This is a genomic window from Halorubrum sp. CBA1229 (genome assembly GCF_003721435.2).
Classification (GTDB): domain Archaea; phylum Halobacteriota; class Halobacteria; order Halobacteriales; family Haloferacaceae; genus Halorubrum.
On the sequence record NZ_CP054586.1, the window covers coordinates 114883 to 169322 of the forward strand.

A 54440-nucleotide genomic window follows, 5' to 3' on the forward strand; every position below is an offset into this window, starting at 1 on the left:
GAACTCTGACGATACGGAGCCCCGATACAGCCACTTCTGTCGGTTCGTCCGCCGGAATGACCAAAGCCCGTGCATCAAGTCCTCGTGCTGCACGGGCTTTCGTCTCGATCTCCCCAACGGGAAGCAACGCTCCTTCGTCGTCGACGATTCCCGTGATGAGCGTCTCCGGTGTGAGTGACTGCTGGCGGAGGCTGGCGACGAGGGCGACCGTGAGTCCTGCTTCCCAGCTCTTCCCGCGAAGTGCGAGCACACTGTCCGTGGGAGAATCGAACGTGACGTGCGTCGCCGTTCCGGCCAGCGAGCTGTCGGTGAGCCGCGTGGCCGTCGCAATCGCTTCACGAAGCGCGAGCTGGAGGTCGTGGCGGACTTCGATTCCATTCAAATTCACGAACAACTCGCCCTCGCCGTCGGTGAACTCAAATGCCACCGGAACCATGAGGCCGCTATCGGAGCCGTCGACTGCTGGAAGATAGTACCGTGTTGTTGCGGGAAGTGTGGCCCCACCAGCGAGTGTCGCCAGCGACTGAAATCCCTCCCCCGCTCGCGTGAGACCGAAAACCGCACCGGCGCCCCCAAGGCTCCCCAGGCCGAGTCCGGCAAGAAACCCCCGACGCGACAGAGCCGTCTCTTCAATCCGGCCGATTACGTCGTGCTCCGTATCAGCCGACCGAGAGACGGAAGCGGGTTCGTCGGGTGGCATGGTAGTATGGTGACCGGCTACAGTTAGTATTCGTGTGAGTGAGTAACAGGCGGAGGGTAATAAAGGCTCTTCGCAGTGTGGACTTCGAACGGATACGCCTATTTTGACTGACTCTCACGTATGAAACGGTCGTTGTCACATATGCCGTCACAGTACCGGTCACTGGTCGGGTTGACTGTCGTAAGTAGCGTCGTGACCGGTATCGGCGTGTGGAGTGCCTATCAGTTCGAACTTGCCCTGCTTCAGGTGACGACCGCAAGCACGTGGACTCTTCTGGTTGGGCTCATCGAGGAGGCGTTCGTCCGTCTCATCCCTTTGATACTCGTTTTCTACGGCTGGAGCTACTGGCAAGGCGACCTCCTCTCGAAAACCGAGGGACTACTCGCAACCGTGGCCTCCGGTCTGACAGTCGCCTTCCTCGAACTGGTGCTCAAACTCGAATACCTGTCACGTCTCGAGGCGACAGCCCAGTTCGACTCGCTCGTGCTCCCGCTAGTATTCGTTCACCTACCGTTCGCACTCATTGCTGGGCGGTTCGCGTACGCGCTCGGCGAGCGGATTCATCATACCGACGAGGTAGGCTTACCGTCGCTGTCGCGACGAAATCTGGCGGTACTCGGTCTTGGATATCTCGGCCTCGCAGTACTCCATATCGGCTACAATCTACTTGTACGGTAGGAGGGGGAGCGCTGCTGAAACCGTCCGGGAGTGATTAGTGGTCGTCGCCGAGGGCGGTCGAAATCATTCCGTTCAGTTCTTCAAGCTTCTCGCGGACCCGATCGGGCTTGTCGGCCGGCGGATCCTCGAGGGCGACCGCCTCGTGGGGATCCGGTTCACCGACGATGACGCTCCCGATCATCCCGAGGCTCTCGTGGGGCGTGCAGTAGTAGTGGTAGACCCCCTCGGTCTCGAACGTGTGTTCGAACGTTGCGCCCTGTTCAGAGACGATGCCACTGTCCCAGGACGCCGCTCCCTCGGGAACGAGCTGGGGCTGGTCGTTGTCGGAGTGGTACGCGGTCGTTGAGTGACTCCCGCTCTCGTTGTGCCAGGTCACGGTGCCACCGACGTTCACCCGCACGACGTGTGGCTCGAAGTGGTAGCCCCCGTCCTCGGTAATCATGTTTACTTCGGCCGTATCGGACGGCGCTCCGACCGCTTCGTCGTGCCCCCCATCGTCGTCGTGACTGTCCTCGTCGTCGCTGTGGCTAGACTCCGTGCTGGCCTCGTCCTGGCCACTCTCAGTCGTTGATCCGGCCGCTGCCTCGCTGTCGTTGTCCTGAGTCCCCGTGCAACCGGCGAGGCCAATGACTGCTGCACCGCCAGTCAGCTGGAGCATCCGTCGACGCGTGAGTGAATCGGTCATATCATCGGTCACCTTGCAAGTGAACCTACACAGGCAGACAGTATAGTCCGGAACGCAGATTTGCTGGGTCAGCAAATCGGCGTTTCTTTATATACCCGCCCACAGAAATGTAGAATGTGAGTGAAGAGCGAGACATCTCGGGGGTCCTCGCCATCCTCGACGACGACTATGCACGAGCGATCCTCGAGGCGACTCGCCGAACACAGATGTCCGCCAAGGAACTCAGTAATGAGTGCGATATGTCCGTCTCGACGGTTTCCAGGCGAGTCAATACGTTGCTCGAGTACGACTTGCTCGTCGAACGAACGCACATGGATCCCGACGGTCATCATTACAGCGAATACGAAGCCCAGCTCGACCGGGTCGAGGTTCAACTTCTGGAGTCTGGGTTCGATGTCCGCATCGAACTTCGGGAAGACGCCCCCGACAGATTCTCTCGGTTGTGGGATACAATGAGGAACGACTAACCATGCACATCGGTCTCGTCATCGCAAAACTCGTCACCATGGCTCTCGGGTTCGTGATCGCATACCAAGCCTATCGAGGATACCGTCGATCCAACAGCCAATCGATGTTGTACCTCGCCGTCGGCTTCGCAATTATCAGCTTCGGCGCTATCATCGAAGGGGTCTTATTCGACGTTGTTGGCCTGACGTTCCATAACGCTGGAATAGTGGCGACAGTAATCGTCGCGCTCGGGATGCTCACGATCCTGTACGCCCTGTACGGACGCGACCCGCGGAAACTGGAGGAATAAGAATGGTGGACGCAACAACAGCGATTCTTGTAGTCGTTCGCTTGCTCGTTCTCGCACTCGGTATTCTGATCACGTACTACAGCTTCGAGGCGTATCGACGAACGGGCACGTACTATATGCGAAACGCCGCGATCGGATTCGGGATCATCACTCTCGGTGTCTTCATTGAAGGAGTGCTGTTCGAATTCGCGGGAGTTGACCTCGCTGTCGTCCACGTCATCGAATCAGTCGCCATTGGCCTCGGATTCGTGGTTCTTCTCATCTCGCTTCGCCGGTAGCTCCAGACACCTCTCTGGAAACGCAAGCCGAGTGTCTCAAGGCGAGACTAAACGCGATTTACACTGATGAGGTGAGTGCTCCGGAGCTTGCCCCCGATGGCGGTTCACGCTCCTCGAATGGTCAGAACTGGCCCATCAGCGTTCCGGAGAACTCGTTCAGTCACACTTCCGATGAGGTGTCGTGAAATACCGGATCGACCGTGCGTCCCCATAAGGATGAGGTCAACGCTATGCTGGTCACAGTACTCCGATATTTCCTGATGGGGGACGCCGTGGGTTATCTCAGCAGTGACTGCAACCCCGTCAGAAGTCGCTCGAGATCGGACATCTTCGAGGACCGTTTCTCCAGTCTGCTCTAGCACTTGCTGCAGTTCGTCCCATGTCCATCCCGGACGAGACGCGTAGTCACCCCTATCAACAACATAAAGAGCGTGAACTGCCGCATCGTACATCTTAGCCACTTCGAGTGCGTGATAAAAAGCCTCTCGTGCCGGAATACTGCCATCTGTCGGAAATAAGATGCGGTCGAATCCAGCTCGTATCTCGGCTTCAGAACTCGCTTCAGCCGGCTTCGAATTGATGCTAAGGACAGGGATGTTAACAGTGCGGATAATTCGGGTCGTTACACTCCCAAGCAGAAATCGGTCGAGGCCAGTGTGTCCTCGGGTTCGCATACAGACGAGATCGATTCCGGCGTCGGTGATGTAGGATCGGATTTCTCGCGCTGGAACGCCACGGCGGACCTCAGAAACTACGTCGAGATTGTGTTCTGCGGCTCGTGTCGCGATCTGTTGCGTGGCGGCATCCCCAGCGTCATACCATTGGTCTGGAAGCGGCTCCAAATCGGGAGTCAGCGCGGTCAGTTCGAGTTTCCGTTCGATCGGCGAACTGTCGACGACGTGTAGAGCGTGAACGGTTGCATCGTATCGGTCCGCGATGTCGAGCCCGTACGTGATCGCGGGTTCGACGTGATCGCTGCCATCGGTTGGGATGAGGATATCGGTGTACATGGCGTAGTTCTCCGATTTACCGTGTGAAGGAGTTGTACAGCCAGGCGAAGGCGTACACGAGGACGAAGCTGGCCACCGCGGCTTCAACCATACCTGCTGCTGTCCCGACGATGGTCGGTTCGAAGAACAGGTGCCACTGTTCCATTGCCTCAATCCCCTGCTCGTAGACTCCAATCGCTCCGAAGACGCCGAAGAGCAGCATCACGACGGCAGAGACGACGGCAGCTGCACCTGCCAGCGCCAGTGCGTCGAGGGACATCGTGCGGGGCTTGGATTCCATGTCATGCGCGTCCTGAGTTCTGGTAGTCGTGCTCATATGTAGAGATACGCCTGGCTCATTCAATCGAGTTTCTATTACAATTCGAAAGAACACCCGGCTGGGTAACGAACCACGATAAAATGCGGGGACAGAAGCAGGATATTGCGTCGCTGTCTGGGTAATTAGTCGTTCAAAAGGCCATAGCGATTCACCAACTGGAGCCCGAACTCCCAGTATTAAATTAGTGAGAGGGCATTTCAAGCAGGGAGTTGTTGTCTCTGGTGGTTTGTGCTTTCGAATGCAAATTTTATAGAGGGTCACAAGCCCATATTTCTAAGGGCAATTGACAAAACAGAGGCTTGTGATGGTCTACGTATGAAGGCCGCCCTCGTCGACGGAATCCTCGAATCGTTGCGGATCGGTGTCGGCTTTCTCTGGACAGCGGCCTGGGCGATTATTATGGGCCTCACGATTACGAGCCTCGTCCAGGTCTACGTCTCCAAAGAGCGGATGGCCCAAGTCCTTGGGGAAGGGGATCTGAGCGGACTCACGAAGGCAACGGTCTTCGGTGCTGCGAGTAGCGGCTGTAGCTTCGGTGCAGTAGCGATTGGTAAGGGACTGTTCAAGAAGGGAGCACACACAGTGAATTTCCTCGCCTTCATGTTTGCCTCGACAAACCTCATCGTAGAATTGGGGCTGATGATCCTGATTCTGCTGGGGTGGGAGTTTCTGGTCGCCGAACTCCTCGGCGGCCTCATCCTTATCGCCGTCATGGCGCTCCTGGTCCATTTGACTCTCCCGGAGAACCTCTTCGACGAAGTTCGGGAGGAACTGAATCAACGTGATCACGAACACGGCGTCACCGAGGATCCGACCTGCGGGATGGAGGGCAAAGACGAGTACTCGCTGACGACCGACGGGGGTGAAACGGTGAAGTTCTGCTCGAAGGGGTGTATGGAGACATATCAACAGGAAATCGCCAGTTCCGGTGGGTGGCGTGACGAACTCCTCTCGTGGGGCGGGTGGTACAAGGTCGGGAACCAGTACCGCAAGGAGTGGTCGATGATCTGGAAGGACGTCATCGCGGGCTTTCTGATCTCAGGGTTCGTCATCGTCTTCGTCCCGCAGTGGGTGTGGAACACGCTCTTCCTTCAGGGCGACAGTTTGCTGGTGAGCGCAGAGAACGCCATCATGGGCGTGACGATCGCTGTCCTCAGCTTTGTCGGCAGTATGGGCAATGTCCCCTTTGCCGTCGCGCTCTGGGGCGGTGGGATCAGCTTTGCGGGCGTCATCGCGTTCGTCTACGCCGACCTCATCACGATTCCTGTCCTCAACGTTTACCGGAAATACTACGGCTGGAAGGTGATGCTGTACATTCTCGGCATCTTCTTCGTGACGATGGCCTTCACAGGCTTCCTCATGGAAGAACTGTTCAACATCCTCGGAATTGTTCCAAACCTCGCCGGCGGTGAGACTGCGACCGAACAAACGTACTTTGAGATCAATTACACCTTCTATCTCAACATTATCGCGTTCGGGCTCTCCGGATTCCTCCTCTACGTCTACCGGCGTGGCCTCGGTGCCCCCGGCCAGTACCGCGATCCGGTCTGTGGAATGCGGACCGACGAGAAGGGACCGACCGTGACCCACGACGGGGAAACATACTACTTCTGCTCTCAAGCCTGTAGGCAAAAATTTGAAAAGAAGCCGAATGAATTCGCTCATCAGAAACCAGAATTTCAAGATCACAGTCACGACCACTAACGCCAGTAGAGTGGGATAGTCATTTGTCTAGATTCGAACTCTTTTTCATTATCAGTGGAGAGTGCTTCACAAATCAACACTTAAACCGCTCCCAGCCTGTTTTGCCCTATGACAAAAACAACAAGCGAAATCCAATCTCTCGGTCAGATTCTCGAATCGAGTACGTGGCTTAACTTGATACTAGCCATCCAGCTGGTGGTTGGAATCACTTACGTGTATGTGACAGGTGATACCGTGGGACGATGGACTCACTTCGTTATACCGTTTATTTGGTTTACCGCATCTGGATGGGTTTTATGGCATACCCGTCCCCCTACAACGAGCTGGATATACCGAGTCGGTGCCGGGTTATTTGTCGCAATCTACTTTCTCATTATGTTATATTTTTCAGGCTTAGTCGGCCCATCTACCTCCCACCTCGGGCAACTCACTGGGGCCACCGATTACGGCTTGACGTGGGGGCGCTCACTAGGCTGGAGCCCCGTTCTACTCTACACTGGGAATATAATTACAGCTACAATCATACCCTATCAAGCAGTCGGCCTGTTCGCAATGGCATATCTTGTATATGACGCAGTACTGAGCTTTTCTCAGTCAGCGGTTGGGGGCGTTATAGGAATCGTGGCGTGTCCGGCCTGCGTCAGCCCAATCGTGCTAGCACTTGTGGGCGGAGTGGGTGGCACTACAACGACAATATTGTTCGGTACCTATGGATATGAATTTGCGACAGTCCTATTTCTTTTAGGGCTAGCTATTCTCTATCATCGAAATCGGCTTGCGATAGTAGTCTCGCAGTTACAGGGGAGCTAACTCGATCGAATACGTTCTACCCACTTTGCGCCAGCGTTACAACGGTTAGCTGGGAGAATATTGACGGGTCGTGGGACACACAGAGGGGATAGACAGCCACACTGAACTGTTCGTATCTATCGAAACTGGTACAGTAATGACTCGCGAACACCAGATAATGAATGGTAGCTATTCCGGACTGAGGTGGAGTATATGAATAAACGGCGAGCGGACTTCCTCGCCAGTCTCCTTGTCACTGCTGTCCTCCTCATCGGCAGTGCGCTCGGTTGGCAAGCCTACCAGCAAAAACAATCCATCGAGCAAATGGGGTCGATGATGGGAATGGATTCATCGGTAGGGGCGATGCATGGGACGAACCCCATCTGGTACATCGGTGGGACTCTTCTCGTCTCAGCGGTCATTATTGGGGGATATCTTTTGATTCGGAACGACCTCACTAACACAGCTGTACCCGACGACACGCAGGCCAAGACGGAGAGTCAAACTGTTTCCGAGACGGATAACTCGCCCGAGGAAGCGGCCCAATCGAGCGGCGTTATCAATCCAGAATCTCAACCGCAGGCACGTGTGTTGGACCTGCTGCCCGATGACGAACGTCGTATCCTCGAGCCAGTCCTCTCCTCACCCGGCATCACCCAGATCGAATTGCGGGACCGATCGAACTTCTCGAAGAGCAAGGTGAGTCAGACAGTAAGTGCCCTCGAGAAACGTGGGCTGTTGTATCGTGAACGCCAGGGGCGAACGTATCGTATCTATCCAAGTGATGATTTACAGGAGAATCAGGCATAGTAACTACCCTGCTACGCAGTCGTTACTCGCTTTTGCTCGCACGTTGAGGACGGAACTCGCGCCTTCCATGGAGGAAATGACCTACTATCTTGGGGCAGTTGCCCCTCCACCCACGGACATTCGCCTTGTTTGACGGTCGAAACTTGGTGATCAGCAGTTCCCGCCCAATAGGGTGACTTATCAGACACTCTCCAGCCACGAGCCTCCTTTTTATATTGGACTGAGATAAGAAACTGTGGGTTCGCCCAAGCGACCCATTCGGTATCGTGCTAAAGCAGTGGCCCATCCGCCGCTCTGAGCCTTCAGAACGTTCAGAACTGCTCAGGCCGGTCGGTATCTCGACTTTGGATTGTTAAGAGCAAAGTGCTTGATTTATCGCCCCGTACATTAGATGCGGGGTGAAACCGAATGGCAACTGATCCCGTCTGTGGAATGGACGTCGACGAAACCGATGCAGCGGCTACTGCCGAGTACGATGGTCAGACGTACTACTTCTGTGCCGAAGGATGCAAGGACACGTTCACCTCGGCACCGGAGGAATACGTCTAAACGTCACAACCACCGAGAAAGCCCCGCGTCTGGCGTCGTAGCTTCCCCCTCAACCCACCCCCCTTTCCCCACCCCCGGTTCATCTTTCAATGACACAAAATGCGATTGACGACACGGATCGTGAGATCCTCCGACTCCTCGAGGAGAACGCACGTCGTTCGTACAATGAAATCGCTGAAGCAGTAAATCTCTCAGCCCCGTCTGTTTCGGCGCGTATCCGTCGATTGGAACAAGACGGCGTTATTCGTCAATTCACAGTCGACACCGATCGAACGCAGTACGAAAACCGGGTGCGTATCATGGTGCGTTTCCAATCTGTACTCGATAGTGCGGACTCACTTCGAGAGTCAGTTATCCAGGCCCCATACGTGGAACACGTATTCACAACTGCTGAAGGTGAGATTATCGCCGTGGCGACTCCACCACGCCCCACAATCGGAAGCTGGGTGCAACAAAATATTCCACTGAGTGATGTCCGGCGATACGATGTGCAATTGCTGTCGAGCATCACCCACTCCACGTATTCAAACGGAACGGAGTCTACACTTACATCCGCAAACTGTGGGAGCACGGTTCGCGAAGACGGATTAGCCTCGCGTGTTGGTGGTTCCCTCCAACAGTTTTGTTGCGAAGAATGTGAATCTGCATTTCGGAAACAGCATGAGGATTCCCCAGGATAACGGGGACTATTTTTTCAATAGGCCGAGCAGGCCAATTGCCGCAGGGTCTGCCCCCGAGCCGGTTCACGAAACGTGGGAAAAGCGGGGAGCTCCTCGAATTCGGCGGATATGAACGGTCGCATCTCTGAAAAACAGTTATAACGCTCTATACACGCTCTCGAACGTTCTCCTGCGTGGATTCACACCCACGTCGATAACCCCCGAGCGGTCCTACGAGTAACCGAGGAGAAAGACAATGACTAATTTCAAACTCGGCCGCTGGCTGCTGGTGGCACTCGCGATCATCGGACTCGCGTTCGCCGCCCCCGCGGTCAGCGCACACGGCACTGACACGACCGCAGACGACGCGCCCACGGACAATACCACCGCAGATGAATGGGCCACGTGGATGGAGGCACAGATGACCGAACACATGGGCCCTGGTAGCGTCGAGTGGATGGAGTCGCACATGGGTGTGACCGTCGACGAAATGGCCCAGGACATGGCTGACGAGGAATACCACGACGGGACTGACGACGACTACAACGGCGGGATGTACGGGCAGGGCCACTGCTGATAGGCCCTGACCGTTTCGATCGCTTCGACTGAACGCAATTCACCAATCCACAATAATGACGCAACTCACCACGCACATCGGACGCACTGCTCGTCGACTCACGATACTCGCTGTTCCGCTGTTGGTCGCGGCGACTGGAACGGCTGCTGCCCACGGTAGTGGAAGCTACGGCGGCGGTATGATGGGCGGCGGCTGGGGCGGAATGGGCGGACTCGGCGGCTTCGGGATGCTCGGAGGCGGAATGTTCCTCTGGCCGTTGCTCCTGATCGGACTCGTCCTGCTCCTCATGTACGGGACTAACCGCGAAGAACAGACCTCGAAGACGGATACTGCACTCGCTGAACTCCGCGAGCGCTACGCGCGGGGTGAACTCTCGGACGAGGAGTTCGAGAACCGACGATCCTCGCTCACCCAGTGAGTATCAACACCCTCCGTCCATGTACCCTTCCACGTCGTCCACATACATTCGTATTGCCGGCTGGCACCTTCAGGGGTGCTACAGCGACCACGAGAGAGTGGACTAGAATGACGGGGCGATTTGCTGGGTCAGCAAACGGACCTGGCCGGTTATGCCTCGTGCAATCGTCCATAGTATTGTGGAGAGAAAGAACGAACACACAAAATGTTGAAAAAGCAACTGAGCTAACCTGACGACAAGGACTCTCCGACTCCGTCGGGGACGACTCAAGCGATCTAAACAGACCTCGGCGTGCGTCGACTCCAGTCACAGACCGAGACGAAATGTGCGTCACGACAAAATCAACCACCACAATGAAGCACTCACAACACAATATCCGAATCGACTCACGAAAACAACGCAACAGGCTGCCGAACGCCGACGACTCCGCGCATTCACCGCCTCAGAAGCGTCTGGCGGCGCTGGATTGACCGAAGCGGAAGCAACGAAGCTCATCGCAAGCTTGGAAGCCAAAAACACCCGATAGACCAATGACGTATACCATCACCACAACGATCGATGCACAGTTCGACGATGTCGTAACCGCAGTCACGACCGCACTACAGGACGAAGGCTTCGGCATCCTCTGTGACATCGACGTCAAAACGACCCTGAAGGAAAAGCTCGATGTCGACGTAGACCAATACCGGATTCTCGGGGCGTGTAACCCTCCACTCGCCCACGAGGGGCTCGCCGAAGAGCCGGAATTGGGGGCCCTGCTCCCGTGTAACGTCATCGTCTACGAGACGGATGCCGGTGACGTCGTCGTGAGCGCCGTCGACCCCCAGCAACTGGTCGGCATCACGGAGAATCCAGACCTCGACGAGATCGCGGTCGACGTGCACGAACGATTCGAGCGCGTCATCGCAACGGTCTCAGACGAGTTGGGAACGGTGCCAGAGGAGGAGTGACGATGTCTTCGTCGAATCAACTCGACACCACGACTATCGTGCTCCTGATCCTCGGGGCGTTCATCGTCCTCCCGTTGCTCACCATGGGGATGGGGTTCGGAGGATGATGGGCTACGGAGGGATGATGGGCTACGGCGGGACCACCAGCGGGTGGTGGCCGTTCGTCGGGATGCTCGTCCCGCTCATCTTCCTCCTCATCCTCCTTGGCGGTGGCTACCTCGTCGTCCGACGTGCGAATGAAAGCCAGACGTCTCGAAACCCCGCGATGGAGGAACTCCGCACGGCGTACGCTCGCGGCGACCTCACCGACGAAGAGTTCGAATCCCGCCGCGAGAAACTCGAACGGTCGGAGTAAACTCAACGAGTACACACCCAGGTGCGTATATCCGGAGCCTGTGTATTCGATTTCGTTCGTCAAGCTATTCCCTATCACCACTGTGTGAGCAGGACTTCGAATCGAAGAAATGGGAGACTCTCAGCTTACGATTCTGAATAGTAATGTGGTTAAGTTACAATACCGTAGTATACAATGTGACCGAAGTAATCCTCTTCACCCAAGAGACGTGCGGGGCATGCACAACACAGCGGGAGAAAAACGACGGCCTCGAGGACAAGTATCCGGACGTGCAGTTCCGGGAGGTCGACATCCGGAAAGATCTGGAAACGGCCGAAGAATACGGCGTCCGAAAGACGCCGACGACACTCGTCTACGCGAACGGAGAGCAGACCGCCGAGTTCATCGGCATCGTCGACCGGAACGACCTCGAGTCAGCCATCGAGCGCGCGACCCAGCAACCGTCTGGACTCGTCCAGCGCCTCGTCGATGCCGTGCGAAAATAACGACCAGCAGACCGATTCAAACCACATGACGAACTATAACCGACGTCAGTTCCTGGGAGTACTCGGTGCCGGCGCAATCGCCGGTGTAGGGATCACTCAGCCAGCGAGCGCACAGGAGACGCCCGTCGTGAAGATGGGCAACAACTACTTCGACCCGATCGGACTCCACGTCGAACCCGGCACGACCGTTCGCTTCGAGCTAGCGGCCGGAGCCCACTCGGCGACCGCCTACGAGAATCGGATTCCATCCGACGCCAGCGCATTCAACAGTGGAACCATCTCGTCGGGATCCTTCGAGTACACGTTCGAAGAGCCAGGCACGTACGACTACTACTGCATCCCGCACAAGTCGGTCGGGATGGTCGGCCGCATCGTCGTCGGCAGCCCCGGCGGCCCGGCCGAGGAGAGCTCAATCCCCGACGGCGAGGTCCCCGATAGCGAGACGATCGTCCAGAACGGCGCCGTGGCCATCGGCTCGGACGTCGACGGAAGCGGGAGCACCGGTGGCGGCATGATGGGGCCCGGCGGAGGGGGCATGATGGGTGGCTCGAGAGGCGGGTGGGGCGGCGTCCCGTTCGTCGGCGGGGCACTCGGAATGCTCGGCTTAGCTGGCGGACTCCTCTATTGGGCACTAGGACGAGGTGACGCATCTCCCGAGAGCGATGATTCCGCGATGGAAACCCTCCAACGCCGTTACGCACGAGGCGAGATCGACGAAGAAGAGTTCCAGAAGCGTCGTGAGCGGTTGGAAGACAGGTGAAACGCCTCGTCGATGTTCGGTAAGTCAGCGAATCGCGTCGGGTGCCCTCGATCGATCCGTCCGGCCGCGGATACCACCTTCGTTCGAGCGCGTCGTCACGTCGTTCGAGTTCCGCGGTAGTACACCCACACGGCGAGGAGTCCGACGACGAGGAGATAGCCGGCCCCCCAGCCGAGCGACGCAGCCGTGTCCAAGTCCGTCGTGAGTCCGGTATCGACCATCACGCGGACGGGATGGTAGCCCGGGAAGAGTTTCATCCACCACTCGGGTTCAGACTGGACGAACAGCGGGTCCTGAAACAGTCCGATATCGATCATCGGGAGGATCAACATAATCCACAGGCCGGCCAGGCGGTTGAAGACGGCGCCGACGAGCATCCCAATAAGTCCGTAGGTAACTGAAAGGACGAGCATCGCGGCGACGAACCACCACAGCTGTTCGGGCTGGAAGTCGATGAGCATCACCCCGACGGAGACAGCGACCACGACAAGCGTGATGACTGCAAGGACGCCGAACCGTGCGGCGATGACCTGCCGTGCTCGGTAGCCGACGACAGCGAGGCGGCCGTCCGTGTCTCTCGCCTCGCGCATTAGGAATAGACCGGCCAACCCGACGATGAACGAACTCGTGATCGGTGTCATGATCACGCCGTGGACCTCGGGCATCCCCCGCATCACGGTCGTCGTCTCGCCGTCGACGAGCGTCCGGACCGGCATCTGGACGTCCTGGGTGACCGCGAAGGCGAGCGTGATGAACGACACTGGGAGGACGACCAGGAGCGCTACGAGGACGTAGTTGCGGGCGTGTTCCCGGAGCCCGATACCGAACGCCGTGGCCGTTCGGTTCACGCTGACCACCCCCCGGCCGTGCGCATCGTCGCACCGAATACGGCAGTCACGAGGACGAGCAACACGAGAAGGTACCCGCCGACGAAGACGAGGTCACCCGCAGCGAACGTACCGTCGAAGGCGGCCGACTGGAGGAGTTCCTTCGGATGATACAACGGGAAGTACCGGACGAAGTCGGGGACGTCCGCGGCGAGCGGGCTGTCGCCACTGAGGAACGCGTCCATCATCGCGAGGAAGACGACGACGAGCGACCCCTCGAACAGTCGCGGAAGCACTGCGCCGACGAGCGCACCGAGGAAAGCATAGACGACGCCCGCGAGCGCGAGGAACGCGAACACAAACAGGGGTGCTTCGACGTCGATCGTCAGCCAGAGGACGCCGAAGTTCACCCCCGCGACGACGATCGTGACACCCGCGAGAGTCGCCAGCCGCGTCGCGAGCAGCGTTCGTGGCGCGTACCCGGTCTGAACGAGCCGTCGGTCAGCCTCCCGGGCACTGATCATCTGGACCAGTCCCATCAGCCCGGCGATGATGGCGACGCCGAAGATCGCGCCGAGGAGGCGTCCCAGGTCGAGCGGAATCCCCTCGACGGTCGGCATTGACGGCAGTCCGGCCATCGCCTGGCCCCACCCCTCGATGACCACGAGCGGGAGCACCAGCGCAAGGACGACGTTCAGAGGTGTCCGGACAAACGTCTGGAGATTCGCCCGAACGCCGACGACGAACCTATTCATGTTCCCCCTCCGGGTCGCTCCTGAGTTCGCTCTCGGTCTCTTCGTCGGTCACGTCGTGAACCAGTCCGTTCCGCACCTCGAAGACGCGGTCGAGGCGACTCCGCTCCTCAATTAGGTGGGAGATCATGACGACGGCAGTGCCGTCGTCCGCGAGGTCCTGTGCCATGTCCCAGAATCGCAGGTAAGTCTCCCAGTCGAACCCGGTGTAGGGTTCGTCGAGCATGAGAACGTCCGGGTCGTGCATCAACGCGATGCTGAGGTTGACCTTCTGTCGGTTCCCACCGCTAAGCTGGTCGACCCGGTAGTCAAGGTACTGCTCGAAGTCGAGTTCGTCCGCCAGTCTTTGCTTCGCCGCGTCGATCTCCTCGCGACTCATCCCGTACCCGGCGCCGAAGAGCCGGAAGGTTTCAGAGACGGTCAACCGATCGTAGAGCAGGGGTTCCTGCGGACACCATCCGACGGTTCCATACCGTTCGACCGTGCCCGCGTCGTGGTCGAGAACCCCGACGAGAATCTCCATCAGCGTGGACTTGCCCGACCCATTCTCGCCGACGATGCCGACGATCTCGCCGGCACGGACCTCGATATCCGCACCGGTGAGAACGGGCGTCGACCGTCCCAACGGAAGTCGTGACCCGTAGGTTTTCTCGAGAACGTTGCCTCGAACGAGCGTCTTGCTACCATCGACCGTCTCCGTGGGCGCCGTGGTCATTTCCATACGTGGAAAGACGTTCTACTCATTCAATCGAATTGTTGTTAAGAATCGAAAGTTAACCCCGTCAAATTACCCTGAGATCGGGTTGTATCACGAAGAGAGCAATGGATAGCCAACGATTTGGCATTCCTTTTGTCTCCAAACAGGAGTAGACTTGGTCGGTAGCCGTCATGAAAATCAGACATCTATCAGGCCCCGAACATAGTGTTGATGCGGTTTTCAAGTCAAGGTTCGAGTATCCATGGTTCAGTGCTACATCTGTGACTCGGAATGCGCTCGCGACGATGAGGTGTTCGTCTGCGAGCACTGCGGGATCTCCTGCCACCGACACTGTATGGCGGAATACGACACCGATGTCTGCCCGAAGTGTGTCGGCGAGCCGATGATCGGAGCGATCGAGTTCTAGTCGTTCCTTGTCACTCACACACCGCCTTCAGCCCGGAGGCGGAGTATATCGATGGTCAGCTGGCGAAATGCGTTTTTGACTCGTGCCCGTAGCACAGGTATGTCTACGACCGTCGAACTCCCCAACGTTGATGAGACGTGCGCCTACTGCAGGTCGCGTATCTTCGACCACGACCCGATCTGTGTGCGCGACTGTACCGACGACTGCGGGTCGCCGACCTACTTCTGCAACTACGCGTGTCTCTCGACCTACGTTGACGAAAACAACTTGACGACTGGCAACGCGTGTGAGTGGTCGCCCGACGACCCCGACTGCTGCTGAGTGGATTCGCCCCAAGCAAGACACAGAGCGACGTATTAGCCGCCACCCAACCTAGGAACCACCAACGGAGCAGTACTGGCCGTCCAACTTTATGAATGCAGCCAACGAAGTCCGTAGTGGTTCACTATGTCAAAAGAGCGCACGTCCGACGGCCTGCTCCGCATCGTCCTGATCGTCCTCGCGGTGATCGTCCTGTTCCCGCTGTTGATGATGGTGTTCGCGATGCCGATGATGGGCATGATGGGCTGGTGGTGGGGTGGTGGCATGGCCGGCGGCCTCTCACCGCTGTGGGGTATCGGAATGATGCTCGTCTGGCTCGTTGTCCTCGTCGGCATCGGCTACCTCCTCTATCGCGGCCTCGTCGGTGGTGTCGGGTCGTCGCTGACCAGCGATAGAGCACTCGAGGAACTCCGAGTGGCGTACGCTCGTGGCGACCTCTCCGACGAGGAGTTCGAGGAACGGCGTGCGAAACTCACCCGCGAGGAGTCGCAGTAGTCTGCAATCATGTCCTCGACAGTACAGCGACGCGAGTTTCTCACTGCGCTCGGAGCCGGCATCGCAGGTCTCTCCGGATGCGTTGGAAATCTCCCGGGCAGTGGCGACGGCGTCGACAGGACGATCTACGTCGGAGGCTACCACTGGGGCTTCGTTATCATCGGTGCGAGTCTGTTCGCCTACGACGTTCTCAAGAAACGCTTCGTCCGCCGTGACGAACCTGATTCCATCTCTGACGGAACGATCATCTCCCGGCGAATCTTCGCCGAAGGAGACGCGGGTTCCGAACTCGACAACGATTAACGCCCCCAATCACTCGTGTTTCGACGATATCGACGCTGTTAACGTTCTCTTCACGGCGTGCGATTTCATCTGCCAATTCGTTTCACCCGGGTGATCGTGCGCGACACGGGGAACACGGGTCCTGAATGGGGTGACCAGAAGATCCAACAACAACGGAGTCTCTCACCATGGACCGAGTCAGTAAATATCGTTATGAGTCACTGGCGTCGCTTACGATTCCCGCTGAGCGCGGACGAACGCTCGCCGCAGGACGGTCAGCAGGACGTACGTCTCGTACTTCTGGTTCCGACAGTGGTCACACGGCTGCATCTCCGTTGTGATCTCCTCGATAGATTCCTCGTACTCCTCCGTGAGATGGTTCAGTGCCTCCGTGACCTGCGGCTGGATAGCATCCGTCATCTCCTCCACGGCGGCATCAGCCGAACCCGGTAGTGAGTACGAGAGGACGATCGTGTTCGCGTGGTAGTACTTCGTCGTGCCGCCACGCCCCTCCTCAAAGCGGACGACGTCTACGAGTCCGGAATCGCGGAGTTCGTTGATGTGGTGCCGAACGGTGTTTTCGGTCCGCTCGATCCCTCGATCGGTGAGTCGGTCGTGAACCTCGCCTGCCGTCCGTGCCTCATCGGCCAGTATGTCGAGGATCATCGCTCGCATTGGTTCGTCGATGGCGTCCGAAACGCGGGTATCCCTAATCGCGATGTCGTCGAGATGGTGGTCGGCACCGGAACTGCTCATAATGGGACTGTGAGACACGTGCGGGAAAAGGTAGCGGCGAACACTGCTGTCGAGCACTTCGACCGGACGACTGGCCTGCGGTCGGATCGAGTCGAAGCCCTAGACGACCTATTGGACTGTTCCAACGACCTATATCTCTATTCAAACATATCATCTAAAAAATGTATATAGCGGTCCGGGTGCTACGTAGAACTGTGATGAACGAAACGACCCAACTCCGTGTGATGGACTTCGACTGCCCGACCTGCGCGAGCACCGTTGAACGCGCCCTCTCGAACGTCGACGGCGTCCAGAATGTGAAAGTCCACTACACGACCGGCCGAGTCGAGATCGAGTACGACGACGACGTCGCTGACCCCGACGCCTTCGCACAGGCCATCGAAAACCAGGGCTACACGCCCCAGCCCGCCTAGACCAATGAACGCACAAACGATCACACAGTACTACCGGAAGAACCGGAAAGCCATCGTCACGGCGTCCAGCGGCCTCCTCTACGGTGGCGGCTGGAGCCTCGGCCACTTCACCGGCTTCGATACAGCGAGTGCCGGTATTCTCATCCTCGCGGCGATCATCGGCGGCTACGACATCGCCAAAACCGCCTACTACGAGGTCACCAACCGAACGCTCGGCATCAAGACGCTCGTGACCTTGGCGGCCATTGGTGCCATCGTCATCGGCGAATACTGGGAAGCTGCCGCCGTCGTCTTCCTGTTCAGCCTCGGCAGCTACCTAGAAGGCCGGACGATGCGGAAGACCCGGACGGCCCTCCAGGAACTTCTGGAGATGACGCCCGACACGGCGACCGTCCGTCGCGACGGAGACCTCCAAGAAGTACCTGCCCGCGACGTCGAGGAGGGTGAAGTTGTCATCGTGAAACCGGGCGGAAAGATCCCGGTCGACGGGAGCGTCGTCGACGGCGAGAGTGCCGTCAATCAGGCCCCGGTCACCGGCGAGAGCGCGCCCGTTCACAAGACCGACGGTGACGAAGTCTACGCGGGGACGGTCAACCAGGAAGGCGCACTGGAGGTCCAGACGACGGGTGCGGGCTCGGATACGACGCTCGAGCGCATCATCCGCCGCGTCGAGGAGGCCCAGGAGGCCCAGTCGCCCACGGAGAGTCTCATCGACCGGTTCGCGAAGTACTACACCCCAGCCGTCATCGTGCTCGCAATCGGCGCGTACGCAGTCACGCAGAACGCGATCCTGTCGCTCACCTTGCTGGTCATCGGCTGTCCGGGCGCGCTGGTCATCGGACCGCCGGTCAGCATCGTCTCGGCCATCGGGAACGCCGCCCGGTCGGGAGTCCTGATGAAGGGTGGCGAACACCTCGAACGTGCCGGCAAGATCGACCTCGTTGCCTTCGACAAGACCGGCACCCTCACGAAGGGCGAGACCACCGTCGCCGACGTCGAGGGGTTTGGCGTCGACGACGACGAGGTAATCTCGCTCGCGGCGACTGCCGAGAAGAAAAGCGAACACCACCTCGCCGACGCCATCGTCGACGCAGCACGCGACCGTCCGACCGCCGCAACCGATGGCGGAACTGCGGTCGCCCATTCCGATGCCGCGAGCGCCGAACACCGGTCGGTTCCGGATCCGGATGACTTCGACGTGGTCGCCGGCAAGGGTGTCGTCGCCCATACGGACGGCCACGAGGTCGTCGTTGGGAACCGAGCGCTGCTCGACGACCGCAGCATCGACATCCCGGATTACATCGCCGAGTACGTCCGTGGCCGCGAGGAACGCGGTGAGACGGTCGTCCACGTCGTGCGAGACGGCAGCATCATCGGCGTGATCGCGATGCGCGACGAACTTCGAGAGGCCGCTCCTGGCGTCGTAGCGGCGCTTCAGGATGCCGGCATCGAGACGGTGATGCTCACCGGCGACAACGAGCGGACGGCAAGTGCCGTCGCAGGGGAAGTGGGCATCGACGAGTACCGCGCCGAACTCCTCCCCGAGGACAAACAGACCGTCATCGAAGAATACCAGGCCGACGGCCACGTCGTTGCGATGGTCGGCGATGGCATCAACGACGCGCCATCGCTGGCGACCGCCGACGTCGGTATCGCGATGGGCGCTGCCGGCACGGACACCGCCATCGAGACGGCGGACATGGCGCTGATGGCCGACGACCTCGAACGCATCCCGTACGCGGTCACACTCAGTAAAGCGACGCGCTGGAACGTCCTCGAGAACGTCGGGCTCGCGGTGCTGACCGTGACCGTCCTGCTCGCTGGCGTGCTCACCAGTTACGTCACGCTCGCCGCCGGGATGCTCGTCCACGAAGCCAGCGTTCTCCTCGTCATCCTCAACGGGATGCGACTGCTCCGACACTAATCTCCACAACCAATGACAACAAATTCACCTGCGACTGACGCGACGCACACTAGCACCGACTGGCAGGTCGACTACGACGCCGACCCGATCGAAATCCGCGACCCCGTCGCGGAGGCCCTCGGCGTCCTCACATCAGGCGATCCGTTCGTCGTCACCTACACGGACGCGGTGAAAGAGGCCGGTCACTCCTGTCCGACTGCCTCGGGCGCCTACCGGATCGTCCAGCTCGGGCTCGATGCCCTGTATCCCGATGACTATCCAATCCGAAGCGAAATCGAAGTCCAGGCAGCCGGCCCGCGAGACGATGCTGCGTACGGCGTGATGGGGCGCATCATTTCGTACGTGACTGGCGCGACCGACGACGACGGATTCAGCGGGCTCGCCGGTGGTCACGGGAGCCGTCGTGATCTCCTCGTCTTCGACGCGTTCGACCCGGGCACGCACGAACCGACGTTCCGGTTCCGGCGAACCGATACGGACGAGACTGTTGAAGTGACCTACCACGTCAGCGACGTTCCCGACGGCGGCCCCGCAATCGGGAATCTCCAGCGGATTCTAGAGGGGTCCGCGAGCGAGGAGCAGCGGGCGGCATTCGCCGAGGCCTGGCACCGGCGCGTGCAGGTCGTCCTCAACGACGATTCGCTGTTCACCGTCGAAGCGGTGTGAACACGACAGTGCAGCCCTCGTACGCTATATGAATTCACTGCGGTATACTGTCGATATCTTCGAGCGCCTCGATAGCAACGTCTCCTAACTCTCCAGCCTGATATGAGAATACCGCTCTCGCACCATCTCATCGAAATTATCTACGCTACTGATTCGATGGGGCAATCCGCTCGCTGATCTCGATCGGGCGACAGAACAGGTGACTGTCCGAACGGAAGAACGCCGGTATGGAAAGAAAATGGTCGTCGTCGAGGGGTTCGAAGGTGGCACCGATCTCGACTCACTCGCCTCAGAACTGAAATCTACACTTGGAACTGGTGGCACCGTCAAAGAAGGGCACATCGAACTCCAGGGCGATCACGAGGAACGCGTCCGCGAACTTCTCAAAGCAAACGGATACTCCGTCAGATAAAACAGTACGATTCTTCATATCCTGTAGAACACTCCACTGGTTCCGTCGTTACCGACAGCATCAACTAAACGATTTGGTAGAGGAGCACTCACAGCGTTCGGGGGTCCGGCTCAACGATCGTAGCAAAGGCGACGTTCTGTTGCACCTGTTCGATCTCAACGGTCGGTTCGTCACCGGGCTGCCCCTCCGGAACGATCACGACGTAACCGCGGTCAACCTTCGCGATGCCGTCGCCCTGGTCACCAATCGTCTCAATCGTCACCTCCCGAATCTCACCCTCTTCAACAGGCGGCTCGGGGGGTCCCTGCTCCTGAGTGGTCGGGGAGGTCTCAGACGATCTGTCCGCGGACGGTGTATCGGATAGCGCCGTTGTATGCCCGGTTTCGAGAACAGCGATTCGATACGTTTCACCGGGTTGAATAGCGTCGTGACGTACCTCACTCGCTGGAACCTCGAATGTGCAGCTTCCGTCCTCGGACTCAATAGTCGCAGTAAATACCGAGCGAAGTGTATCAGGGATGTCGACCATCACGAGAAGATTCAGTATCCGACGCAAATAGTCGTTCCTCACGCCGTCAGTCCGGCGCGTAAGCATCCTCAATATAGTCACGAAGGTCATCGGGCGTCGTCCACGTGTACGCACGATCCACCCGCTCCATCGAGAGGAGATAGTGTGCGAACATCCCGTCGTAGGCCGCGTACTGTTCCTCCTCAGTCTCGTACGTTCGATAGAAGGCTCGCGTTCGCTCCCGATAGGTCGGCTGATCGATGTAGCCCGCTTCCCACGCGTGTCCGCCCTGGGAGTGTTCGTACACCCCGACGATATGATCCGCGTAGCTGACCAACAGCTTGAATTTCGACGTGAAGAACTCCGAGATGTCCAGAATATCGTCCATCAGGAATGCGTCGACACCATCATCGGAGTTTGAGGCTGCGGCATCGCTCGCAAGTTGGTCGCGAACAGCCTCCAATCGTGGTCGCTCCTCCTCACCGTAGGAACCGAGAACGAAGTAGGACGTGTTGTTGATGAATCGTCCGAGGTCCTCGTGCATCGCGGTCTGGATCGCCTCGACCCGTTCGGGTGTGAGCGTCTCGCCCGGCTGGTCACCCAATTTGTCGATGACGGGACGGGTAGCGTCGTCGTTGGTCATACTGGGTAGGATTCACTACCGCCACCTAACGGTACGGAAATACGACCGGAAGTGGAATGCCCCGGCACTCTGGGTACCACTTCGAGTTTCACCGAAATGGTTATCTGACCAGGGGACAAACACTGAGACACAATGTCCCGGCCTGACGCCACCCCGCTCACGCCAGCCGAGAACGCGGCCGGCCTCGATCCGATCGCAGCGTTGAGTGCCCTCGACGACACGACCCGCGCGAATATCATCGGGACGATTGTCGGTCATCCGAAAGGCGCGCCCTCGAAGAAAGAACTCGAATACTACAACCCGAGCGTCGCCGCGTCGACGCTCACCGACCACCTCATTCGGCTGGAGGAGGTGGGGCTGATCAAGGCCATCGAGCGAGATCGTGAGGGGCTCGAGCGGGGCCAGCCATACCGGTTCTTTCAGCTCACCAATGCCGCCCGCGAGCTGTTCGACCGGAACAACCTCTTCGAGCCCGATGCGTACCGAGAGCTATTCGCCGAAGTCGAGAAAACGGACGAAATCAAGACCGCCGAAGACGTCGACCGTCCAGATGAACGGAACTGAAATAGACCGCGGAGCGTGCGTTTTGCTGAACGGAGAGCTCGACATTCGAGATATTCTGGAAATGTAACCAGCGCAAAGCCCACAATGGAGATCAGTCTCGATTTCGATTCAGAACAGATGAATCGTAACAGAAGGCACGCATCAATTCCATCCTCCGAGGCTGTGAACTTCACGGCGCGGGATTTAGTATAGCGATATACGATATACATTCTACTGTATTACGGATTTCCGGTACTAAGAGACTCCAGACCCCAGAATTCTCCCGATGGATCGAATACAACAAGTGGTCCTGATTATGCTCGTAATCACGACCACTTTGAAGTACCCCGACGCCGTCGGTGAAGCACGAATGCTGCAACCGCCTCACGACGGCGCTTCCCTCGGGGTAGAGCCGCCAAGACCGAGGTTCGGGATTTGTCTGGGTCTCCTCAGCTGAGGCCAACTATTCAGTCGCGGGGGGCTCGTCTTCACGGCGTCTCCGCAGCCGACGAGATGGATGACGGATTCGCTGCTGAGGATGTCGATCTATGGATGGAAGCCGCAGTCGATCCCATCGGCTCAGAGCCCGATTCCAGCACTGAGGAGACGTGAGTCCAGATATACGTGAATGGAGTCGTCGTCGCCGTAATCGTTCCCATGTGTTCACACATAGGGGAACAATTTATTTAGCAGGCCCGTTTATATTACGCCATGAGCCAAGAATCGCTCGACGATACGATCAAATTCCGCGCTGGTCCGCTCAAAGAGGCCGCGACCGAACTCGATTCCGTCCATCTGGGTGGCATCAACATCAGCGAACTCGCACGCGAGGGGCTCACCCAGATGCTTCGGCGAACGATGACGGACGAGGATAAGATCGCGATTTACGAACGCTATTCGGCGGGCGACCTTTCGGAGGACGCCGCTCGCGTGCTCCTCGGTGAGGAGTTCGATCTGCTTCAAGAGGACATCGAGGCCTTCCGTGAAGCTACTGCGGACGACACAAGCGACTATCTCGTCTGAATGGCCAGCGACGACACACGGTATCCGATCCTTGTCGATACGGACGCGCTGATCGCTGTCGCGAACAGTTCCTTGTGGCCCGAGATTACCGAACACATCGGCCTCACAACGACGAACGTCTGCAAACAGGAACTGGAGCACCACGTCGAGAACACGCGTGAGACAGCGCCGGAGGGAAGCCGCCCGTACCGGCTTCATCACGGGAGCCGTGCCGCGCTCGATGCAATTGAGGACACCGAGACGTCGCTTACCCTGGTGACGAGCGTGCCCCGACCTCACGGAGCAGACGCCGGCGAGGAATCGCTCCGACAAGAAGTGGGACAGAACCCGGCGGCTGTCGACTACGTCATCATGATGGATGCAGCCGGTCGCCGTTCGATTCGTCGCCTCGTCGACGATCAGAACGAAGAGATCCGTGTCGTGGCACCGCCATTTCTGTTCTACATCCTCTACGACAACGATCTGATTTCGCGTCGTGAGTTCTGCGAAGCGTGCGGAGAGCTGTTAGAACGTGAGAGCTGGACCGGATACAACGCCGTGAAGGCTGCGTGGGAGGGGATTCCGATTGACTGCAGTGATATTCTGGATGACCACCTCCTCCCGTGACAACATGACTCAGAACACCTCATCGACACGCGATGGTTCGACACCGTTCGCGAGTTCCTTCGAGCGGTACCTCCAAGACAAGGGGAAAGGCCGCGGGGGCGACGGCGGGAACTACCGACGGAACGCCGCTCGCGAACTCGAGCGGTTCGCCGAGTGGGCCGCCGGCGATCGGAGTAACGACGACTGGACCGGGATCGTCCCCGATGCCGTCGACCGCGAGCCGACCTTCGACGATCTCGACGAACGCGTGTTCCGGGAGTACGCCCGACATCTCGATGGGGATCGGGGACTCAAGCAGAACACGGTACAAACCTATTACCGCTATATCTCTGCGTGGTGCGGGTGGTGCGTCAACGAGGGCTATCTCGAAGCGCATTACGCACAGCGGGCGAGTGCGATGGCGCCACTCCCCGAGGACGACGGCCGCAAACCCGGCGATCAGCAGGCCTGGACATCTGAACAGCGCCACGCTCTCACCCGCTACGTCGACGAACAGGCCCGCGACGCTGTTGAGGCGTACACGACACTCCCGGAGGATACTGCCCCGCTCGACAAGCAGCGAGCCCGCTACGCGGCGCTGAAGGCGGCTCGTGACCGGGCGCTGGTGTTCGTCCTCGCATACACTGCCGTCCGCGTCGGCGAACTCCTCCGGGACCCGAACGACCCGCGCCGGCACGGCGTCCGCTGGGAGGACCTCTCCCTTGACGACGGGAGTATGGACGTCTACCGGAAGAAACAGCAGTGGGACGCCGCGAGTCTCCCCGACCCAGTGATCTCACCGCTGCGGAGCTACCGCCAGCTGATGGACCCGCCGACGGACCGGTGGCCAGTCTTTCCGACGTTCGACCAACGAACGCTTGCGGGACTCGTGGAGGATGAACTGGCCGACCGCGGGAAACGACCGGAAGCAATCGCCGAGCAACGTGAGGCGTACGCTCGCGACCTCCTCCTAGCGCTTGATGAGGATATTCGGCCGCCGTCGATCACGACGGACGGCGCACGATCGATTCTCCAACGGCTCTCGGAGGCCGCAGAGATCGACATCGCCCATCCAAAACACGATTACCTCGCTCCGCACGGCGGTCGTCGAGGGATGGGAGAGGTGCTTGTCCGCGCCTTCGGCTACACGGTCGCAGCCCGGTATCTCGATAACTCGGAGGAGATGGTTCGGGAGCGATACTCGCATATTGAGGCCGGCGAACTCGGGGATGTAGCGACAGAAGCACTCTCAGAGGTCGACGACCTGGTAAATGACAGCCACGAATAGCCGACGGAGCAAGGTTGTCGGCTGTCACAGTACGGGGACGCTGGCTTTAAACGCCCCAGATGACAGCGATGCCGCCCGTGGCGACGACTGTGAGCAGTAACTGAAGCGGACCGCCGACCCGCAGGAAGTCCGTGAACTCGTAGTCGCCAGGACCGTACACCATGAGATTCGTCTGGTACCCCACCGGCGTCATGAACGACGTCGCGGACGCAAACATCACCGCGAGCAGGAACGCGAACTCGTTGGCGCCCAGCCGGGCGGCCGTATCGACGCCAACAGGGATCATCAGCACTGCCGTAGCCACCGGTGTGATGACGCTCGCCAGCACGCCGACGACGGCGTATAGCACGAACAGGACGCCAACCGGCGGGAGGATGGCGCGGGTGGCGACAATAAACTCTGCGACGACGGCTGCGCCACCCGTAGACTCCAACGCAATACCGAGTGGGATGACGCCCGCCAACAGGAAGATCACGTTCCACGAGACAGCGTCGTAGGCGTCAGCGGTCGTGAGACAGCCCGTGACCACCATCGCGACGACGCCTGCGAGCGCTGCGATCACGATCGGGAGGACGTTCAGTGCGGCGAGACCGACGACGCTCGCGAGGATCCCGACGGCGAGGGACGTCTTCGGGGAAAGGGGGGCGACATCGTCGACATCTGCGGCGGCCAGGTGCTCAAGGGCTTGCTCGTCGGCGACCACGAGGTCACCGGTGTCAGTGAAGTACCGGATCGCTACCGGCGTCGTCCGCACCAGCAGTAGATCTCCCGCCTGGAGCGTGCGGTCCTCGAGGTCCGTCCGGAGCAGGTCGCCGCCGCGTCGCACGGCAAGCACGCTCGTCTCGTGGTAATCGTGGAGGCCGGTCTCGGCGACGGTCTCGCCCACGAACGGTGAGTGTTCGGGGACAACTGCTTTTGCGAGCGTGCCGTCAGTGGTTGCCGACTCGAACGTCTCCCCGCTCACCGTCTCGCGAGTTCGCTGTCCGAGGTCCGCGTCCTCGCGGAGCTGATTGACCGCCTGTAGGGAACCGTGTACGACCAGGATGTCGCCCGCTTCGACGACGCGGTCGGAGTGCGGGCCGGCGTAGGCGTCGCCGTCACGGCGTGCTTGGAGGATTCGGGTCTCGGGGTGGACGCTGTCGAACGTCTCGACGGACAGGCCGACGGCGGAGGAGTTCGGTCGGACGTGCATGAACGTGAGGTAGTCGTCGAGATCGAACTCCGCGACGGGGTCGCTGTCCACGGGGACGCGAGCTGGGGTGAGGCGCCACCCGACGGTCAGCAGATACGCGAGGCCGACCACGAGCAAGACGGCGTCGAGGCCGGTGAACTCGAACATGCCGATGCCGTCGCGGCCGTCGATGAGCAGGCGCGCGAAGTCGCTAGCGAGGATGTTCGTCGACGTGCCGACGAGCGTGAGCGTGCCACCGAGGATGGCGGCGTACGACAACGGGAGCAGGAGTTTTGACGGGCTCAAATCGGTTTTCTCGGCAAGGCCCGTTACCATCGGAATAAAGACGGCGACGACTGGTGTGTTGTTCACGAATCCGGCGATGGGGCCCGTCGTACAGACGGTGGCGACGAGCGCCCGGTACTTCCGGCCGGCGGTGAAGTCCGCGAGGTGGACGCCGAGTCGTTCGACGACGCCTGTGTTCTGGACGCCGGCACTGAGCATGTACATCGCGATGATGGTGACCGTCGCGGGATTCGCGAAGCCCGAAATGGCGGCGCGTGTGCCGACGCCGGTCCACGGCTCGAGGATGACCAGCGCGGCGATGACGCTGATCGCGGTGATGTCGTTGGGGACGACTTCGGTGACGAACGCCACCAATACGGCGAAGATGAGTAGGAAGACGACCATGACGCCCGACACCTCGAGAATCGGCATACGCGGGATGACTCTCGTCGATCCCTTCACTGTTCCCCTCGGTCAGACATCGCTGACCGGAGCCTGAATCAACCCTCCCTCTGGGACACGTATCGTCAGATCTCAGTCCACAGGTACGGCTGAAAATTGCGCTAACGGAGAATTGGCGGTATAATCTCCTTCAATACCGGGTCGTAACGTACCTCTCGCCGAGGTAATCGAAGTTTTATTTCAAAAATAGTGACTCGAATATTCTGATAAATGTTAAATTCTCGATGGATTTATCTGGTTAGTCTAGGATAACACCGCCATGACGAACAGTCAGACTTCGTGGATCGATACTCATCCAGTCGCAGCGTTCTTCGTGGGTGCATACGCTTTCACGTGGATCATCTCAGCTCCGGCCGCGTTCATGGAAGAGAGCTGGGCTCCATGGATACTCATCTATTTTGGTAGCTTCGGCCCGCCGGTGAGTGCCGCGGTAGTGACATGGCTGCGAGGAGACGATGTCCGAACGTGGGCCCGTCAGATCGTCCGGTGGAACGTCGGCTGGCCGTGGTGGGTGGCCGCCTTTGGAATCCCGATCGGCATCGTGGCGATCACTACTATCATTCTTGCGACGATCGGCGGTCCGGTTGATCTCAACCAACCCTTACAGTCACCTGTTCTGATCGCCATCGTCTTCATATTCGGACTCACAGTCAGCGGCGGGTTAAACGAAGAACCGGGGTGGCGAGGATTCGCGCAGCCCCACCTGAACGAGCGATATAGTGCCTTGACAGCGAGTCTCATTATTGGTGTGGTCTGGGCGGGGTGGCATCTCCCGTACTTCCTCATCCCCATCACCCCTCATTCCGATTTCACGCTTGCCAATCAGATCGGATGGTTCGCCAGTATCGTCCTCCTGTCGGTCATTCTCGCGTGTGCCTACAACAACACGGGTAGCGTGCTTATCGTGATGGTTCTCCACGCAATGGTGAACACCGCCGATATCCTCCTCCCGTTGGCCCCAGATGTGCTCATCGTCGACGGCGTCATCGACGAGACCGCCGTCGCAACGGTCACGGCAACTCAAGTTCTGGTCACGCTGCTCGTTGTTCTCGCTATCGTCGGGTACTTCGGCCGAGAATCACTCGCACACGGGGATATCCCGGGGGTAGCCTACCTCAGAGGAGAATGACCCCACAGGCGAACGACCAACTACTGGCGGAGTTCGGCGTGTCGCGCCAGCTCGTGCTTCAGTGGACCGTTGTGAGTATCTTCGGCGTGCTCGTCTCGCTCGTTGGCTTTCTGCTCGTGTACTACCTCGCGACGGGTGACGCCGGCGTCACCGAGTTCGGCTTCGACGCGGCCGCCGGCTGGTGGAACCTCGGACTCACGTTCCTGTTCGCCGTGGGCTCGATGGTGCTCGTGATCGTTCTTCACGAACTCTGTCACGGGGCGGCGATCCGCGCGTTCGGTGGGACGGCACGGTACGGGCTCGGTGTCGTCTACGCCGTCTTTCCGTACGCGTTCGCAACAACCGACACCCGGTTTACTCGCAACCAGTTTCTCGTCGTTGCACTCGCACCGCTGGTCCTGTTGACTCTCCTCGGTGTCCCCGCGATGGTCCTGTTCGAGTGGCCGTGGCTCGCCGTCCCGCTGGCGTTGAACGCCGGTGGCGCGGTCGGTGACGTTTGGATGGCGCTGACGCTGTTGAGCTATCCAGCCGGCGTCTCCGTCATCGACAGCGAAACAGGTCTCGAAGTGTACGGACCACCCGGGCTCGAACGCTGGGAGACCGCTCCGGCAACCGTCGTGTGGGACCTCGTCGTCGGAACTGCCGGTGGCGTGTTGGCGCTCTCCGTCGCGATCGGGATCGTCGTCCCGCTCGCGTTAGCGGCGATCGGAGTCGATTCACTGACGGTCGGGATCCCCGACACGCTGCTGTTCGTGTTCGGCTTCCGTCGGCCGCCGGACGGTGGCGTCGAGTTCTCGATGGGCTCCGGTGTGTTTCTCGTCGGGGGCGCAGTCGGCATCGTCTACGCATACGTCCGGGCTCGGCGACGGTCCGGATGAGCTATTTTGCTCAACTATATCCGCCTAGAACAGTAGCATCGCGACCACGGACACTCCGACGAGAACGACGTGAAATGCGGCGTGGGCGACCATTGCCGTCTCCAGCGACCGACGCCAGAACAGCCAGCCGAGCGCCACGCCAACGATCGTGTTCAACAGGACGGTTCGGACGACCAGTGCGGGCGTGAGATCGAACGTCGACGCGAGCGCGGGCAGGTGACCAAGGCCGAACGCGACCGCACTGGCGAGGATCGCAACCCACAGTACCGCCGCGGGCGGCTCCTCCATCCGTTCACCGACCCGGTTTCGAACCCACCAGAGGACGAACACGATCGGAGCCATGACGCCCCACCGGAGGAGGATCTCCTCTGTGATCCCGCCGTAGAGGAGTCGCATCGGAATCGACGCGAACAGATCCTCGAGCGCCGCCGCATCCCCGGCGGGGTTGACTGATTCGAGTTCCGTAAACGGGGTGAACGCGACGTCGAGGACGGTGACCAGACCGAATAGTCCAGCACCCAACCCGACCGCGAGCGGCAGTGCTCGTCGATACGCGTCCCAGTCCGGAGTGCCGCCGGACGCCCACGCAAAGACGTGTGAGTGTAGCCCCGTCCGGGGAGCCGTCGCCGCACCGAGAGCCACAAACACGGCGAGGAGTATCGTCGAGTTCGCAGCCGCGATTAACACGAGCGTCGGATACGACAGGACCGCCAGTTCGGGGATCGATCGGAGAGACGGTACGGAGTAGATCGCAAGCGCGGCGACGCCGATCATCCCGAGGACGTACAGCGCGACTGCGCCACGGGCGGCGGAACCCCACCCCGATGATTCGTTGTTCATACCTCTCCTCTTGATGGTTGATGCTCGGATAGGACGTCGAACGACCCCTCAATATCACCGAGCACAAGCAGCGCGTAGTACCGGAGATACGTCACGACGGGGACCTGCGCGAGCGTCCCGACAACGAGCATCGCCAGCCCGAACAGGAGTGCGAGTGCGACGAGAACGACGAACCCGACCGTCGACGACAACGAGACGGTCACGTGCGCGATCGCGGCGATGATGAGAATGGGGATGAGAAGCACGACTGCGACGATCCCGACCACGATCGAGGCGATGATCCCGGTCGCGACCGTCAACAAGAACGCGATCACGACGTATGCTAGATACTGTTTCCATGCGATCTTGATCGATCCCCAGAGACGACGCCACGCCGCGAGGACGCCCGAGTCTGCCTGAATCATGAGCGGCACGACGAATACGGTCGTGAGCCCCGACACCAACGCGTACAGGACGCCGATGAGCAACACCACCGGGATCCCAACGAGAAACGCCGTGGCCGGGATCGTGGGATCGCGTCCGGTCAGGATCGGGACAACGAGCAGTGCGAGCCAACCGACGAACAGCACGATCATCGGAAGCCCGATCGCGATCCGGAACCCGAACAGGCGGAGCCCCTGCCGCCAGCGCTGGCGCCAGTAGCGTCGGAGCGACACCTCGCCCGTGCGGAGCGACTCGATCAGTACGAACTCCATAATCGCGCCAATCAACGCGAATAGCCCTCCGAGAAGGAGTCCGGCGGCGACAAGTGCGACGACGAGCGTCACCACGTCGACTGGGAGGCTGAACGGGAGATCACCAGTAGAGACATCTCCCGGCGGCGTTGACGTGTTGAACTGAGCCGTCGGGAAGCTCACGCCGCTCCCGACGAAGAACACGACAAGCGCGAGCTTCAGCCAGCGGCGTACGGTAATCGGTGTCAGAAACTCTCGGGTGACACCAAACGCTTCTTCAACGTTTTCGACTGCGTGGAGGGCCATGGCTGGAGATACTCAAACTGAATAGTTAGCCCTTCTGGTGGTGGGCGTGATGTTCTGAGCGGTACACTCTTTTCAGTTCACCTCAAATTCTGTTCGAATGCCTGACAACGTTCTCATCGCCTTCGACGGTTCACCGCTTTCAGAGCGTGCGCTTACGTACGCTATCGAGAACTTCGCGGAGGCAACCCTCACCACGATATACGTCATTAATCCGATTGACTCGGTTATCGACGTGGAGGCCGGCGGCTTACCAGTCGCTGAAGACTGGTACGATAATGCCCGAGATCGCGCAACCAGAATCCACACGACGGCCACAGATCTCGCTGGAGAACACAATCTCGAACTCAATACTGTCACAGAAGTTGGTAGGCCCGCACGCGGGATCCTCGAATATGCCGCCGACCACGGGATAGATCAGATTGTAATGGGAAGCCACGGCCGCTCAGGCATCGATCGTACGCTCCTCGGCAGCGTTGCCGAGACTGTCACCCGCCGAGCACGGATCCCGGTAACGATCATCGGATGATTCGATCTGAACGAACGGATCGCATCTCAGGGGTTTCTGAGTGGCCGAGAACCCAAGCTCACCTACCGTCGAAGGAATACTCACTGGCATACCTAAAACGTCAAATCCCGGTACACTGTTGGTATAGAAAACGTGGCTGTTTCTGAATCTCCCCCACTTTCAACGTGTACCGTCCGCATCGAACGACGGGGTGGCCGTGGCGAAGCGGGCGCTCGGGCACTCGAACGACACCTCCAGGGTCTCTCCGGCATCCACGACGTGGCTGTCTCCTTCCGAACGGGGAGCGCTACGATCACCTATGATGAAGCAATCACATCCGCGGAAGCGATTCGAGAGGCTGTCCGCGACCGGAACGTCTCGATCCGAGACGGCTCTGAGACGGACACGGACGACGTGAGCACGCGGTCAGAACTCAGAGGGGAAGCGATGTTCGTCGGGCTGACGCTGCTCGGGATGGTGATCGGTCTGGTGACGGGATGGCTCGCCGGCCCATCACTCCTCAGGTGGACCGGCTATGGCGTCGCATATGTCTTCGGTGGTTGGTACGGGCTCAAAGGTGCGATCGAGACGCTCCGCCACCGTGCGGTCGATATCGACCTCCTGATGATCGTCGCGGCCCTCGGTGCGCTCTCGATCGGTGCGCCGTTCGAGGGCGCCATGCTCCTCTTCCTGTTCTCGCTGTCGAACACGCTCCAACACTACGCGATCGGGCGCTCACGCCGGGCAATCAAGTCTCTCATCGAGATGCGGCCGGACGAAGCTCAAGTGCTCCGCAACGGAGAGGAAATCACAGTTCCCATCGCCGACGTCGCTGTCGGCGACGTGTTCGTCGTCCGGCCCGGCGACCGCATCCCACTCGATGGAATCGTCACGTCGGGTGAGGGAACGGTCGATCAGGCCTCGCTCACCGGCGAGTCCGTCCCGGTGCCGAAAGAGTCCGGTGACGAGGTGTTCGGCGGGACGATCAACGAGAGCGGGAGCCTTGAGATCGAGGTCACACGGCAGGCCCACGAATCGGCGATCAGCCGTCTCATCAATATGGTCGAAAACGCGCAAAGCGAGAAGGCGCCGACACAACGGCTCATCGACCGCCTCGAACAGCCGTACGTTCTCGGCGTGTTCGCGCTCACGATCGCGGCGATCGCCATCCCGCTCGCGCTCGGAAGCGAGTTCACTAGCACGTTCTACCGCGCGATGACGCTTATGGTCGCCGCGTCGCCGTGTGCCGTCATCATCTCTACGCCGGCGGCGGTGCTATCAGCAATCGCCTCCGGTGGCCGGCAGGGCGTTCTATTCAAAGGTGGCGAACACGTCGAGACGGCCGCGAACATCGACGCGGTCGCGTTCGACAAGACGGGCACGCTCACGCGGGGCGAAACACAGCTGACGGACGTGTTCGTGCGGGACGGCCTCGCGGACGAGTCGCTGACTGCCGACGAGTTGCTCTCGCTCGCGGCCGCCGTGCAGGCCCGCTCGGAGCACCATCTCGCTCGTGCGACTGTAACGGAAGCGGACGATCGCGGACTGGACGTTCCCGATGGGCGACGGTTTCAGTCGGAGGCCGGGAAAGGCGTCTGCGCCGAGGTCGAAGACGGGACCATCCATATCGGGAATCGGAGTTACGTCGAGACTGTGCTCGAAGACGTAGTGATCGAGGGGCTCGAACCGGGTCTCGACCGGCTCCAGTCCCTTGAGGCGGAGGGGAAGACGAGCGTCCTCGTCGTACGCGAGCACGGCGACGATGTCACGGTACTGGGCTGGCTGGCGTTCACCGATACGGTCCGCCCTGGGGCTGTAGAAATGATCGAGGAGCTCCGGTCGCTTGGCGTGGAGCACATCGTCATGCTGACCGGCGACAACGAACGCGTCGCACAGCAAATCGCCGACGAAGTCGGTATCGACGAGGTGCAGGCGGAACTACTGCCGGAAGAGAAGGTCGCAACTATTGAAGAGCTGGTCGAGCGACACGAGAACGTGGCGATGGTGGGTGACGGCGTGAACGACGCACCGGCACTGGCGACGGCGACGCTCGGAATCGCCATGGGTGGCGCCGGGACTGACGTTGCACTCGAAACGGCTGACGTCGTCCTGATGGGCGACGACATCGGGAAGATTCCCTACGTGCTCGGACTCGGTCGCCGAACGCGCCGGACGCTGATAGTCAACCTCGCAATCGCCTTTGGTGCGATTGCGCTAATGGTTGGCACGATTCTGTTACGAGGTATCCCCTTACCGCTGGCCGTGGTCGGCCACGAGGGTTCGACGGTCCTTGTGTCCCTGAACGGGCTTCGATTACTCGGATTCCGCAGATAATCGGTCGCTGAAGGCGACTAATAAACCGATGACGCCGATCAGCAACAACTAGTGTCGCCGGGAGTCCACTCGCACGCATTCCCGGTAGTGAGGTCGTTCTCGTCGATATCTGCGGACAGACAGGCGTAGTTACAGAAATACGTGGGTGAGCCACACTCGTCATCGCAATCGCGGACGCAGATTGGATCGTGGTCGAAGATCCGGGATTCACAGTACGCACATATCTCGTCTGTTTCGGGTGTTGAGACAGTCGTCGACATACTCGTGCTGTGGAGCTGCCCACAGAAAACGTTTCTTCGGGCTGTGATCGGTGAAGGAGTCTCGATCACCCCCTCCTCCTCGAATTAGCAGTCTTCCCACCACTTTTTCGAACAGCGTTGAAGACAGTCTCCTGTTACAAATTCTCAGGTTTCGGTTCGCGTCGTCCGTCGATACCCTTCGTACAGGGCCGGTAATCCGAGAGGAAGTGCGAGGATTCCAAACCCGAGAAGGGCATATCGGTCTCTATCCTGGTGTCGCACGACGAGGATGGTCGTGACGATGCCAAATAGCGCAATGACGTAGGCTGTGTTGCTCCAGAGCACGTTGTAGGTCGAACAGTACAGCCAGCAAACGAACGTGTAGGCCGGGGCGTTCCAGGTCGGTGGATGGAGTTTCGGCCAGAAGAACCGACAGTACGTCGTCCATCCCAGTATTGCCACAGTCGGCAACCCGACGAGCCACACCGCTGCCCTACGATTCCCGTCGCCGTATCGCCGGTATCCAGCGAGAAAGAGTGCGGGAAAGCAGAAGACCCACAGCCAGATGCCGATAGTGTAGGTCACCGGCCAGTGCTCGATCCGGGGCTGTGCAACCGGCAGCCGTACTGACTCGGGCAGCGTCGCCCACGGGAACGAGGGGTCGGGAACAGGATTCGTGAGGAACGCGACCAGACAGAGGACTGTCCCGACGAGTAGTCCGTACAGACCCAGCGTCGTGTATCGGTCAAGCCACGCTGGAAGCTTCGGACGCGTCGACTGTTGACGGCGGTCGGAGAATCCGATCATCGGTCAAGTTTGCCGGACGGGAACTAGGTATCTCGTTCGAGTGCTTCGCGTCGCTGTTCGTATTCCTCGTCGGTCAGATCACCGCGGGCGTAGGCGAGCCGGAGCTCCTCGAGGGCTTGGTTTGAGCTACTCTCACTTCCCGTAATCGCGCGGTAGATGAGGTAGCCACCGCCGACGAGGGCGGCGAGGAACAGTAACTGCATCACGATGCCGACGATGAACATCCAGCCAGGCATCGTCCCGTCGCCCCACATATGACCGCCCCACGTACCACCCATCATCGGACCGAACCCCATCATTCCGAAGCCCATGAAGAACAACGGGACGATGAATACGGCGCCGATGATAACGAGAAGGAGCGTGACAAGTCGCGTGTCGTCTGAATTTGTCGGCATATTGTGATCCCTCCGTGAGTTTGGGTCTCAAGTAGTACTACGTCCTAACTATTCAATGCGGTTGTGCCTTCGACCTGCGTATTCCACCCACCGCTAATCTTTTGAATTCATACATGCCGCGGCTCTAACCCGAACTATCTGAAGGAAAACTGCAAAAGATGATCCACACGATGATACATCTATGCAGGTGACGATGGTTGAGGGTATCTTCGAAGCCCTCCGAATCGGTGTCGGGTTCCTCTGGACGGCGGCGTGGGCGATCATTATGGGCCTCACGATCACGAGTCTCGTCCAGGTCTACGTCTCCAAGGAGCGAATGGCACAGGTGCTGGGCGACGGTGATCTGAGTGGGCTCACCAAGGCGACCGCGTTCGGCGCGGCGAGCAGCGGCTGCAGTTTCGGCGCTGTCGCTATCGGGAAGGGACTGTTCAAGAAGGGAGCACACGCGGTCAACTTTCTCGCGTTTATGTTCGCGTCGACGAATCTCATCGTCGAGCTCGGATTGATGATTCTGATTCTGCTTGGTTGGGAGTTCCTAGTCGCAGAGTTACTCGGTGGACTCATTCTCATCGCTGTGATGGCAGTAATCGTCCACTTCACGCTCCCGGAGAATCTCTTCGACGAGGTCCGGGAGACGCTCAACGAGCGCGACCGTGAGACGGGTGTCACCGAAGACCCGACCTGCGGGATGGAAGGCAAAGACGAGTATACGCTCACGACCGACGGCGGTGAGACGCTCAAATTCTGCTCGGAGGGCTGTATGGAGACCTACCGCCAGGAGACGTCGAGTCGCGGCGGGTGGCGTGACGAGTTGTTGTCGTGGGGTGGCTGGTACAAAGTCGGGAATCAGTACCGCAAGGAGTGGTCGATGATCTGGAAGGACATCGTCGCTGGCTTCCTTATTTCTGGGTTCGTCATCGTCTTCGTCCCGCAGTGGGTGTGGAACACGCTGTTCATTCAGGGCGACGGCCTGCTCGTGACTGCCGAGAACGCGATTATGGGTGTCACCGTCGCCGTCCTCAGTTTCGTTGGCAGTATGGGTAATGTCCCGTTCGCCGTCGCGCTGTGGGGCGGTGGCGTCAGCTTCGCCGGGATCATCGCGTTCGTCTACGCCGACCTCATCACGATTCCCGTGCTGAACGTCTACCGGAAGTACTACGGCTGGAAGATCATGCTGTACATCCTCGGCGTCTTTTTCGTGACGATGGCGTTCACCGGCTTCCTCATGGAGCTGCTGTTCGACGCGCTGGGAATCGTTCCGGATCTGGCGGGCGGCGAGACGGCGACCGAGCAGACGTACTTCAAACTCAACTACACGTTCTATCTCAACCTCATCGCGTTCGCGCTCTCCGGGTTCCTGCTGTATGTTTATCGTCGCGGTCTCGGTGCGCCCGGCCAGTACCGCGACCCCGTCTGTGGGATGCGGACTGACGATAGCGAGCCATCGGCGACGCACGACGGCGAGACGTACTACTTCTGCTCGCAGACCTGTAAGGAGACGTTCGAAAAGGACCCAGATGAATTCGCCCATCAACACCCAGAGGCGGGAGCGTCTCAGGATCATGACCACCATTGAACATCGATTGGGGATATCGAATTTGTGGGGCCGCCAGCCCCGTGATTGCGTTGGCCAATCAAAACTGGTACAGCAATGTCTCACGAACTCTCACATATGAGCAAGTGTCCCGGAGGATCGAGGTGGAGAAAATGAATCGACGGCGAGCCGATACCGTAGCCGGTGCCTTGGTCGCTGCCGTCCTCATAGTCGGTGGTGTGCTCACCTGGCAAGCGTACCAGCAACAGCAGGCCTTCGAGCAGATGGGCTCGATGATGGGTACGTCGATGGGTGCGGTTCACGGAACGAACCCACTCTTGTACGTTCTCGGAACGCTTCTTGTTTCGGCTGTCGTTGGTGGGGGCTATCTCGTGGTTCGGGACGAGTTCACTACCACAGAGGTAGCCGATCGCTCACAGACTGGCATGGCGAATCAAACCGATTCTGAGAGTATCGAATCGCAGGATTGGCCCGTTCAACCAGAGGGAAAAATCAATCCGGAGTCCCAGCCACAGGCTCGCGTATTGGACCTCTTGCCGGATGATGAACGCCGAATTCTCGAACCGGTCCTCTCGTCGCCCGGTATCACACAGATCGAACTCCGGGATCGCTCGAACTTCTCGAAAAGCAAGGTCAGTCAGACGGTGAGTGCCCTCGAGAAGCGCGGCTTACTGTACCGCGAGCGACAAGGGCGAACGTATCGCATCTATCCGAGCGACGACTTACAACAGAAACAGGCGAACTAGCGGGGGATTCTCGGGAATCCATGATCGTTCACCGTATCGCCCGGCCTAAACTCGGAACGAGGATGGCCGTATGAACGTCTCTCATCGCGAGGCCTTTACTCGCTGACCGCGAAAACAAAGGCAATGACCTCCTCGGGACTTTCTCGCCGTAAACTCCTCCAATTATCGGGGATCTCGACTCTCGGAGCGCTTGCGGGGTGTGCCAGTCCGCTACCAGGCACCGACGATGGTGGGGGTCGTGCGGTGACCCCTCGTCCAACTGTCACAGCTGATCCAGATACATCGGTCAGCCTCACTGCGACGTCTGGGACCATTCGACCAGCTTCGGATACGTCGACGACTACGTGGCTATACGATGGACAGTATCCGGGCCCAGAGTTGCGCGTGCAGGAGGGTGACGTGCTCAGCGTAGAACTGGCTAATGACCTGCAGGAGGAGACGACGATTCACTGGCACGGGATTCCTGTTGCGAATCCGGTCGACGGCGTCCCGAACGTGACGCAAGAGCCGGTTGCATCCGGTGATACATTCACATACAAGTTCCGTGCTGAACCCGCTGGGACGTATTTTTACCACAGCCACGTCGGACTCCAACTCGATCGTGGATTACTCGGCCCTCTGATCGTTGAAGAACGTGACCCACACGTCGAGTACGACCGCGAGTACGTCGTCGTGCTCGACGATTACCTCTCTGGAGAACCTCGTCTTCCGTCGGACGGTGGGATGGGTGGCGGTGGAATGGGTGGAATGATGGGAGACGTTCGACCGCCATACGAGGGGCTTTTGATCAACGGTCAACTGCCCGAGAATCCCCCGACGTTCGACGTAACGGAGGGCGATCGGATTCGCTTTCGGTTCGTGAATGCCGGCAGTGCGACAGTCTTCGGTGTGCGAATCGCTGGACACGAGATGTCGGTGACCCACGCCGATGGCCAGCCCGTCGAACCGGTTGAGGCCGACTCGTTCGTTTTTGGTGCTGGTGAACGGTACGATGTCGTCGTGGAAGCGACGAATCCGGGGCGATGGTTCGTTCAGGCGAACGCACTCGACGGGAACGAACCACCGGCCAGAGCTGTCGTTGAGTATGAATCCACTGACGGTTCGAGCACTCCACAGCCTCCATCATCTTCGAGTAACAGATTGGAATACGGCGACCTGCAAGCACTCTCCTCGCTCGACGGTGTGAGTGGAGATCCCGACCGGACGTTCGATCTGACGCTCTCTCGCGGTAGAAACCAGTCCTACACGTGGACGATAGACGGACAAGCCTATCCGGATGCCGACCCGCTTCAGATTCGGCCTGGGGAACACGTCCGAATTCGGATGACCAATCAGAGCCCGGTCATCCATCCGATGCACCTTCACGGCCACTTCTTCCAGGTCGGCAACGCGATCAAAGACACGGTTATGGTCCCTGGACATCGAGGACAGGTGACACTGGACTTCCACGCGGATAACCCCGGTCGGTGGTTGTTCCACTGTCACAATCTGTACCACCTCGATGCGGGGATGGCGCGTGTTATGGAATACGTCGAATGAGTGGGTTGAGACTCGATTTCTGGTTGATCAATCTGTGGCCCGTGTGGTCTTAGTCCCGTTCCGAACGAGGCGTTGAGTGCCATCCCGGCGAATTCGAGCCGGATGAACGCTCTTATTTCTGAAACACGATTAAAACGCTGTATACACGTTCTCGAACGTTCTCCTGCGTGAGTTCACGCCCATCGTCATAACTCCCGAGCGGTCCTACGAGTAACCGAGGAGAAAGACAATGACCAACTTCAAACTCGGCGGCTGGCTGCTCGTGGCGCTCGCTCTCGTCGGACTCGTGGTCGCCTCCCCCGTGGTCAGCGCACACGGTACCGACACGACAGCTGACGACGCGCCCACGGACAACGCTACCGCTGATGACTGGGCTGCTTGGATGGAGGCGCAGATGACCGAGCACATGGGCCCTAGTAGCTTCGAGTGGATGGAGACGCACATGGGTGTGACCGTCGACGAGATGGGCCAAGACATGGCTGACAACGACTACAACGGCGGGATGTACGGGCAGGGCCACTGCTGACGGCCTCTGACCGTTTCGATTGCTTCAAACGACAACCACGGTTCACCAACTCAGGATAATGACGCAACTTACCACTCATCTCGGACGCACTGCTCGCCGCCTCGCGATCCTCGCCATCCCGCTGCTGGTCGCGGCGACTGGAACGGCTGCCGCCCACGGCGGCGGGAGCTATGGCGGCGGGATGATGGGCGGAAGCGGCTGGGGCCTCTTCGGCGGAGCGATGGGGCTCTGGGGACTCCTCTGGATGGGACTCCTCATCGCCGTTCCGCTCTACCTCGTCTATGCGCTCCTCAACCGAGGATCCGGTGGGAACGATGAGCAGTCGTTGTCGGTTCTACGCGAGCGGTACGCCCGTGGCGAGATCGACGACGATGAATTCGAACGGCGGCGAAAACAGCTCGAACGTACCGGATGATCGGAACGGCTGCTGTTCCAGCCGAAACACTGCCCTCCACAACGATTGCTGTTGGGCACCCAACGGTTAACCCCGCGGACGGGGTATGATATTCCATGGAATACACAATACAGACCACAGTCACTGGCGAATTCGACGACGTCGTTGATGCAACGAACGCTGCACTCACGGACGAGGGATTCGGTGTCCTCTGTGATATCGACATTCAGGCGACACTCAAGGAGAAGCTTGGCGAAGAGTTCCGTCAGTATCGCATCCTCGGTGCGTGTAACCCTCCGCTAGCATACGAAGGGTTAACCGAGGAAATCGAGCTTGGTGCGCTCTTGCCCTGTAACGTCATCGTCTATGAGACTGATGACGGCGACATCGTGGTGAGTGCGGTCGATCCGGAGCAGTTGGTCGGGATTGCTGATAACGACGCGCTTGATCCCATCGCAACCGAGGTCACCGAGCGATTTGATCGTGTACTGGCAGCTGTTAGAGACGAGTTCGACCCCGCGTCGGAGGCCTGATCGTCGATGGCTTCATCGAATCAACTGGACACAACGACGATACTGCTACTGATCCTCGGAGCGTTCATCCTCCTTCCGTTGCTCATGATGGGGATGGGCTTCGGCGGGATGATGGGATACGGGGGAATGATGGGCCAGTACGGTAGTACCGGCGGCTGGTGGCCCGTCATCGGAATGCTTGTGCCACTCGTTTTCTTCGTTGCGCTTCTCGGCGGTGGCTTCCTCCTCTTCAGACGGGTGAGCGAAACACAAACGTCCCACAATCCCGCGATGGAAGAATTACGTCTGGCGTACGCCCGTGGCGATCTCACGGACGAAGAGTTCGAATCCCGCCGAAAGAAGCTCGAACAATCAGAGTGAGCATATTCTAAACTACACCTACAGAATATATTCACAATTCAAAGCTTGTGCCCCACTACAGCAGTCTAATCAAAAGAGAAATCCGCTAAAGAGAGGAGACCGTATGTATCCCTGTATGACGACAACCATCACCGTGGAAGGAATGTCGTGCGGTCACTGTGAGCAGACGGTCGAAGAGGCGCTCCAAGATGTCTCCGGCGTGGCTGACGTGACCGTTGACAGGGAGAGTGAACAGGCGAGCGTCGATGGTGAGGTAGACGTCACGGCTCTCGTGGAGGCCGTCGAAGACGCAGGGTACACCGCTCACGCCTAAGTATCGCGATCGACAGATAGCACGGTCTGCTTCGAGAAAAAAGCCTGACTTTGGATTTTGCCTACGCTGGTCCTGCTGTACAGTTTCAGGGGCGAAGATTCAGGGAGCCGGCGGGTCCACCTCTAAAGAGAATATGATCTATGGCCGACCACAAAGATACAGATGAGAATCCTTCGGGAGGAGAACACCAGCAGGACGACAGTCACCAGCAAGAACACAGCGAACACGATGAAGCAGCCGCTGAGGCAGACGAACCACGGGTAGAACAGGAGCTACTGGAGGACGAGGCTCACCCTGCTACGGCGGAGGGTGAGGCGCTCCACGAGCACCACGATCACGCCGGCCACGAGGGCGAAGGAGACGACCACGGCACTCACGAAGGGCACGGTGAGGGACATGGCGGGATGCACGAAGGCCACGAACAGATGTTCCGCCGGCGCTTCTTCGTTTCGACACTCCTGTCGATACCCGTCCTCCTGTACAGCGAAATGCTCCAGGAGTGGCTCGGGTTCTCCGTCCCCACTTTCCCGGGGAGCGAGTGGATCAACCCCGTCTTCGCGGTCATTGTCTTCGCCTACGGTGGGATTCCATTCCTCCAGATGGCGGTCCCGGAGCTGAAAGACCGGGCGCCGGGGATGATGACGCTGATCTCGATGGCCATCTCGGTCGCGTTCGTCTACAGTCTCGCGAGCGTGATTTTCCCAACACAGTCGGCATTCTTCTGGGAACTCGTGACGCTCATCGACATCATGCTGCTCGGCCACTGGATCGAGATGCGGTCGGTGCGCCGTGCCTCGAGCGCCGTCGACGAACTGGCGAAACTGATGCCGGACACGGCGGAACGACTCACCGATGACGGCGAGACCGAAGAGGTCCCTGTCAGTGAACTCTCCGAGGGCGACCGCGTGCTCGTCCGACCGGGCGCGAGCGTGCCCGCCGACGGCGTCGTCGAGGAGGGCGATTCGGACGTCAACGAGTCGATGATCACCGGCGAGTCGAAACCAGTCTCGAAAGACCCCGGCGACGAGGTCATCGGCGGCACAATCAACGGCGACGGCAGTCTCCGCGTCCGTGTTGGCGCAACGGGCGAGGAGACGACGCTCGCGGGCATTATGCGGCTCGTCGAGGAAGCCCAGCAGAGCAAGTCCAAGACCCAGGTGCTGGCCGACCGCGCGGCTGGCTGGCTGTTCTACGTTGCGCTCGGGGCGGCAGCCGTGACCGCAATCGCGTGGACGGTCGCGGTTTCGTTTGACGCGACCGTCATCGAGCGCGTCGTGACGGTGCTCGTCATCGCCTGCCCACACGCTCTGGGACTCGCAATCCCGCTGGTCGTCGCGATCAACACCTCCCTGGCGGCGCGCAACGGGATGCTCGTCCGCGACCGGATCGCGATGGAGGACGCACGGAAGCTGGACGCCATCATCTTCGACAAGACGGGGACGCTCACCGAAGGCGAGCACGGCGTCGTGGATATGGCGACCGTCGAGGGCGTCGACGAGGACGACGCGCTCGCACTGGCGGCAGCTGTCGAGAGCGACTCTGAACACATGATCGCGCGAGCCATCCGCGAGGCAGCTGACGAGCGTGATCTCAGTGCCCCTGGTGCGTCCAGCTTTGAGGCAATCAAAGGGCGAGGGGTCCGGGCGAACGTCGACGGCAATGAGGTGTACGTCGGCGGTCCGAATCTGCTCTCACAGCTCGATAGCGAGGTTCCGGGCCACCTCCAGCGGTTTGCTGACGATGCGGGAGAGAACGCCCAGACGGTGGTGTATCTCGTCCGTGATGGAGAGTTGATCGCCGCGTTCGCGATGGCCGACGTGATCCGCGAGGAGAGTTTCCGCGTCGTCGACGCCCTCCACGATCTGGGGATCGAAGTGGCGATGCTGACTGGCGACTCCCAGGACGTCGCCAACGCCGTCGCAGACGAACTGGGCATCGATACGGTGTTCGCGGAAGTCCTCCCCGAAGACAAAGACGAGAAAGTCCAGGAGCTCCAAGACCAGGGGAAGCTGGTGGGGATGGTCGGTGACGGCGTGAACGATGCGCCGGCGCTGACGCGAGCCGATGTCGGCATCGCCATCGGGAGCGGTACCGACGTCGCCGTCCAGTCGGCGGACGTCATCCTCGTCCAGAACAACCCCATGGACGTCGTTCGGCTGGTGAAGCTCAGTAAGGCGAGCTATCGGAAGATGCAGGAGAACATCGTCTGGGCCGCCGGCTACAACGTGTTTGCGATTCCGCTCGCAGCAGGCGTCTTGGCACCGATCGGGATTCTGCTGTCTCCCGCCGTGGGCGCCCTCCTGATGTCGCTGAGTACGGTGATCGTCGCGGTCAACGCACAGATGCTTCGGCGCGTGGACCTGTCCATTCCCGAGCTTCCGAGCGGGACACCATCGACGGAGGTACAGCCCGCTGACTGAGCCCCATTCTGGCTACTTCAAGAAGAATTCCGCCGTGTTGACCGTCACTTCGAACAGTTCTATGACTCGACTGGGCCGGAATCTCGCGTGAAAACTTCGAACCTTTATATAGTGGACAGGTGAATTCCGCGATGGAATGTCTGACCTAATCGTCAAAGCAGCCGTGAAGGACGCACTCTCGGACAACAACGTCTCGGCAGATTTCTACGACGCCCTCAATGAAGAGGTCGCCGAACTGCTCGACGACGCCGCGGAGCGTGCCGAGGCCAACGACCGGAAGACGGTCCAGCCCCGCGATCTGTAGGCCTACATAACGCAGCCAAGCCCGTCACTCGAACGTAGCTTTTTGAGGTTCCTGTTCAGAAGTTAGGAAACGAAGATGGCGGACGCACCGGATACCGAACGGCAGGCGGTCGAACCCGACGCGAAAGAGGTCCTCAGCGTGTCACAGCTGAACGACCGGATTGCGTCAGTCGTCGAGGATGCGCCTGCCCTCGACGGTGTCCGCTGTATCGGCGAAGTCACCGATCTCCACAAAAACAGTACGGCACTCTACTTCACCCTCACTGACGGCGACGCCGAGCTCCCATGTATGATCTGGGCGAACCGCTATCGGAAGATGGACGCCGAGCTCGAGGATGGGACCGAGGTCATCCTCGAAGGCGATATCGACTACTGGACTGAAGGTGGGAAAATCGACCTCAAGCCGTGGGAGGTGATCGTCGTCGGCGACGGCGACCAAGCAGCTGCTGTCGAGCGGCTGCGAAGCGAACTCGAAGAGCGTGGCTGGTTCGACGACGAGCAGAAACAGCGCCCGCCGGCGTTCCCAGAGCGAGTCGGTGTCGTGACCTCCCTCCGGGGCGACGCTCGCTACGACATCCAGAGCGCGATCCACGAGCAGGACCCCACCGTCGACATCCTGGTGAAGGATGCGACCGTCCAAGGGTCAGAGGCCCCGACGTCGATCGCGAACGGGATTCACCATCTGGACCGCTCCGAGGACGTCGATTCGATTATCGTCGGCCGCGGCGGTGGGAGCGATTCGAACCTTCAGGCGTTCAACACCGAGCGGGTCGCGGAAGCGATCTTCACCGCGAACACCCCGATCGTCACGGCAATTGGCCATACTGACGACCGACTGATCGCGGACCGGGTGGCGGATATGGCCGCGATCACACCGACAGCGGCCGGCGAGTACATCGCCAAGTCTCGGAATGACTTCCTGGCTAGCGACATTGACCCGCTTGAGCAACAGCTTGAGGCCGCGTACGAGACGTTTGAACAGGAGCACGAACACGAACAGGAATTGGCCGAGGCAGTCGAAGAGGCGACCGCGCCTGAGGGTCTGTCGCCGGTTTACTACAAGGTTGCAATTGTCGTGCTCCTAGTGCTGTTGCTGCTCATTACTGCACTCTGGCTGGGGGTGATCTAAGCGATGGCGAAAGACTCGGACATCAGAAGTCGGATGAACCGCATCGAAGAGATTATCGACCAACTCGATGCGGATGAGGTATCACTTAATGAAGGGAGTGAGCTGTACGAGGAAGGGCAGGAGTTGCTGACTGAAATCCGCGAGCGACTCCACGAAGGCCAGGGCGAGGTCATCGAGATCGAATGAGGAACGGGGACAGTATCGACCGTTTCTCCGCGTTAACCAACAGTCTGCGGTTAATCACGAGCTTGTTGGTTCAGGTCGCTGGCCACGGCTACCCTTCAGGCTTAACTGCGATGTCCTCCCATCTCGAACTGTTCGACGGTAGTTCCAATGTTCCATGAGACGGTTCTGATATTCGGCGTCTACCTACTCGCGTGTGGTGTGGCGTGGATCCTCCACGAGTCCGCACACTACGCCGTTCACAGGCTCTATGCGGAATCAGTCTCGTTCGGTGTCAATCGACGTGGTCCATACGTCGACGCCGTTTACGCCCCGTCTGCTCCGACAGTCGCTATCCGACTCGGTTCGATCGCGCCGACTCTCCTCTATACCCCTATTGTCGTACTCGGAATTGGAGCCTATCTCTCGTCGAATCCGGTTCCACAGTTGGATCCAGTCGGGTGGTCGCTTGTCGCCGTTCCCCTCGTGATTTTGACTTTTCCGACTGGTGCTGATATCCAAGCGTGTCTCAACGCCTCAGAATAGCGTTTTTTAACGTGTATTCGGTCGGCGTCAGACAAACACTTCATTAGTTACATAGTCAGATTTTAAGAAAGTCATTGGCCGTCAGTATTTAGTAGATAAGACGCAAGTATGTGCAAATGTATCATGGCACAAGCCAGTCCCCGCAGTACCCCCCGTGAAACTGATATGGACGAGCGGTCCTCCGTGTCAGTTGAAGCGTGGTTGGAGGCGGTCAGTAGAGAACTGGATCCCGCCGAGTGCGAGGACCTCTCCGAACTCGGCATCTACTCGATCCACGAACACAGCAGCGCCCGCACGATCACCCTTCCCGAGGACGCGGACGAGTTCGAGGACGCGACGACGGTAAAGCAGTACTATTTCGAGGGCGAGGATTGCCCGCTTCTCATCGTTGCTCCGCTGCAGGTCTAAGTCGCCCTGTGGGTCGCAGATCAGCAGTCGGTGTCATCTTCTTTGTGGTCGGAATAGAACTGGATGAGGTACTGGAATCGACCTGTATCACTCGTGAATGAGTCGAGTTCTTCCTGTAACCACTCGTATTTGTCCTGCGGGATTCGCATATTGATTCGGGCCACATCGTCGCTAACATCCGAGCTGGAGTTACTGGCGCTGGTTGCTGTGTCTGCGTCTGACATTAGTTCGACCCAAGCTATGCGGTCGCATATATCCCAGTAGAATGAGAACTTCTCTATAGAACTTGGAGAACTTTGAAGATCTCCAAATTCATTCAAATTTTCTGACCTCTTTTGGTCGTGCTATCCTTTCCCACAAACGATGTGTGCTAAGGTCCCCTCCGGCGAGACGCCGGCCAGTACTGAGGAATCGACGTCCGTCATTCGGATCATCCACAGGTCCATCGGCCCGATTCTACTGGCGCTCCTCCCGCTGATCCTGTTGGTGGGGACGGCGGCCGCACAGTCGGATCCGGGGAGCGCATTCTGCGACTCGAACATGGCCGACACCATCCAGAATATCTTCACCATCATCCAGTTCGGTGGGCCGCTCATCGGCGGCGTCCTCGCGCTCGGAGCGACGGTGGCGATCCCGTTCACCCGTCGCTCGGACTGGAAGAAGGAGATGAAATCTGTCCGGAATCAGGGCCTGCTCTGGGGCGTGATCGTCGCCCCTCTCGGGACGGAGATCGTCCAGTTCATCCTGAACAACATCGTGGTCGGTGGCACGAGTTGTGGGTTCTAACTACGCAACAGGATTCGCACTCGTCATGTCCGCCGTCCTCGTCGCATCGACAGCCGCCGTTCCAGTGGGCGCCCATCCCCCGAATAGTACTGACCACGGCGTTCCGGAGGAGACCTTTCACAAACTGTGGTCGGGGGATCAAGACGGTGCGACCGACGGTGCGAATCTGAGTAACGGGTCGGCGGTCGAGCAGCTTGGCGAGGGGACCGATGTCCCGTTCGATTCGCCCCCGCGGGCAGTCGAGCAATGGAACCGGGGCGACCACCAGGAGTTCCCGGCGACCAACAGCTCCGTGTCGATCCATCCACCAGATGCGGACCTCACCAGCGACCAGTTCATCAAGGAAGCCTATACTGAGGTGTTCGCCGTTCAGCCGTCCACCCGAGCGCGCCTCTCGTCGTCCAGACAGCCGCTTTACGTCGCTCCAGACGGGACGATCCGCGGGACCGTCGATTACCGGGTGGCAGTGCCGCCTGACGACACCTCCGGCGATCGACGCGTCTACTGGAGTCTGGAGAGCCATCAGGTTGAGGGGACGAGACTCCTCGTCGACGGCGACGAAGAGACGACGGCTGGTGGTTCCCACACGCCGGCACTGTCGTACTCCTTGGATGGATACGCCGGCGAGGACCATCAGCTCACGCTCCAGGCGAACATCTCGGTCCGACTTCGGAAGGAGGTCGAAGTTTGTACAGCTCACAACGACGAAGGCGATTGTACCAACTGGGAGAGTTCCGTTTCATACCCGACCGAGACCGTCACGGTAACCGATTCCATCGGGGTAACGAAGTACGACCTCGCGGTATCAGGGTTCATCGCGGAGTATCCGAACGGTGATCTCGGCCTCGTCGTTTACAAGAATCAGCCGTGGCTTGGCTACCAGCTGCCCAACGGTGACGTCCGAGGCGTCTGGCGGTTCTACTCAGCCCGAGACAAGGACTGGGATACGCTGGTCTACAGCTCGGACGACGGACAGCGGACCGCCCACTCACCGCTCCATCCACTCCAGGTGAACTCGTACCCCATCGAGACGGGGCCGACGCCGTCGCCCCGCCGGAACGTGACAATACTGGATGTATACGGCACGTCGACGTCGCCGCCGACACTCCCATCGAGCGTCCACTTGGACGTTCTCACGGAGCCGTACACGGCCAGCTACGGCATCGCGACGCGAGCCACGACCGACGAACAGCCCGAGACCGTCCGTGCGTGGGGACTCGTCAGAGGGGTTGAGGCGGAACGACCCGCCGATGAGTTCGCTCGAATCCAGATCTACGAGAGCAACCTCACCCTGGAGGTGATGAACCAGACTGAAGACACCGTCACCGTCCGGGTTACGCTCCTGAACGCGAATACCGACGCACCAATCAACACCGCCGAACGGGACGGCTACGTTGTCGTCAACGGGCAGCGTGTGAACACGACCGGGAACGGAACCGTCAGGATGACGATTGAACGTTCCCCTGGCGGTGTTTCGGCCCGATACGAACCCGGCCACTGGTGGCTCAATCCTCCCGGCTATACCGGCGACTCGGATACTGTCCTGCTGCAAGGCTCGGTGCTCCAGCTGGTGTCGACGCTGTTCCGGATCGGCGTTCCCGTCTCGCTGTTCCTCCTTGCAGTGTTCTTCATCGATCGGATTACAGGGTGGCGTATCTGGCCCCCGTGGAGGTCACTATAATGATCAGAGAACATTCAGAATCCCATGACCGGAATTCGGAACGGTGGATTAGTCGACGCCGTCTTTTGGCTTCGTCTGGAACAGCCCTGCTTGCAGGAGTAGCAGGGTGTTCCGGAACCGATGGTCCCGGCAACCAGACTGAATCCCCAACAGATTCGTCCTCAACGTCGCCGTCTACAGATTCGGTATTTGAGGAAATCAGCTTCGCGGGACCCAACCTCGTGGTGACGCTGGCTGATGATCACGACGTCGACCAACTCAATCTGATTGGTCCAGATGGTACTACGTTCGAACAGTCAACCGTTGCACAGGGAGCTACAGGAGTCGAAATACAGATCGTCTTCAAGACTGGTGGGACGTACTCTGCCGGCGAGTACGAGTTAGTCGCCATTTCGGGCGAGACATCTGAGTCGATGTCGCTGGAGATCCGGCCCGATATCCAGATTGTCGATGTCGAACCGGAGTTCGATGAAGATGATGGCTACAGTAGCGGTCGGCTCTTTGTGACGGTCGAGAACGTCGGTACTGGTCCCTCTTGGGTGTATAATATTGGCTTCCGGAATGCGCCGTATCGGAACGCACCTGAGGTCATCGAAGGAGACGGCGTTGCTGATACAACGTTCGAGCGTCCGGAGGCGAGCGAAGAATTCCTCAGCCCCGGTACTGAACGGGAATTCCTGAAACAACGGGGTGTTCTCGTCATCGATGACAACGACGATGCCTCATGTCAGAGTGATACTACAGAATTAACCGTCGTTGTTCAGACCCCACACGGAGATATTGAGCAACCGATTCGGGCAGAGCTGTCCGGTGGATACCATATCGACGACCAAGGCGCGATCCAACACCCGTGTAAAGACGTCCAGATTGAACTACTGGACGGGGGTGGAGACAATGCGTAGTCCCGTTCGCTTCCTAATTCGCTCTATCGTCGTCTTCTTCGGGCTACTGAGTACGGGCACTGCTCCGGTTTTAGCTCAAAGTGACGGGGGCAGCGATGGCGGTGCCCTTGGAGACATTATCATCAACGCTATCCAAGAACTCCTTGAGATACTCTTCAGCCCCATAGAGACCGTCATCGAAAATCACGGTGATGCAGTCTTGCGGACAGTGGTGGGTACTCCCCATCCAGATTCGGTGTTCAATCAGCCGACGAACGCAGCGTGGCCTGGAATTTACGACTACTACTGGGAGATGATCATCCCGCTTTCGCTATCGCTGTACGGTCTCTCGCTTGGGATCGTCATTTTCCTTGAATCGACGAGCCACTTGTTCAACGGATACCATCGCTCGAAGCTCAAGAAACGCGCCTTCGCTGGATTGCTCGGTATCTTGTCGTGGTGGTGGATCTCAGCGCTCTCGTTGCGATTTATGGATGCATTAGCTGGGTTCCTCGTCCCCTCGGTGTCAGAGATCTCGCTATTCCAGACGCTGTCGTTCACTGGAATGGGTGTGCTCGGCACAGTTGTTGCTCTCTCAACGAATTTGCTCCTATTCGTGTTGATCGGCCTGATTTACCTCGCGAGACAGCTGGCACTCTACCTATTCGTGTTCCTGATGCCACTACTCATCGTATTCTGGATCCCTGGCGTCGGGCCGTTCGCCCTAGTCTCGAAATTCATGAAGAAGTTGGCTGGATTCTACGTCCCTTTCCTGTTTATGACGGTTCCAGTTGCTCTCCTGTTCCGTCTCGGGGACATCTTGGGGACGAGCTTCGGCCCCTCAGCCGGTGAGTTCGGGGCTTGGTTGACGGCACTCGTTATCCCGCTTCTCGCCGTTGCCTCCCCGTTTGTTTTGTTCTGGCAGGCCGGGGCGTTGTTCTTCATCGCCGACAGGGCGGCCAGACATATGTCTGCTGAGAAGGCCCGTAGTCGGTTGTCTAGAGGACGTGAACAAGTCCAGTCGGCCAAACAGGGTGGGAGAAACTTCGTTCGAGGAGTGCGCAATGAGCCCGCAGTCAAGAGCGGTGGCCAATACGTCTTGAACTCTGGTGAGTCGAGAGCCCACTCTACCGGCCAACGACTCAATACGACTGGGTCTCGCCTCCGTGAAGCACTCACCGACGGCAGTGGTGGGGGTGGAGGAAACAGCGGAGGCGGAGGTCTCGACGACGGAAGTGATGGTTCTACGGCCGGCTCCACCACCAGCGAGGATAGTAGTGGGAACGATGGAGGCGAAGAATTCGATCGAGACGATGCGTTCCGGGATCCCCAGACTCGGAACCGGAATCGAGATTCTGCAGATGACCCGCCACGCTACATCCACTAACAACCCATGAGCTCCGCAACTGACCCCGCAAAACGAATTCCGAAGTCGCTCGGTACCGACACCCAGTTCCTCGGGAAGTACTCGCTGACGGACCTCGCCGTCGCCGGTCTTCCCGGTGTACTGGTAGTCCTGGTGACGCAGGTCGTTATCCCACCGTCGCTCACCGTTCGCGGCATCCGGGTGTCCGCGCTGACCATCCCACTCGCAGCGATTGCAATCGCCTTCGGTGGGCTGTTCGTCTACCTCACCCCCGGCTATACCAACAGTCTCGACTGGCTCGGCCTGTTCGTGAACTTCCACCGCAGCGAGACAGAGATTGCCCACGAGGAGGCGAAGGAGTACACCCACGTCGAGCGCGTCTACCCGCGACACGACGCCATCGAGCGGACGGACCGGGCCCTTGTCGGAGCCGTTCAGGTGTCGCCACCGACGATGGCGCTCGCGACCGACGAGGAGTGGGCGCAGAAGGCAGAGGCCTTCCAGGATTTCGTCAATACGACTGTCGAGTTCCCGATCCAGATTTACTCGACGACGCAGGCGTTCCCCGCCGACGAGTACGTCGGGCGGTACGAAGACCGGTTGAGCGACCCGGACGTCAAATCGAACGAGAAACTCCAGGCGCTCATCGAGCACTACGTCGACTGGTACGACCGGGAGCTGGCGCAGCGTCAGATGACCATTCGCGACCACTACGTCCTGATTCCAGTGCGACCTGAGGAGGTCCGATACGAACGGGCCAGCCTCCTCGAAAAGCTCGCTGGGATTCCTGTACTGGGCATCCTCATCCAGATTGTCACGGCGCCGCCGGAGGAGGAAGAGCGAGCCGCGATGCTCGAGGAACTGGACGAGCGGCGCCGGCGGGTCGAGCGCGGCCTCCGCGGCATCGAGGGGTGTGACACGCGCCCCGTTGATGCGGCCGAACTCACCCGCCTCATCGCGGAATACTGGACCGGCACGGAAATCGAGTACGGCGACCCCGAACAGGTGCTTCGAACGTCCCCCGTCATCAACAAGTCATGATTGGAAACCTGCTTCCGTTCACCAGATCGGATAGTTCGGAAACCGACGACGAGGCCACGGCAGACGAGGCCCCCGACGAAGAGGGGGAAGATGCTGAATCACAGTTTACTGTGGACTACGAGGCCGACGGTGAGGCAGTCGACGGCATCCCCGAGATCCATCAGACCGTCGTCTCGCCGTCGAGTATCGAGCGAACGCCCAGCGCCCTCCGGACTGACACCCAGTGGGCGCAGAGTCTGTGGGTCGGTGAGTATCCCGATGCGCCGATGGATGGCTTCCTCGAAAAACTGTACGCGGCCGCCGAGACCCAGCAGACGGATGTCAGCATCCACATCGATCCTCGTGATACGCGAGAGACGTTGGATTCGCTGGAGAACAAGATCGAGGACCTCGAAGCCGACTACGAGTACCTGACCGAGAAGCATCGTGCGAGCGCCCGGGGCGTCGAGAAAGACCTTGAGGACCACCAGGAGATGTACGACGTCCTTCGGAACACGACGATGCAGGCGTTCGACGTCTCGATGTATCTCACGGTCAGGGGCAACGATCGCGAGAACATCGACGCCGAGTCAGTGTCGACGACAGCCCGACAAGCGCCTGCGAATCTGACGCCGGTGACGCCCCGGTGGTCACAGCTGAAGACGTTCACCTCAGCGAGCCCGATCGCCCTGGATCAGTTCAACGAGACGCTCGACAGCAAGACGCCGATGCTCGGCGGGGCAGTCGGCGCGATGTTCCCCTTCGTTTCCGGTGCGTTTGCGGAACCCGGCATCGAGTACGGAACGTACGCGCTGAATTCGAGTCCGCTCATCCTCGACCGATTCAAGCGGCAAACCGGTTACTGTATGATGGTTATCGGCCGGCTCGGCGCGGGCAAATCGTTCGCGACGAAGCTCCGGCTGGTGCGGCGGGCGATGTTCGACGAGGATACAGTCGTCATTATGCTCGACCCGATGCGGGGGTTCGCTGGCGTCAACGAGGCGCTCGATGGCGAGCGGATCACGGTCGGTGGGCGGAGGGGCCTGAACCCGCTGGAGATCAAACCGACGCCCGACCAAGTCCTGAAGGAGGTCGACGACATCGACCCGTGGGGCGAGCAGATCAACTGGGTGATGACCTTCTTCGCGACGTTCTTCGAGCACGTCGCAGACCATCCCCTCGGCGAGCGCAACCAGACGCTCCGGCGGGCCGTCCAGGAAGCCTACGAGAAGCGCGGGATCACCCGCGATCCAGAGACACACACCCGGGACTCGCCCACCATCCACGACATCATCACGGTCCTCGAAGAGATGGTCGAAGATCCCGAGGAGTACGGCTACGTCACGGATGGGGAGCAGGAAGCCGTCCAGTCCGATGCCCAGTCGCTGCTGAAGGATCTCCGGCCATCGTTCCGCGAAGGCGGTGAACTCGAGAATCTGGCCCGCCCCTCAGAGTTCGACCTCGATTCGAAGGTCATCTACCTCGATCTCCACCAGGAAGAGGGCACCCGTGGCCGGGCGGAGACCAGCCTGATGATGCAGGTGCTGTTCAACAGCGTCTACGAGCGGGTCAAGCAGACCGACAAGCGCGTCGTCTTCTGCATCGACGAGGCGCACTACCTGATGAACGACGCTGTCTCGCTGGACTTCCTGGAGACGGCCGTCCGGCACAGCCGTCACTTCGATCTGAGCCTCGAATTCATCACGCAAACGGGGGGCGAATTCGCGCTGACGCCGGAGGCACGCACCATCGCGAACCTCTGTTCGCTGACCGTCCTCCACCGCGTCAACGAGGAAAAAGAGAAGATCGCCAAGTGGTTCGATCTCAGCGAACGGCAGGTGAACTGGGTCACCTCCGCGAAGGCCGGCGAGGACGAGGACGGCTACTCGGAAGCGCTCGTCGGCATCGACCAGGAGGGCTGGTTCCCACTCCGAATTCGGGCGAGCGACTACGAGGCCCACGTCATCGACGGCGGCGCTGCTGACGTAGCCGAGCTCGAGCCCGAACCGACAACGAGCGTGACGAATCCAGATAGCCGACCCGCCGGCACGCGTGCCGACGGCGGTGAACCAACTAGCACCAGCTCTCAGGAGGATGACTGAGCAGACCCCGTCAGAACTCCCGGCAGTGGCTAACGGCGACGAGTACATCCGGATCACTCCCTCCCGGAGCGATCTCGCGCCGGAGACCGTCGTCCGTCAGCTGGCCGGCCTCCACGGCCTTGACGCCGGCAACGACGGACTTCTCGCAAGTATCGGTCCCTTCGGCGATCCGCCACCGGTGTTCGAGTTCCTTGCAGTGAGTGAGGGGGCAGACGAGCCGGTCGAGTTCTATTACGGGGCCGACCGCCGGTTAGAAGCCTTCGAGGAACGCCTCCGGACGCTGTATCCTCCGACCGTCACGTTCGAGCGGGTCACCCTTGACTTGGAAGCGAAGCTACTCCCATCGACGGCAGACCCGTCTCAGGACTACAGTGCCGGAGGAGACGATAGCCACGGAATGAGCCCCGGGACAGCTGAGGAATCCTCCGGAGACCCAAATTCGGATTCAGAGCCCGTGACTCTCTTCGATTCGTCGGGGGAGGAACCGGTCGGTGACGGCGGAAGCGTGCTGTCGGAGAGCTCTACGTCACAGGACGAGGACGAAGTCTTGTTCGAGGCCGATTTGAGTGACGAGCCCACAGCGGCTGATCCGTCCAATTC

General features: G+C 59.5%; 65 protein-coding genes and 1 pseudogene (2 of these 66 only partly in view). 49 read left to right on the forward strand and 17 right to left on the reverse strand.

What is annotated here, in order from left to right; translation table 11 throughout:
* Positions 1 to 700 carry the 5' portion of a hypothetical protein gene (locus Hrr1229_RS16745; RefSeq protein ID WP_123115041.1) on the reverse strand. Its footprint begins 35 nt before the window's first position, so the window shows 700 of its 735 coding nt (coding positions 1–700); the start codon lies at positions 698 to 700; its stop codon lies off the left edge, out of view.
* A gap of 120 nt (positions 701 to 820) precedes the next feature.
* Between Hrr1229_RS16745 and Hrr1229_RS16750 the strand changes: the two genes are divergently transcribed.
* The gene (locus tag Hrr1229_RS16750; protein WP_255212611.1) at positions 821 to 1378 is read left to right on the forward strand and encodes a hypothetical protein; all 558 of its coding nucleotides are present in this window, start codon (positions 821 to 823) and stop codon (positions 1376 to 1378) included.
* Between the two features lie 34 nt (positions 1379 to 1412).
* Here the strand turns inward: Hrr1229_RS16750 and Hrr1229_RS16755 are convergent, their stop codons facing one another.
* Positions 1413 to 2063 (reverse strand): plastocyanin/azurin family copper-binding protein, encoded by a 651-nt coding sequence (locus Hrr1229_RS16755; RefSeq protein ID WP_123115212.1) that lies wholly within the window; start codon positions 2061 to 2063, stop codon positions 1413 to 1415.
* A 116-nt stretch (positions 2064 to 2179) separates the two neighbouring features.
* Between Hrr1229_RS16755 and Hrr1229_RS16760 the strand changes: the two genes are divergently transcribed.
* Genes Hrr1229_RS16760 through Hrr1229_RS16770 form a run of 3 tightly spaced genes read left to right on the forward strand, consistent with a single transcriptional unit; the run spans position 2180 to position 3098 of the window.
* Entirely contained in the window at positions 2180 to 2530 is a 351-nt protein-coding gene (locus Hrr1229_RS16760; protein WP_123115043.1) for a helix-turn-helix domain-containing protein, read from the forward strand.
* A 2-nt stretch (positions 2531 to 2532) separates the two neighbouring features.
* The gene (locus tag Hrr1229_RS16765) at positions 2533 to 2820 is read left to right on the forward strand and encodes a hypothetical protein (RefSeq protein WP_123115044.1); all 288 of its coding nucleotides are present in this window, start codon (positions 2533 to 2535) and stop codon (positions 2818 to 2820) included.
* 2 nt (positions 2821 to 2822) lie between these two features.
* On the forward strand, positions 2823 to 3098 hold the full coding sequence (locus Hrr1229_RS16770) for a hypothetical protein (protein ID WP_123115045.1): 276 nt from the start codon (positions 2823 to 2825) through the stop codon (positions 3096 to 3098).
* A gap of 104 nt (positions 3099 to 3202) precedes the next feature.
* Here the strand turns inward: Hrr1229_RS16770 and Hrr1229_RS16775 are convergent, their stop codons facing one another.
* Positions 3203 to 4108: a universal stress protein gene (locus Hrr1229_RS16775; protein WP_123115046.1), complete on the reverse strand. Its 906-nt coding sequence runs from the start codon at positions 4106 to 4108 to the stop codon at positions 3203 to 3205.
* 16 nt (positions 4109 to 4124) lie between these two features.
* Positions 4125 to 4388 (reverse strand): hypothetical protein, encoded by a 264-nt coding sequence (locus tag Hrr1229_RS16780; RefSeq protein ID WP_255212612.1) that lies wholly within the window; start codon positions 4386 to 4388, stop codon positions 4125 to 4127.
* A 354-nt stretch (positions 4389 to 4742) separates the two neighbouring features.
* Here Hrr1229_RS16780 and Hrr1229_RS16785 point away from each other — a divergent pair, with 354 nt between their 5' ends.
* From Hrr1229_RS16785 to Hrr1229_RS16830, 10 genes and pseudogenes are all read left to right on the forward strand, one after another.
* The gene (locus tag Hrr1229_RS16785) at positions 4743 to 6131 is read left to right on the forward strand and encodes a permease (protein WP_123115047.1); all 1389 of its coding nucleotides are present in this window, start codon (positions 4743 to 4745) and stop codon (positions 6129 to 6131) included.
* Between the two features lie 1002 nt (positions 6132 to 7133).
* On the forward strand, positions 7134 to 7730 hold the full coding sequence (locus Hrr1229_RS16790) for a MarR family transcriptional regulator (RefSeq protein ID WP_123115214.1): 597 nt from the start codon (positions 7134 to 7136) through the stop codon (positions 7728 to 7730).
* 408 nt (positions 7731 to 8138) lie between these two features.
* Entirely contained in the window at positions 8139 to 8279 is a 141-nt protein-coding gene (locus Hrr1229_RS16795) for a YHS domain-containing protein (RefSeq protein WP_123115048.1), read from the forward strand.
* Positions 8280 to 8368: 89 nt separating this feature from the next.
* A complete protein-coding gene (locus Hrr1229_RS16800; protein ID WP_123115049.1) occupies positions 8369 to 8959 on the forward strand; it encodes a winged helix-turn-helix transcriptional regulator in 591 nt (196 codons plus the stop codon).
* Positions 8960 to 9194: 235 nt separating this feature from the next.
* Positions 9195 to 9515: a hypothetical protein gene (locus Hrr1229_RS16805; RefSeq protein ID WP_123115124.1), complete on the forward strand. Its 321-nt coding sequence runs from the start codon at positions 9195 to 9197 to the stop codon at positions 9513 to 9515.
* Between the two features lie 55 nt (positions 9516 to 9570).
* Positions 9571 to 9933, forward strand: coding sequence for an SHOCT domain-containing protein (locus Hrr1229_RS16810; RefSeq protein ID WP_123115050.1), 363 nt, complete (start codon positions 9571 to 9573; stop codon positions 9931 to 9933).
* Positions 9934 to 10463: 530 nt separating this feature from the next.
* A complete protein-coding gene (locus Hrr1229_RS16815; protein ID WP_123115051.1) occupies positions 10464 to 10883 on the forward strand; it encodes a DUF302 domain-containing protein in 420 nt (139 codons plus the stop codon).
* A 2-nt stretch (positions 10884 to 10885) separates the two neighbouring features.
* Positions 10886 to 11238 (forward strand): annotated as a pseudogene (locus Hrr1229_RS16820) (SHOCT domain-containing protein).
* A 176-nt stretch (positions 11239 to 11414) separates the two neighbouring features.
* The gene (locus Hrr1229_RS16825; RefSeq protein WP_123115053.1) at positions 11415 to 11723 is read left to right on the forward strand and encodes a thioredoxin family protein; all 309 of its coding nucleotides are present in this window, start codon (positions 11415 to 11417) and stop codon (positions 11721 to 11723) included.
* Between the two features lie 25 nt (positions 11724 to 11748).
* Complete coding sequence (locus Hrr1229_RS16830; protein ID WP_123115054.1) at positions 11749 to 12483, forward strand: plastocyanin/azurin family copper-binding protein; 735 nt, start codon at positions 11749 to 11751, stop codon at positions 12481 to 12483.
* Positions 12484 to 12578: 95 nt separating this feature from the next.
* On the opposite strand, the gene Hrr1229_RS16835 is transcribed toward Hrr1229_RS16830, so the two are convergent.
* From Hrr1229_RS16835 to Hrr1229_RS16845, 3 genes are read right to left on the reverse strand one after another with little or no spacing between them, the layout of a single operon-like run.
* Positions 12579 to 13331: an ABC transporter permease gene (locus tag Hrr1229_RS16835; protein WP_123115215.1), complete on the reverse strand. Its 753-nt coding sequence runs from the start codon at positions 13329 to 13331 to the stop codon at positions 12579 to 12581.
* Positions 13328 to 14065, reverse strand: coding sequence for an ABC transporter permease (locus Hrr1229_RS16840; protein WP_123115055.1), 738 nt, complete (start codon positions 14063 to 14065; stop codon positions 13328 to 13330). The genes Hrr1229_RS16835 and Hrr1229_RS16840 overlap by 4 nt, the downstream gene beginning before the upstream one ends.
* On the reverse strand, positions 14058 to 14783 hold the full coding sequence (locus Hrr1229_RS16845; protein WP_176329443.1) for an ABC transporter ATP-binding protein: 726 nt from the start codon (positions 14781 to 14783) through the stop codon (positions 14058 to 14060). Before Hrr1229_RS16845 ends, Hrr1229_RS16840 begins: the two co-directional genes overlap by 8 nt.
* Before the next feature lie 502 nt (positions 14784 to 15285).
* On the opposite strand from Hrr1229_RS16845, the gene Hrr1229_RS16850 reads away from it, so the two are divergent.
* The 3 genes from Hrr1229_RS16850 to Hrr1229_RS16860 all read left to right on the forward strand — a co-directional run bounded on the left by Hrr1229_RS16850 (position 15286) and on the right by Hrr1229_RS16860 (position 16305).
* Positions 15286 to 15507 carry a hypothetical protein gene (locus Hrr1229_RS16850; protein WP_058365172.1) on the forward strand — a complete coding sequence of 74 codons (222 nt, stop codon included), beginning with the start codon at positions 15286 to 15288 and terminating at the stop codon, positions 15505 to 15507.
* A gap of 126 nt (positions 15508 to 15633) precedes the next feature.
* The gene (locus Hrr1229_RS16855) at positions 15634 to 16002 is read left to right on the forward strand and encodes an SHOCT domain-containing protein (protein ID WP_058365173.1); all 369 of its coding nucleotides are present in this window, start codon (positions 15634 to 15636) and stop codon (positions 16000 to 16002) included.
* A 9-nt stretch (positions 16003 to 16011) separates the two neighbouring features.
* Positions 16012 to 16305 (forward strand): hypothetical protein, encoded by a 294-nt coding sequence (locus Hrr1229_RS16860; RefSeq protein WP_058365174.1) that lies wholly within the window; start codon positions 16012 to 16014, stop codon positions 16303 to 16305.
* A 210-nt stretch (positions 16306 to 16515) separates the two neighbouring features.
* Here Hrr1229_RS16860 and Hrr1229_RS16865 read toward each other — a convergent pair whose 3' ends face one another.
* Positions 16516 to 17040 (reverse strand): helix-turn-helix domain-containing protein, encoded by a 525-nt coding sequence (locus Hrr1229_RS16865; protein WP_123115056.1) that lies wholly within the window; start codon positions 17038 to 17040, stop codon positions 16516 to 16518.
* A 197-nt stretch (positions 17041 to 17237) separates the two neighbouring features.
* Here Hrr1229_RS16865 and Hrr1229_RS16870 point away from each other — a divergent pair, with 197 nt between their 5' ends.
* The 4 genes from Hrr1229_RS16870 (at position 17238) to Hrr1229_RS16885 (ending at position 20455) form a co-directional block, all read left to right on the forward strand.
* Positions 17238 to 17453, forward strand: coding sequence for a heavy-metal-associated domain-containing protein (locus Hrr1229_RS16870; RefSeq protein ID WP_006667201.1), 216 nt, complete (start codon positions 17238 to 17240; stop codon positions 17451 to 17453).
* A 4-nt stretch (positions 17454 to 17457) separates the two neighbouring features.
* Complete coding sequence (locus Hrr1229_RS16875; protein ID WP_123115057.1) at positions 17458 to 19377, forward strand: cation-translocating P-type ATPase; 1920 nt, start codon at positions 17458 to 17460, stop codon at positions 19375 to 19377.
* 12 nt (positions 19378 to 19389) lie between these two features.
* Complete coding sequence (locus Hrr1229_RS16880; RefSeq protein ID WP_089769851.1) at positions 19390 to 20043, forward strand: hypothetical protein; 654 nt, start codon at positions 19390 to 19392, stop codon at positions 20041 to 20043.
* Positions 20044 to 20242: 199 nt separating this feature from the next.
* On the forward strand, positions 20243 to 20455 hold the full coding sequence (locus Hrr1229_RS16885) for a stress response translation initiation inhibitor YciH (RefSeq protein WP_235853656.1): 213 nt from the start codon (positions 20243 to 20245) through the stop codon (positions 20453 to 20455).
* A gap of 88 nt (positions 20456 to 20543) precedes the next feature.
* Here the strand turns inward: Hrr1229_RS16885 and Hrr1229_RS16890 are convergent, their stop codons facing one another.
* Together Hrr1229_RS16890 and Hrr1229_RS16895 are read right to left on the reverse strand one after the other, a co-directional pair.
* The gene (locus tag Hrr1229_RS16890; protein ID WP_058365043.1) at positions 20544 to 20984 is read right to left on the reverse strand and encodes a TRAM domain-containing protein; all 441 of its coding nucleotides are present in this window, start codon (positions 20982 to 20984) and stop codon (positions 20544 to 20546) included.
* Positions 20985 to 21030: 46 nt separating this feature from the next.
* Positions 21031 to 21606, reverse strand: a complete 576-nt coding sequence (locus Hrr1229_RS16895) for a hypothetical protein (RefSeq protein WP_058365044.1) — start codon at positions 21604 to 21606, stop codon at positions 21031 to 21033.
* A 132-nt stretch (positions 21607 to 21738) separates the two neighbouring features.
* On the opposite strand from Hrr1229_RS16895, the gene Hrr1229_RS16900 reads away from it, so the two are divergent.
* The 4 genes from Hrr1229_RS16900 (at position 21739) to Hrr1229_RS16915 (ending at position 25045) form a co-directional block, all read left to right on the forward strand.
* Positions 21739 to 22170, forward strand: a complete 432-nt coding sequence (locus tag Hrr1229_RS16900) for a hypothetical protein (RefSeq protein ID WP_058365045.1) — start codon at positions 21739 to 21741, stop codon at positions 22168 to 22170.
* Positions 22171 to 22860: 690 nt separating this feature from the next.
* Positions 22861 to 23172: a hypothetical protein gene (locus Hrr1229_RS16905; protein WP_123115125.1), complete on the forward strand. Its 312-nt coding sequence runs from the start codon at positions 22861 to 22863 to the stop codon at positions 23170 to 23172.
* A complete protein-coding gene (locus Hrr1229_RS16910) occupies positions 23173 to 23778 on the forward strand; it encodes a hypothetical protein (protein WP_123115126.1) in 606 nt (201 codons plus the stop codon).
* Between the two features lie 4 nt (positions 23779 to 23782).
* The gene (locus tag Hrr1229_RS16915) at positions 23783 to 25045 is read left to right on the forward strand and encodes a phage integrase SAM-like domain-containing protein (protein WP_123115225.1); all 1263 of its coding nucleotides are present in this window, start codon (positions 23783 to 23785) and stop codon (positions 25043 to 25045) included.
* Positions 25046 to 25091: 46 nt separating this feature from the next.
* Here Hrr1229_RS16915 and Hrr1229_RS16920 read toward each other — a convergent pair whose 3' ends face one another.
* Complete coding sequence (locus Hrr1229_RS16920; protein WP_123115127.1) at positions 25092 to 26933, reverse strand: SLC13 family permease; 1842 nt, start codon at positions 26931 to 26933, stop codon at positions 25092 to 25094.
* Positions 26934 to 27222: 289 nt separating this feature from the next.
* Here Hrr1229_RS16920 and Hrr1229_RS16925 point away from each other — a divergent pair, with 289 nt between their 5' ends.
* Positions 27223 to 28092, forward strand: coding sequence for a type II CAAX endopeptidase family protein (locus Hrr1229_RS16925; protein WP_176329444.1), 870 nt, complete (start codon positions 27223 to 27225; stop codon positions 28090 to 28092).
* Complete coding sequence (locus Hrr1229_RS16930; protein ID WP_123115128.1) at positions 28089 to 28970, forward strand: DUF3267 domain-containing protein; 882 nt, start codon at positions 28089 to 28091, stop codon at positions 28968 to 28970. The genes Hrr1229_RS16925 and Hrr1229_RS16930 overlap by 4 nt, the downstream gene beginning before the upstream one ends.
* A gap of 24 nt (positions 28971 to 28994) precedes the next feature.
* Here the strand turns inward: Hrr1229_RS16930 and Hrr1229_RS16935 are convergent, their stop codons facing one another.
* Entirely contained in the window at positions 28995 to 29810 is an 816-nt protein-coding gene (locus Hrr1229_RS16935) for a CPBP family intramembrane glutamic endopeptidase (RefSeq protein WP_123115129.1), read from the reverse strand.
* The gene (locus Hrr1229_RS16940) at positions 29807 to 30790 is read right to left on the reverse strand and encodes a hypothetical protein (protein ID WP_123115130.1); all 984 of its coding nucleotides are present in this window, start codon (positions 30788 to 30790) and stop codon (positions 29807 to 29809) included. Before Hrr1229_RS16940 ends, Hrr1229_RS16935 begins: the two co-directional genes overlap by 4 nt.
* Before the next feature lie 97 nt (positions 30791 to 30887).
* On the opposite strand from Hrr1229_RS16940, the gene Hrr1229_RS16945 reads away from it, so the two are divergent.
* Complete coding sequence (locus Hrr1229_RS16945; protein WP_123115131.1) at positions 30888 to 31316, forward strand: universal stress protein; 429 nt, start codon at positions 30888 to 30890, stop codon at positions 31314 to 31316.
* Positions 31317 to 31448: 132 nt separating this feature from the next.
* Positions 31449 to 33629: a heavy metal translocating P-type ATPase gene (locus tag Hrr1229_RS16950; RefSeq protein ID WP_123115132.1), complete on the forward strand. Its 2181-nt coding sequence runs from the start codon at positions 31449 to 31451 to the stop codon at positions 33627 to 33629.
* Between the two features lie 38 nt (positions 33630 to 33667).
* Here the strand turns inward: Hrr1229_RS16950 and Hrr1229_RS18305 are convergent, their stop codons facing one another.
* The 3 genes from Hrr1229_RS18305 to Hrr1229_RS16960 form a co-directional block, all read right to left on the reverse strand.
* Positions 33668 to 33889: a hypothetical protein gene (locus Hrr1229_RS18305; protein ID WP_123115133.1), complete on the reverse strand. Its 222-nt coding sequence runs from the start codon at positions 33887 to 33889 to the stop codon at positions 33668 to 33670.
* Between the two features lie 144 nt (positions 33890 to 34033).
* Complete coding sequence (locus Hrr1229_RS16955) at positions 34034 to 34675, reverse strand: hypothetical protein (protein WP_123115134.1); 642 nt, start codon at positions 34673 to 34675, stop codon at positions 34034 to 34036.
* Between the two features lie 23 nt (positions 34676 to 34698).
* Entirely contained in the window at positions 34699 to 35070 is a 372-nt protein-coding gene (locus Hrr1229_RS16960; RefSeq protein ID WP_123115135.1) for an SHOCT domain-containing protein, read from the reverse strand.
* A gap of 181 nt (positions 35071 to 35251) precedes the next feature.
* Between Hrr1229_RS16960 and Hrr1229_RS16965 the strand changes: the two genes are divergently transcribed.
* From Hrr1229_RS16965 to Hrr1229_RS17025, 13 genes are all read left to right on the forward strand, one after another.
* Complete coding sequence (locus Hrr1229_RS16965) at positions 35252 to 36646, forward strand: permease (protein WP_123115136.1); 1395 nt, start codon at positions 35252 to 35254, stop codon at positions 36644 to 36646.
* A gap of 131 nt (positions 36647 to 36777) precedes the next feature.
* Positions 36778 to 37371, forward strand: a complete 594-nt coding sequence (locus tag Hrr1229_RS16970) for a MarR family transcriptional regulator (protein ID WP_094529650.1) — start codon at positions 36778 to 36780, stop codon at positions 37369 to 37371.
* 123 nt (positions 37372 to 37494) lie between these two features.
* Complete coding sequence (locus Hrr1229_RS16975; RefSeq protein ID WP_123115137.1) at positions 37495 to 38910, forward strand: multicopper oxidase family protein; 1416 nt, start codon at positions 37495 to 37497, stop codon at positions 38908 to 38910.
* 229 nt (positions 38911 to 39139) lie between these two features.
* Complete coding sequence (locus tag Hrr1229_RS16980; RefSeq protein ID WP_094529617.1) at positions 39140 to 39436, forward strand: hypothetical protein; 297 nt, start codon at positions 39140 to 39142, stop codon at positions 39434 to 39436.
* Positions 39437 to 39494: 58 nt separating this feature from the next.
* A complete protein-coding gene (locus Hrr1229_RS16985) occupies positions 39495 to 39851 on the forward strand; it encodes an SHOCT domain-containing protein (protein ID WP_094529615.1) in 357 nt (118 codons plus the stop codon).
* Between the two features lie 95 nt (positions 39852 to 39946).
* Positions 39947 to 40363, forward strand: a complete 417-nt coding sequence (locus tag Hrr1229_RS16990; RefSeq protein ID WP_094529613.1) for a DUF302 domain-containing protein — start codon at positions 39947 to 39949, stop codon at positions 40361 to 40363.
* Between the two features lie 6 nt (positions 40364 to 40369).
* Positions 40370 to 40723, forward strand: a complete 354-nt coding sequence (locus Hrr1229_RS16995) for an SHOCT domain-containing protein (RefSeq protein ID WP_123115138.1) — start codon at positions 40370 to 40372, stop codon at positions 40721 to 40723.
* A gap of 115 nt (positions 40724 to 40838) precedes the next feature.
* The gene (locus tag Hrr1229_RS17000) at positions 40839 to 41036 is read left to right on the forward strand and encodes a cation transporter (RefSeq protein ID WP_123115227.1); all 198 of its coding nucleotides are present in this window, start codon (positions 40839 to 40841) and stop codon (positions 41034 to 41036) included.
* A 140-nt stretch (positions 41037 to 41176) separates the two neighbouring features.
* A complete protein-coding gene (locus Hrr1229_RS17005) occupies positions 41177 to 43456 on the forward strand; it encodes a heavy metal translocating P-type ATPase (protein ID WP_123115139.1) in 2280 nt (759 codons plus the stop codon).
* A 136-nt stretch (positions 43457 to 43592) separates the two neighbouring features.
* Positions 43593 to 43760 (forward strand): DUF1931 domain-containing protein, encoded by a 168-nt coding sequence (locus tag Hrr1229_RS17010; RefSeq protein ID WP_123115140.1) that lies wholly within the window; start codon positions 43593 to 43595, stop codon positions 43758 to 43760.
* A 75-nt stretch (positions 43761 to 43835) separates the two neighbouring features.
* Positions 43836 to 44888, forward strand: a complete 1053-nt coding sequence (xseA, locus tag Hrr1229_RS17015; RefSeq protein WP_123115141.1) for an exodeoxyribonuclease VII large subunit — start codon at positions 43836 to 43838, stop codon at positions 44886 to 44888.
* A gap of 3 nt (positions 44889 to 44891) precedes the next feature.
* Entirely contained in the window at positions 44892 to 45074 is a 183-nt protein-coding gene (gene xseB, locus Hrr1229_RS17020) for an exodeoxyribonuclease VII small subunit (RefSeq protein ID WP_123115142.1), read from the forward strand.
* 687 nt (positions 45075 to 45761) lie between these two features.
* On the forward strand, positions 45762 to 46004 hold the full coding sequence (locus Hrr1229_RS17025) for a hypothetical protein (protein ID WP_255212616.1): 243 nt from the start codon (positions 45762 to 45764) through the stop codon (positions 46002 to 46004).
* A gap of 20 nt (positions 46005 to 46024) precedes the next feature.
* Here the strand turns inward: Hrr1229_RS17025 and Hrr1229_RS17030 are convergent, their stop codons facing one another.
* Entirely contained in the window at positions 46025 to 46228 is a 204-nt protein-coding gene (locus Hrr1229_RS17030; RefSeq protein ID WP_123115144.1) for a hypothetical protein, read from the reverse strand.
* 139 nt (positions 46229 to 46367) lie between these two features.
* On the opposite strand from Hrr1229_RS17030, the gene Hrr1229_RS17035 reads away from it, so the two are divergent.
* The 7 genes in view from Hrr1229_RS17035 to Hrr1229_RS17065 are tightly spaced (at most 25 nt apart) and all read left to right on the forward strand, a layout consistent with a single transcriptional unit that may run on beyond the window.
* Positions 46368 to 46790 (forward strand): hypothetical protein, encoded by a 423-nt coding sequence (locus Hrr1229_RS17035; RefSeq protein WP_123115145.1) that lies wholly within the window; start codon positions 46368 to 46370, stop codon positions 46788 to 46790.
* A gap of 25 nt (positions 46791 to 46815) precedes the next feature.
* A complete protein-coding gene (locus Hrr1229_RS17040; protein ID WP_123115146.1) occupies positions 46816 to 48471 on the forward strand; it encodes a hypothetical protein in 1656 nt (551 codons plus the stop codon).
* Positions 48471 to 49373 (forward strand): hypothetical protein, encoded by a 903-nt coding sequence (locus Hrr1229_RS17045; protein WP_255212617.1) that lies wholly within the window; start codon positions 48471 to 48473, stop codon positions 49371 to 49373. Before Hrr1229_RS17040 ends, Hrr1229_RS17045 begins: the two co-directional genes overlap by 1 nt.
* Positions 49366 to 50739 carry a hypothetical protein gene (locus Hrr1229_RS17050; RefSeq protein WP_123115148.1) on the forward strand — a complete coding sequence of 458 codons (1374 nt, stop codon included), beginning with the start codon at positions 49366 to 49368 and terminating at the stop codon, positions 50737 to 50739. Before Hrr1229_RS17045 ends, Hrr1229_RS17050 begins: the two co-directional genes overlap by 8 nt.
* 6 nt (positions 50740 to 50745) lie before the next feature.
* Positions 50746 to 51759: a hypothetical protein gene (locus Hrr1229_RS17055; protein ID WP_123115149.1), complete on the forward strand. Its 1014-nt coding sequence runs from the start codon at positions 50746 to 50748 to the stop codon at positions 51757 to 51759.
* On the forward strand, positions 51756 to 53840 hold the full coding sequence (locus tag Hrr1229_RS17060) for a transfer complex protein (RefSeq protein ID WP_123115150.1): 2085 nt from the start codon (positions 51756 to 51758) through the stop codon (positions 53838 to 53840). The genes Hrr1229_RS17055 and Hrr1229_RS17060 overlap by 4 nt, the downstream gene beginning before the upstream one ends.
* Positions 53833 to 54440, forward strand: partial view of a primase-like DNA-binding domain-containing protein gene (locus Hrr1229_RS17065; RefSeq protein ID WP_123115151.1) — the beginning only. 3757 nt of this gene lie beyond the right edge of the window; 608 of the gene's 4365 nt are visible here — the first part of the coding sequence; its start codon is at positions 53833 to 53835; its stop codon lies beyond the right edge, outside the window. The genes Hrr1229_RS17060 and Hrr1229_RS17065 overlap by 8 nt, the downstream gene beginning before the upstream one ends.

Excerpts from the sequence above, each read along its gene's own strand:
- Hrr1229_RS16895 (WP_058365044.1), bottom strand. The coding sequence starts at position 21,606 with ATGACCAACGACGACGCTACCCGTCCCGTCATCGACAAATTGGGTGAC.
- Hrr1229_RS17055 (WP_123115149.1), top strand. The coding sequence starts at position 50,746 with ATGAGCTCCGCAACTGACCCCGCAAAACGAATTCCGAAGTCGCTCGGT.
- Hrr1229_RS16940 (WP_123115130.1), bottom strand. The coding sequence starts at position 30,790 with ATGGCCCTCCACGCAGTCGAAAACGTTGAAGAAGCGTTTGGTGTCACC.
- Hrr1229_RS16775 (WP_123115046.1), bottom strand. The coding sequence starts at position 4,108 with ATGTACACCGATATCCTCATCCCAACCGATGGCAGCGATCACGTCGAA.
- Hrr1229_RS17045 (WP_255212617.1), top strand. The coding sequence starts at position 48,471 with ATGATCAGAGAACATTCAGAATCCCATGACCGGAATTCGGAACGGTGG.
- Hrr1229_RS16770 (WP_123115045.1), top strand. The coding sequence starts at position 2,823 with ATGGTGGACGCAACAACAGCGATTCTTGTAGTCGTTCGCTTGCTCGTT.
- Hrr1229_RS17060 (WP_123115150.1), top strand. The coding sequence starts at position 51,756 with ATGATTGGAAACCTGCTTCCGTTCACCAGATCGGATAGTTCGGAAACC.
- Hrr1229_RS16905 (WP_123115125.1), top strand. The coding sequence starts at position 22,861 with ATGAGCCAAGAATCGCTCGACGATACGATCAAATTCCGCGCTGGTCCG.
- Hrr1229_RS16845 (WP_176329443.1), bottom strand. The coding sequence starts at position 14,783 with ATGGAAATGACCACGGCGCCCACGGAGACGGTCGATGGTAGCAAGACG.
- Hrr1229_RS16995 (WP_123115138.1), top strand. The coding sequence starts at position 40,370 with ATGGCTTCATCGAATCAACTGGACACAACGACGATACTGCTACTGATC.
- Hrr1229_RS16960 (WP_123115135.1), bottom strand. The coding sequence starts at position 35,070 with ATGCCGACAAATTCAGACGACACGCGACTTGTCACGCTCCTTCTCGTT.
- Hrr1229_RS17035 (WP_123115145.1), top strand. The coding sequence starts at position 46,368 with ATGTGTGCTAAGGTCCCCTCCGGCGAGACGCCGGCCAGTACTGAGGAA.
- Hrr1229_RS16935 (WP_123115129.1), bottom strand. The coding sequence starts at position 29,810 with ATGAACAACGAATCATCGGGGTGGGGTTCCGCCGCCCGTGGCGCAGTC.
- Hrr1229_RS16870 (WP_006667201.1), top strand. The coding sequence starts at position 17,238 with ATGAACGAAACGACCCAACTCCGTGTGATGGACTTCGACTGCCCGACC.
- Hrr1229_RS16955 (WP_123115134.1), bottom strand. The coding sequence starts at position 34,675 with ATGATCGGATTCTCCGACCGCCGTCAACAGTCGACGCGTCCGAAGCTT.
- Hrr1229_RS16910 (WP_123115126.1), top strand. The coding sequence starts at position 23,173 with ATGGCCAGCGACGACACACGGTATCCGATCCTTGTCGATACGGACGCG.
- Hrr1229_RS16785 (WP_123115047.1), top strand. The coding sequence starts at position 4,743 with ATGAAGGCCGCCCTCGTCGACGGAATCCTCGAATCGTTGCGGATCGGT.
- Hrr1229_RS16790 (WP_123115214.1), top strand. The coding sequence starts at position 7,134 with ATGAATAAACGGCGAGCGGACTTCCTCGCCAGTCTCCTTGTCACTGCT.
- Hrr1229_RS16805 (WP_123115124.1), top strand. The coding sequence starts at position 9,195 with ATGACTAATTTCAAACTCGGCCGCTGGCTGCTGGTGGCACTCGCGATC.
- Hrr1229_RS16830 (WP_123115054.1), top strand. The coding sequence starts at position 11,749 with ATGACGAACTATAACCGACGTCAGTTCCTGGGAGTACTCGGTGCCGGC.
- Hrr1229_RS16990 (WP_094529613.1), top strand. The coding sequence starts at position 39,947 with ATGGAATACACAATACAGACCACAGTCACTGGCGAATTCGACGACGTC.
- Hrr1229_RS16980 (WP_094529617.1), top strand. The coding sequence starts at position 39,140 with ATGACCAACTTCAAACTCGGCGGCTGGCTGCTCGTGGCGCTCGCTCTC.
- Hrr1229_RS16765 (WP_123115044.1), top strand. The coding sequence starts at position 2,533 with ATGCACATCGGTCTCGTCATCGCAAAACTCGTCACCATGGCTCTCGGG.
- Hrr1229_RS16900 (WP_058365045.1), top strand. The coding sequence starts at position 21,739 with ATGTCCCGGCCTGACGCCACCCCGCTCACGCCAGCCGAGAACGCGGCC.
- Hrr1229_RS16800 (WP_123115049.1), top strand. The coding sequence starts at position 8,369 with ATGACACAAAATGCGATTGACGACACGGATCGTGAGATCCTCCGACTC.
- Hrr1229_RS16915 (WP_123115225.1), top strand. The coding sequence starts at position 23,783 with ATGACTCAGAACACCTCATCGACACGCGATGGTTCGACACCGTTCGCG.
- Hrr1229_RS17010 (WP_123115140.1), top strand. The coding sequence starts at position 43,593 with ATGTCTGACCTAATCGTCAAAGCAGCCGTGAAGGACGCACTCTCGGAC.
- Hrr1229_RS17040 (WP_123115146.1), top strand. The coding sequence starts at position 46,816 with ATGTCCGCCGTCCTCGTCGCATCGACAGCCGCCGTTCCAGTGGGCGCC.
- Hrr1229_RS17005 (WP_123115139.1), top strand. The coding sequence starts at position 41,177 with ATGGCCGACCACAAAGATACAGATGAGAATCCTTCGGGAGGAGAACAC.
- xseB (WP_123115142.1), top strand. The coding sequence starts at position 44,892 with ATGGCGAAAGACTCGGACATCAGAAGTCGGATGAACCGCATCGAAGAG.
- Hrr1229_RS18305 (WP_123115133.1), bottom strand. The coding sequence starts at position 33,889 with ATGTCGACGACTGTCTCAACACCCGAAACAGACGAGATATGTGCGTAC.
- Hrr1229_RS16920 (WP_123115127.1), bottom strand. The coding sequence starts at position 26,933 with ATGCCGATTCTCGAGGTGTCGGGCGTCATGGTCGTCTTCCTACTCATC.
- Hrr1229_RS16815 (WP_123115051.1), top strand. The coding sequence starts at position 10,464 with ATGACGTATACCATCACCACAACGATCGATGCACAGTTCGACGATGTC.
- Hrr1229_RS16965 (WP_123115136.1), top strand. The coding sequence starts at position 35,252 with ATGCAGGTGACGATGGTTGAGGGTATCTTCGAAGCCCTCCGAATCGGT.
- Hrr1229_RS16880 (WP_089769851.1), top strand. The coding sequence starts at position 19,390 with ATGACAACAAATTCACCTGCGACTGACGCGACGCACACTAGCACCGAC.
- Hrr1229_RS17050 (WP_123115148.1), top strand. The coding sequence starts at position 49,366 with ATGCGTAGTCCCGTTCGCTTCCTAATTCGCTCTATCGTCGTCTTCTTC.
- Hrr1229_RS16840 (WP_123115055.1), bottom strand. The coding sequence starts at position 14,065 with ATGAATAGGTTCGTCGTCGGCGTTCGGGCGAATCTCCAGACGTTTGTC.
- Hrr1229_RS16810 (WP_123115050.1), top strand. The coding sequence starts at position 9,571 with ATGACGCAACTCACCACGCACATCGGACGCACTGCTCGTCGACTCACG.
- Hrr1229_RS16970 (WP_094529650.1), top strand. The coding sequence starts at position 36,778 with ATGAATCGACGGCGAGCCGATACCGTAGCCGGTGCCTTGGTCGCTGCC.
- Hrr1229_RS17030 (WP_123115144.1), bottom strand. The coding sequence starts at position 46,228 with ATGTCAGACGCAGACACAGCAACCAGCGCCAGTAACTCCAGCTCGGAT.
- Hrr1229_RS16755 (WP_123115212.1), bottom strand. The coding sequence starts at position 2,063 with ATGACCGATTCACTCACGCGTCGACGGATGCTCCAGCTGACTGGCGGT.
- xseA (WP_123115141.1), top strand. The coding sequence starts at position 43,836 with ATGGCGGACGCACCGGATACCGAACGGCAGGCGGTCGAACCCGACGCG.
- Hrr1229_RS16930 (WP_123115128.1), top strand. The coding sequence starts at position 28,089 with ATGACCCCACAGGCGAACGACCAACTACTGGCGGAGTTCGGCGTGTCG.
- Hrr1229_RS16850 (WP_058365172.1), top strand. The coding sequence starts at position 15,286 with ATGTCTACGACCGTCGAACTCCCCAACGTTGATGAGACGTGCGCCTAC.
- Hrr1229_RS16945 (WP_123115131.1), top strand. The coding sequence starts at position 30,888 with ATGCCTGACAACGTTCTCATCGCCTTCGACGGTTCACCGCTTTCAGAG.
- Hrr1229_RS16855 (WP_058365173.1), top strand. The coding sequence starts at position 15,634 with ATGTCAAAAGAGCGCACGTCCGACGGCCTGCTCCGCATCGTCCTGATC.
- Hrr1229_RS16975 (WP_123115137.1), top strand. The coding sequence starts at position 37,495 with ATGACCTCCTCGGGACTTTCTCGCCGTAAACTCCTCCAATTATCGGGG.
- Hrr1229_RS16860 (WP_058365174.1), top strand. The coding sequence starts at position 16,012 with ATGTCCTCGACAGTACAGCGACGCGAGTTTCTCACTGCGCTCGGAGCC.
- Hrr1229_RS16865 (WP_123115056.1), bottom strand. The coding sequence starts at position 17,040 with ATGAGCAGTTCCGGTGCCGACCACCATCTCGACGACATCGCGATTAGG.
- Hrr1229_RS17000 (WP_123115227.1), top strand. The coding sequence starts at position 40,839 with ATGACGACAACCATCACCGTGGAAGGAATGTCGTGCGGTCACTGTGAG.
- Hrr1229_RS16795 (WP_123115048.1), top strand. The coding sequence starts at position 8,139 with ATGGCAACTGATCCCGTCTGTGGAATGGACGTCGACGAAACCGATGCA.
- Hrr1229_RS16780 (WP_255212612.1), bottom strand. The coding sequence starts at position 4,388 with ATGGAATCCAAGCCCCGCACGATGTCCCTCGACGCACTGGCGCTGGCA.
- Hrr1229_RS16985 (WP_094529615.1), top strand. The coding sequence starts at position 39,495 with ATGACGCAACTTACCACTCATCTCGGACGCACTGCTCGCCGCCTCGCG.
- Hrr1229_RS17025 (WP_255212616.1), top strand. The coding sequence starts at position 45,762 with ATGGACGAGCGGTCCTCCGTGTCAGTTGAAGCGTGGTTGGAGGCGGTC.
- Hrr1229_RS16875 (WP_123115057.1), top strand. The coding sequence starts at position 17,458 with ATGAACGCACAAACGATCACACAGTACTACCGGAAGAACCGGAAAGCC.
- Hrr1229_RS16750 (WP_255212611.1), top strand. The coding sequence starts at position 821 with ATGAAACGGTCGTTGTCACATATGCCGTCACAGTACCGGTCACTGGTC.
- Hrr1229_RS16925 (WP_176329444.1), top strand. The coding sequence starts at position 27,223 with ATGACGAACAGTCAGACTTCGTGGATCGATACTCATCCAGTCGCAGCG.
- Hrr1229_RS16890 (WP_058365043.1), bottom strand. The coding sequence starts at position 20,984 with ATGGTCGACATCCCTGATACACTTCGCTCGGTATTTACTGCGACTATT.